Source organism: Niveispirillum sp. (assembly GCF_052437035.1).
In the GTDB taxonomy this organism is placed as follows: domain Bacteria; phylum Pseudomonadota; class Alphaproteobacteria; order Azospirillales; family Azospirillaceae; genus Niveispirillum.
The window spans coordinates 1-54,764 of the sequence record NZ_JBQVOH010000004.1 but is presented as its reverse complement, the minus strand read 5'-3'; the positions used below and the strand labels follow the sequence as shown (position 1 = coordinate 54,764).

The window sequence follows — 54,764 nt, the reverse complement described above, 5'->3', positions numbered from 1 at the left end:
TTTCTCCGCCCGCCGTTGAAAGCCGATCAATTCAACAACGGTGATGGCCTGTATTTTTATGTCCAGATACTGCGGCAATGCCGCAGTATCTGTCAATTCGTTCCCGCCCTTACAGCCCCAAAGCCTGACGTTGCAGTGTCGTCAGTTCGCCGATGCCCTTGCGGGCCAGGGCCATCAGGGCCATGAACTCGCTCTCGTCAAACGGCTTGTCCTCTGCCGTGCCCTGGATTTCCACGATGCCGCCACGACCGGTCAGCACGAAATTGGCATCGGCGCCGGCATTGCTGTCTTCGGGGTAATCCAGGTCCAGGACCGGCACGCCATTGTAGATGCCGCAGGAAATGGCCGCGACCTGATCGATCAGGGGGATGGTGGACAGGGTGCCCACGCGCACCAGATGCTGAAACGCCAGATGCAGGGCGACATAGGCGCCGGTGATGCTGGCCGTGCGCGTGCCGCCATCGGCCTGGATCACGTCGCAATCGACCTTGATCTGAACCTCGCCCATGGCCTTCAGGTCGGTGACGGCGCGAAGCGAACGACCGATAAGGCGCTGGATTTCCTGGGTGCGGCCCGACTGCTTGCCCTTGGCTGCCTCACGGTCGGTGCGGGTATGGGTGGAACGCGGCAGCATGCCATATTCCGCCGTCACCCAGCCCTGGCCCTTGCCGCGCAGGAAGGGGGGCACCTTTTCATCCACGCTGGCGGTGCACAGCACATGCGTGTCACCGAACTTCACCAGGCACGACCCTTCCGCATGGCGGGAGAAATTTGTCTCCAGGCTGACGGGGCGAAGCTGATCGGCCAGACGGCCAGAGGGGCGGGTCATGATGTCTTCCATTATCCTTGGGTGTCCGGTCATCGTCATAGCAATGGGGGTGCGGCTGCGTCCAGCCATGGTATGGTCTTCCCTCCATTGATTTGGCCGGTGCCGCCGACTAATCTTCTTAACGAATGCAACGGCAAGGGACCGGTGCGAAAGGCATGATCACTGAGCTGAACCAGCGGTCGCGGGAGATTTTCCGCCATATCGTGGAAGCCTATGTCCAGACCGGCGAGCCGGTGGGATCGCGCACCCTGTCGCGGCGGCTGACGGCCACGCTGTCGCCCGCCACCATCCGCAATGTCATGGCGGATCTGGAGGAACTGGGCCTGCTGATCTCCCCGCACACATCGGCCGGGCGCATCCCCACCGATGCGGGCCTGCGCATGTTCGTGAATGGCCTGCTGGAGGTGGGCGACCTGACGGAGCGGGAGCGGGAGGATATCGAGGCCACCTGTTCGGCCCGCGGTCGGTCAGTGCCAGAGGTGCTGGAAGAGGCCACCAACCTTCTGTCCGGCCTTTCTTCCTGCGCCGGTCTGGTCCTGGCGCCCAAGACCGACCGCCCCCTGAAACATATCGAGTTTGTCAGCCTGTCGCCGGGCCGGGCGCTGGTGGTGCTGGTGACCGAGGATGGGCTGGTGGAAAACCGGGTGGTGGAGGTGCCGACTGGCCTGCCGCCATCAGCCCTGCAGATGGCCAGCAATTACCTGAATGCCCGCGTCGTGGGCCGCACCCTGGCCGAGGCCCGCGCCTTCATCCTGAAGGAGTTGGAAGAACAGAAGTCCCAGTTGGACAGCCTGACCCAAAAGGTAGTGCAGACGGGTCTGGCCACATGGTCCGGCGCGCGGGGCAGCCAGGGCTATCTGATCGTGCGCGGTCAGGCCAAGCTGCTGGAGGATGTCACCGCCATTTCTGACCTGGAACGCATCCGCACCCTGTTCGAGGCGCTGGAAACGCGCGAACAGATGCTGCGCATGCTGGACGCGACGGGCAAGGCGGAAGGGGTGCAGATATTCATCGGGGCGGAAAACGACCTGTTCTCCCATGCCGGCTGTTCCATGATCGTCAGCCCCTATGCTAACACCAAGGAACAGATCGTGGGGGCCATCGGCGTCATCGGCCCCACCCGCATCAATTACGCCCGCATCATCCCTATGGTCGACTATACGGCAAAGCTGATCGGCAGGTTGATGGGGTGACCTCCCCTTGCGGTTTGGGGGTATGGCACCCTATTTCTGGGTCACGGCATCTCGACAGGCGGTGCAATCCCGCCTAAACCAGAGGGCCGTTTCCCACCCCCTAGATTTCCCAAGGGCAAGTTCCGCGATGACCGACACGATCAACACCCACGACAGCGACCCCAGTGCAGAGCCCGCCGCCCAGGCCGGCACGACCGAGGCCGGTGCCGAGGCCGCGGCCCGCGTCGCCCAATTGGAGGCGGAGGTCGCGTCCCTGAAGGACCAGATGCTGCGCACCCTGGCCGAGACGGAGAATGTCCGCCGCCGGGCGGAGCGTGAGCGCGAGGACACCGCCAAGTACGCCGTCGCCAAGTTCGCCAAGGAACTGCTGGCCGTGGCCGACAATCTGCGCCGCGCCGTGGAGGCGGTGGGCGAGGATGTGCGGGCCGAGAATCAGGCGGTGGGCAACCTGCTGACCGGTGTTGAAGCGACCGAACGCCAGTTGATCGCCGCCTTCGACCGCGCCGGCATCGCCAAGGTCGAGGCGCTGGGCACCCCCGCCGATCCGAATTTCCATCAGATCATGATGGAGATCGAAAATACCGGTAAGCCCGCCGGCACCGTGGTTCAGGTGCTGCAGGCCGGCTACACGATCCATGGCCGCCTGCTGCGCGAAGCCATTGTCGGCGTCGCCAAGGGCGATGTCGGTGGTCATGTGAACACCAGCGCGTAATAAACGTACTGGTTCTTCTCCCTCCCTCCCGCCGTTCGGGCCTGGGAGGGAGAAGGTACCGTCTTACGTCATCCAGCCGGGGAACAGGGCCCGCAGGCCGGCGGCGATGATCTCCACCGCGACCGCGGCCAGCAGCAGGCCAGTCAGGCGGTTCATGATGTTCAGGCCGGTCTGGCCCAGCTTGTTGCCAATGGGTACGGCCAGACGCAGGGTCAGCAGCAGGAAGGCGCAGACCGCCAGGATGCAGCCGACCAGCACCGCATAGTGCTCCCAGCCCACGCCGCGCTGCGCCTCGATGATGACGGCAGAGATGGAGCCGGGACCGGCCAGCAGGGGCAGGCCCAGCGGCACCACGCCGATGGCCTGACGCGTGCCGGCCTCGTCCGCTTCCTGCGGCGTCTGTTTCACGCCCGACACGGTGGCGTTCAGCAGCGACAGGGCGATCAGCAGCAGCACGATACCGCCGCCCACCCGGAAACTGGCCAGGCTGGTCCCCAGCACCGTCAGGATCGCATCGCCCAGAAAGACGGAACTGACCAGAACCGTCGCCACCGTCATGACGGCGGAAAGGGCGATGGAGTTACGTTCCTTGGCGCCGCGCCCCTCCGTCATGCCCAGGAAGATCGGAATGGCGGCAAACGGGGTCAGGATGGCGAAAAGCGCAATCAGGAACCGTGAATATTCGGACCAGGCTTCCATGGAGATGTCCGGCTATATGTCCCCGTTTTCGGGGCGCGTTGGATTGTGGGCCGAACCATAGCACGGATGGCGGGGCGGAATGGAAGGGGGTGGTAGCATGAGCGTCAGGCATCCACCATTTCCGCCGCGCGGGCCAGATCGACGCTGACCAGCTGACTGACGCCGCGCTCCATCATGGTCACACCGAAAAGCCGATGCATGCGGGCCATGGTCAGGCGGTGGTGGGTGACGATCAGGAAACGGGTGGCCCCGCTGGCCGCCATTTCCTCCACCATGTCGCAGAAGCGGCCGACATTCGCCTCGTCCAACGGTGCGTCCACCTCGTCCAGCACGCAGATGGGGGCGGGATTGCACAAGAACACCGCGAACAGCAGTGACAGGGCCGTCAGCGCCTGTTCCCCACCCGACAGCAGGGACAGGACCTGTAATTTCTTGCCCGGCGGGCTGGCATAGATCTCCAGCCCCGCATCCAGCGGATCATCCGATTCGGTCAGTTTCAGATGCGCCGACCCGCCGCCGAACAGCTTGGTGAACAGGCGCTGGAAATGCCCGTCCACCAGATCGAAACTGGCCAGCAGCTTTTCCCGCGCCTCGCGATTGATGGCCCCGATCCCCTGGCGCAGGCGGGCGATGGCGGCCGTCAGGTCGTCGCGTTCGCCGGTCAGCTTGGCGGTCTCCGCCTCCATCTGGGCCAGTTCGACCTCGGCCCGCAGATTGACGGGGCCGATGCGTTCCCGGTCCTCCAGCAGGCGCGACAGCCGCTGTTCCAGCTGTGATGGCGGCGGCATTTCATCATCCGGGTCGATACCGGCGGCGGACAGAACCTCCCCCGGCTCGCAATCCAGCTTCTCGCGGATACGTTCCACCAGACCGGCCAGGGCGTTCAGCGATTGTGCCACCGCCGCCTCGGCATGGGCGCGGGCCTCGCGCGCGTCGGCCAGGGCGCTTTCCGCCTTGCGCACGGCCTGTTCGGCCTGGGTCTGGGCTGTTTCCGCCTCAGCCAGGGCATCGCCCGTCTGGCGGCGGCGGCGTTCGGCGGTGGCGATATGGCCGCGCAAACTCTCCCGCTCCGCCGCGATCTCCAAGGGGCGTTCGCTCAGCGCCTCCAGCTCCGCCCGCCCTTCCTCGGCGCGCTCGGTCAGTTCCGACAGGCGGCTGGCCGCCCCCTCGACACGGACCTTCCAGGACAGCTCTTCGGCTTCCAGGCTGGACAGGCGGCGGCGGCGCTGTTCGGCGTCGCGCTTCACCCGGTCCACCGCAGCCTGTGCCCCCGAAAGATGCCCGCGCTGTTCGGCCAGATGGCCGCGCGCATCGGCCACCGCCATGCGTGACAGGGTCGGGTCGGGCAGGTCGTCCAGGGCTGCCTGCGCCTCGGCCACCAGCGTTGCCGCCTCGGCCTTGTCGCTGCTCAGCAGGTCAAGGGACTGCACCATGGCGTCGCGCTTGGACCGCGCGGCGGCGGCCTCGCTGACCAGCCGCGACTGGGCGCTGCGGGCCTGATCGACGGCGGTGAATGCGTGGCGCACGCCCTCTCGGGCTTGCCGGTCGCCGGCCTGAGCTGCCTCATTCGCCCGCTGCGCCGTCAGGATGGCGGCATCGGCGGCGGCACTGGCATCCCCATGGGCCTTGCGCGCGGCGGACAGGTCGGCGTCGGCTTGGGTTAGGGCGGTTTCGATCTCGGCCAGCCGGTTGCGCTGGGTCAGGCGGATGGCCGCTGCCGTGGGCGCACCCGGCGTTGTGGTCAACCCGTCCCAGCGCCAGGCCCCGCCATCGCGGCTGACCAGGATTTGCCCCGGCGACAGGGTGGGGGCCAGCCGCCGGGCGGTCGCGGCATCGGCCACCAGCCCGATATGTGACAGGCAGCGCGCCATCTCCGCCGGTGCCTTCACCTGTGCCGACAGCGGTTCCACCCCCGCCGGCAGGGGGGCGGTGATGTCCAGCGGCGGCAGGGTACGCCAATGCCGGGCCGCCGCCTCGTCCAGCGGTGCGGTCAGATCGTCACCCAATGCTGCGGCCAGCGCCTGTTCATAGCCGGCGGCCACCGTGACGGCATCGATCAGCGGCGGGAACAGGTCTTCTTCTTCCAGGTTCAGAAGGGCTCGCAAGCCATCGCGTTCGGCGCGCAGCTGCGTATCCCGCGCCTCTGCCTGTGACAGGGCCGTGCGCGCCGCTGCCATGCTGGCCTGCCCGTCGCTGCGCGCCTGTTCCAGGGCGCTGTCGGCCTCCTGCTTGGCCAGTTCCGCCTGCTCGGCGGCCTCGCGCGCGCACTCCAGCCGTTCCTCGGCCATGGCCAGCGCCTCTGCCGCTGCTTCCAGGGCGGTATCGTCGCTGATCTGGCTGTCCAGGGTCGCCAATTGAGCCGCCTGTTCCGACAACCGCCTTTCCAGGGTGCCCAGCCGCGCCTGGGCATCGCGCAGGCGGTTGCCGGCGGCGCTGCGGGCCGCTTCCTCGGCAGCAGATTTTTCCAGGGCGCGGGACAGGTCGCGTTCCCCGACCTCCACCGCGTCGCGGGCGGTCAGCAGCGCTTCTTCGGCGGCCTCCAGCTCCATCGCCTCCTCGCCCTGCGCGTCCAGCAGGCTGGCCCGTTCCTCGGCCAGACGGGCGGCGGCATTGTCGGCATCGGCGGCGAGCGCGCGTTCGCGGGCAAGGTCGGTGGCCAGTTGGGCCAGACGGCGCTGCATGGCGCCATGCGCCTCCTTCACCCGCGCCTCTTCGGCGTCCAGCTGTTCGCGCGCGACGATCAGGCGCTGCAACGCGGCACCGGCGGCGGCATCCTCCTGACGCAGGGGGGGCAGGGCCGCTGCCGCCTCATCGCGGGCGGTGGCGGTGCTGCTGACGGCCAGCATCTGGTCGCGCACGGTGGTATCGGCGGCGGCGTGGCCGTCGCGGGCGCGGTCCAGCAGGCGGTTGGCCTCGTCCCAGCGCTGATGCAGCAGCTGCGCCTCGGCCCGGCGGATATGGTCCTGCACCTGCCGGTAGCGCTGGGCCTGGCGGGCCTGCTTGCGCAGACCCTGCAACTGCCCATCCATGGCGGCCAGCACATCCTCCAGCCGCGTCAGGTTGGTTTCCGCCGCCCGCAGGCGCAATTCCGCCTCATGCCGCCTCGCATGCAGGCCGCTGATCCCCGCCGCTTCTTCCAGCAATTGCCGCCGGTCACCGGGCTTGGCATTGATCAGAGCACCAACGCGGCCCTGGCTGACCATGGACGGGCTGTTGGCGCCCGATGAATGGTCAGCGAACAGAATCTGCACGTCGCGGGCGCGCACCAGCTTGCCATTGATGCGGTAATCCGACCCCGACCCGCGTTCCAGCCGGCGCGTGATCTCCAACTCTTCGGCATCGGTGAAAGGCGGGGGGGCGGTGCGGGCATCGTTGCCCAGCACCATCGTCACCTCGCAGATATTGCGGGCGGGACGCGTGGCCGTGCCGCCAAAGATGACATCGTCCATATCCTCGCCCCGCATGCGCTTGGCCGAGGTTTCGCCCATGGCCCAGCGCAAGGCTTCCAGCAGGTTGGACTTGCCGCAGCCATTGGGGCCGACAACGCCCGTCATCCCCGGCTCGATCAGCAGCTCTGTCTGATCGACGAAGGATTTGAAGCCGGAAAGACGGAGTTTCGCGAAATGCACGGGCAGCCGGGGGGTCGGTAGCGGGGAAGGGCGCGATGGGTAGGCTTAACTGGCGGTGTGTTCAAGCCATTTGATGGCAAAGGGCAGGATATCCGCCGCATCCACCAGGATCGACGGTGCCGCCCCCACCATATCCCGCCGCCCGGCGCCGGTGGCAAGATAATCGGTCACGATCTGCTCAATGAAATTTTCCGGCAGCCGGTCGCTCACCGGCTCGCTGGTGTCGAACTCCTCCATCCAGCACCAGTCGATGCCGCCATCGGGGCGGGCGAACGGTATTTCCCGGCGGATGATCGTCTTGTCGGGTAATCGGGCCAGATGTTCGGCATGGTGCAGCAGGGTCATCGTGTCCCACGGCGCCCCCAGCATCAGCACCTTGCCACCCCGTTCGACCAGCCGGGCCAACGGCGAACCGGGGCCATAACCGTAATTCAGCGGATGGTCGCGGGTCAGGGCATCGGCCAGCGTACCCAGTGCCGCAACCGAAGCACCGGGGTTCAGGCTGCGCACCGCCCCCGGCGCGGTGCGCAGGAATTCCGGCAGCGCGCCATTGTCGCGCGCGGCACGGGTGCGGGCGGGATCGAAGGGCACGACATGCGGGCGCCAGACATCGGGCACCCGCCCATCCGCGTCGATAAAATCCTCCCAGGCCGCTTCCCAATCCAGATAGGCCATGATGGTGCCATCCGGCCCCACGGCGCGGCGCAGGCCCGCGATGATCCCATCTGGCCCACCCATAACGGGGCCAACCGCGCGGCATGCGGCATGCACCATGACCAGATCGCCCGCCGCGATGCCCAACCGGGCAAGATCGGCGGCGATGGCATCTGGGGATCGGGGCAGAGGATCGGTCATCGGCTGGCGTCAGGGTGCGGGCTTGGCGCCCAGCTTTTCCAATGCGGCGAACAGCTTCGCCTCGCTGGCTTCTTCCACCCGCGCGGCGCCGTCATTGATGATGAAGGTGGGGGTGCCCATCACCTGCCAGCGCTGCCCCGCCTCCTGCTGGCGGCGGATCATGAAATCCTCCACTTGGCGGTTGGCCATGCAGGCCTGAAACTGCGCCGGGCCGACGCCGGCCAGGGCACCTATGCGGGCCAGACCGTTCATGAAGTCATTGTTCAGCCACTGTGCCTGCGTCTTGAACAGGACATCGGCCAGCCGGGCATGCTTGTCGTCGCCAAGGCAGCGGGCAAGCTGTGCCGCGCGCAGGCCGGGCGCATTGTTGGGAATGTCCTTCACCACCAGCCGTACCTGCCCGTTATCGATGAAGCGGGCCTTCAGCTTTGGCAGGATATCGCTGTGGAAATGGGCGCAGTGCGGGCAGGAGAGGGAGGCATACTCCACCACCGTGATGGGTGCCTTCTCACTGCCATAGGTGATGTCGGTAAAGGTGGGGGCGGTCGTCGCCCCCTGACCCAGGGCCGGCATCGACAGTGACATCAGGCCCGCCAGGATCAGGAAGCGCCGCCCCCACATGGCTTACGACGCCTTGCGCTTGGCGCCTGCCTTGACCACGGCGTCGGTCAACTGGTCCAGATAGGCGCCGGCGATCACATATTCGCCGTTGACGATGAAGGTCGGTGTGGAATTGACCTGATGTTCCTGCTGGGCCGTGTACTGGCTCTTGATGATGAAATCTTCCAGCGGCTTGGTCGCCATGCAGGCATCGAACTGCGCCTGCGACACGCCGGCCAGCTTGCCGATATTCGCAAGGTTAGCCAGGAAGTTCTGGTTCAGCCAGGTGGCCTGGCTGTTGAAGATGGCGGTCTTCAACGCCTGGGTCTTGGCCCCGCCGGCACAGCGCATCAGCATATGGGCGCGCAGGCCCGGACCGTTCAGCGGGTAGTCGCGGAAGATCAGCTTCACTTCGCCCGTATCGATGAATTCCTTCTTGAAGGTCGGGAACATCTCCTTCTCGAAATGCGCGCAGTGCGAGCAGGCGAGCGAGGCATATTCGACCACCGTCACCTTGGCGTTCGGATTGCCATAGACGATGTCCGCCGTCGCGGCCTTCACGTCGATGGCGGGGGCTGCCTGACCCAGCGCGGGCAGGGCGGGCGCCAGGGACAGGGCGGCACCGGCGGCCAGGATTTGGCGACGGGAAAAGTCAGAACCGCTCACGGATGTGATCTCCACCAGGGGAATGTTTGCGCCGACGATAGGGGATGATGATGGCGGCGGCAAGGCGCTCACGGTGCCACCTCCAGATATTGCGACAGGTTGAAATCCAGCGGGTTGGGGGTCCAGCCCTTGATACGCGGATCGACCAGCCGGCGGCGGGTATTGTGGGTCAGCGGCACGATGCTGTTGGCCGCGAGTGCCAGCGTCTCCGCCTGTTTCAGCAGGGCGATGCGCCGGGCCGGGTCGGTGCTGGCATTGGCTTCGTCCAGCAGCTTGTCATAGGCCGGGTCCTTGTATCCGGGCAGGTTCTGCTGTTCCACGTCGCTGCGGAACAGTTGTAGGAAGGAATTGGCATCGGGATAGTCGCCGATCCAGGCGTAATACATGATGTCCGGATAGGATTTCTGGTTGCCGATAGTGGCCACCACGCGGAATTCCTGATTGTTCAGCCGGGTCTTAACGCCCAGCTTCTGTCGCCACATGGCGGCCACGGCCACCACCACCTTGCGGGCATTGTCGTTGGTGTAATGCAGGATCTCGATCTCGGGCAGTTCCTTGCCCCCCGGCCCATACCCGGCCTCGGCGAACAGCTTTTTGGCCATTTCATCCCGCTGCGCCTGGGTCTGTGCCGCCCAATCGGGGCGCGGCGGCTCGTATCCGCCGACATTGCCGGGCGGGGTGAAGGTGTAGGCCGGCTTCTCACCACCCCCTACCACCTTCTCCGCCAGAACCTCCCGGTCCACGGCCAGGTTCAGGGCGGCGCGCAGCTTCGGATTGGATTTCCAGGGTTCGTTCTTCAGATTGAAGGACATGTAATAGGTGGAATAGGTCTGCCCCGCCCGGAACGCCGCCGGCAGGTTCTCCTTGGCGAAATTGATCTGCGGATTGGGCAGCGTATCGGTGACCAGCAGTTCCCCCGCCCGGAACTTCTTGAATTCCGTATCCTGATTGTCGATCGGGTAGGAGAAGACAGTGTCGATCTTGACCTTGGCCGCGTCGTAATAGAATGGGTTCTTCACCGTCTTGATATGCGACTGCGGCAGATATTCGGCCAGCGTATAGGCACCGTTGGAGACAAGATTGCCAGGGCTGGTGAAATTCTCCCCGAACTTGTCGATATTGGCCTTCTGCACCGGTGCCATGGCCACATGCTGCAACGAGGCCAGGAAGTAGCCCGTGGGCCGTTCCAGCGTGACCTTCAGGGTACGGGCATCCACCGCTTCCACGCCCAGCTTGTCGGTCGGCATCTTGCCCACCGTCACCGCCTGCCCATTGGCCAGCGGCCAGACGAAATAGGCGTAGGGGGAGGCGTGCTTGGGGTCGGCCAGCCGGCGCCAGGAATAGACGAAATCCGCCGCCGTCACCGCCGTCCCGTCCGACCATTTGGCATCGGCGCGCAGCGTGAAGGTGTAGACCCGGCCATCGGCACTGACGCTTTCGCTTTCCGCCACTGCGCGGCGCCCCTGCCCCTTGGCGTCCAGCGTGTACAGCCCCTCGAACAGGTCATAGATGATGCGGGCGGCGGGCTGCGTCTCTGACTTGGTGGGGTCCAGCGTATCGGGCGTGGCGCCGGTACCCCGGCGATAGACCATTTCGGCCTGTGCGGCGGGGGACAGCGTCAGGGGTGCCAGGGCGGCCAGGGCCAGCAGCGGCAGAAGGCGGAAGCTTTTCATCATTGTTCCAATGCGTAGGTCAGGTCGAGCCGGAGGCGAGCCCTGACGGGCGACTATGCCGGTGACTGTCAGCCCGAGAATGTCAGCCCTTGATGTCCAGGAACCGGGTCGGGTTCTGGTCCAGCGGCGCCTTGGTCCAGCCGGTGACGCGCGGATTGACCAGACGGCGGCGGGTATTGTGCATGATGGGGATCAGGGGCGTATCCGCCTGATACAGCGCTTCGGCCTGTCCCAGCAGGGTGATGCGTTCCGCCGGGTCCAGGCTGGCATTGGCCTTGTCCAGCAGCGCGTCGTAGGCCTTGTTCTGATAGGCGGGATAGTTCTGCTGGGCCACGTCGCTGCGCAACAGTTTCAGGAAGTTGATCGGGTCGGGGAAATCGCCGATCCAGCCGTAATAAAGTGCGTCCTTATAGGTCTTCTGATTGCCGATGGAGGAGACGACACGGAATTCCTGGTTGTTCATCACCACTTCCACGCCCAGCTTCTGCTTCCACATGGCGGCCACGGCAACCATCACGCGCTTGTTGTTCTCATTCTGGGTCAGCAGGATTTCAACGGGCGGCAGGGGCTTGCCCCCCGGCCCGTATCCGGCCTCGATCAGCAGCTTCTTCGCCTGTTCATCGCGTTCCTTCTGCGACATGGCGGCCCAGGCGGGGCGCGGCGGCTCATACCCAGCCACCTTGCCGGGCGGGGTGAAGCTGTAGGCCGGGCGCAGGTCACCGTTCAGCACCTTGTCCACAATGATCTCGCGGTCGATGGCCATGGACAGGGCCTGACGCAGCTTGGGCGCCGACTTCCACGGCTCATGCGTCAGGTTCAGTGCCAGGAAGAAGGTGGAATAGGTGGGGGTGGGCGTGTAATCGGCTGCCGCCTCCTTGCGTGCCCAATCCACCGCCGTGACGGGCAGGGTGTAGGTCACATCCAGCTCACCGGCGCGATACCGCTTCAGTTCGGTATCCACATTCTCCGTCACGATATGCATGACGGTGTCGATCTTCACATTGGCCGCATCGCGGAAATACGGGTTCTTCACCAGCTTCAGGTGCGTCTGCGGCACCATCTCCGCCAGCTTATAGGCGCCATTGCCCACCTGTCCGGGGGTGGTGCCCTCCTTCACCGGTGACATCGACTGATGCGCCACCTGACCCAGGAAATAGGCGGCGGGTTCGGTCAGCTTCACGCGGAACATCAGGTCGCCCACCGCCTCCACGCCCAACTCGGTCGGCGGCTTGGTCCCCGCCGTCACCTCCTTGCCGTTCACGATGGGCCAGACATAGTAGGCATAGGGGGAGGCCTGCTGCGGGCTGGCCAGACGGCGCCAGGCATAGACAAAGTCCTTGGCCGTCACCTTCGACCCGTCCGACCAGCGGCCCTCGGGGCGCAGGCTGAACGTGTAGGTCTTGCCATCGGGGCTGATTTCCCAACTGGCGGCGGCCCCCGCGATGGGCTTGCCATCCGGCCCCGGTGTCAGCAGCCCTTCATACAGATCGTAAATGACGATGGATTCGGGGTGCAGATCGGCCTTGCCCGGATCAATGGTGCCGGGGGCTGACCCGATGCCGCGACGGAACACAGTTTCCGCCATGGCGTTGACAGGGGCGATCAGGGGCAGCAGGACCAGGGAGGAGAGCAAAAGCGAGCGGGCCAGACGGCGCATGGGCTTGGTTTTCCCTCATGAGCATAGATTGCGGCCACGCTATGCCCTCTCCCGTTCGCCCGCAAGGTCCGCTGCTGTCATATTGCAGGGCGGCAAATGGCCCTACTATGGTGCTATCCTTAACAAATCATTTCCTGGGGGCAGGTGGAAAGAATGTTTGAGTGGATCTACGACCCGAGTGCCTGGGCCAGTCTGGCGACCTTGACGGCGCTGGAGATTGTGCTGGGCATCGACAACATCATCTTCATTTCGATCATGGCGAACCGCCTGCCGGAGGCGCAGCGCGCCAAGGCGCGGCAACTGGGTCTGGCACTGGCCCTGATCATGCGGTTGGGCCTTCTGGCCTCCATCGCCTGGATCGTCTCGCTGACAGAGCCATTGTTCACGATCTTTGATCTGGCCATTTCGGCCCGCGATCTGATCCTGCTGGGGGGCGGTCTGTTCCTGCTTTACAAGGGCACGCAGGAAATCCACCACACGATGGAAGGCCAGCATGAGGAGGAGGGAAGCTCCCGTGCCGTCGCCACCTTCGGTGGGGTCATCGCCCAGATCATGGTGCTGGATATCGTCTTCTCGTTGGACAGCGTCATCACGGCCGTGGGCATGGCCAATGACCTGCCGGTCATGGTCACCGCCGTCATCATCGCCGTTGCGGTCATGCTGTTTGCCGCCGGCCCGACGTCGAAGTTCGTGCAGGATCACCCGACGGTGAAGATGCTGGCACTTGCCTTCCTGATCCTGGTGGGCGTGGCCCTGATCGCCGACGGCCTGCATTTCCACATCCCGAAGGCCTATCTCTACTTCGCCATTGCTTTCTCCATCGGTGTGGAGAGCCTGAACCTGATCGCTGCAAAGCGCCGCAAGGCCAAGGCAGCGGCCAGCGGCGGGCATTGACGAAAGCCGCCCTTGCGGCACAAGTGTGTGGGGCGGCTGGCGACAGCCGCCCCTTTCCTTTTCACGGCCCCGGATTGCATCCATGACCCGCCTAACCCTGCGCCTGGACTTCGCCAATGGCAGCCAGATCGGCCCCGGCAAGATCCGGCTGCTGGAAGCCATCGCGGATACCGGCTCCATCGCGGCGGCGGGCCGATCCATGGGCATGTCCTACCGCCGCGCCTGGCTGCTGGTCGATCAGATCAACCGCGCCTTCACCCAGCCCGCCGTGACGGGACAGACGGGCGGCAGCGGCGGCGGCGGCACCGCCTTGACCGACTGGGGCCGTGAACTGGTGGCGCTCTACCGGCAGGTGGAGGCGGAAAGCCGCATGGCCAACACGGCGGCCCTGACGCGGATGGAGGCGATGCTCGATCCGACAGCAAACGCCGCCGGTGAGGATTAAAGCCCCAGCACATCATCCATGGAGTAAACCCCCGGCGCCTTGCCGGCAGCCCACAGGGCGGCGCGGACGGCACCTCGGGCGAAGATGGCGCGGCTGCCGGCCTTGTGGGACAGTTCCAACCGTTCGGCCTCCGTCGCGAAGATGACGGTATGGTCGCCCACCACATCCCCGCCGCGCAGGGTGGCGAAACCGATATCGCCGATGGTGCGGGCGCCTGTGTGCCCGTCGCGCACGGCATCCTTCACATCAGCCAGATTGACGCCACGCCCGGATGCGGCGGCATGGCCCAGGGCCAGGGCGGTGCCGCTGGGCGCATCCACCTTGTGGCGATGATGCATCTCCACAATCTCGATATCCCAATCATCGCCCAGCGTCGCCGCCACCTTGCGCACAAGGCCTGCCAGCAGGGTGACGCCCAGGCTGAAATTGGCTGCCACGACCAGGGGGGCCTTGGTGCCGGCTTCGGCCAGCCTGGCATGGTCATCGGGCGACAGGCCGGTGGTGCCGACGATCAGGGCGGTTCCATGCTGTACGGCCAGGGCGGCATGGGCGACCGTGGCGGCGGGGGCCGTGAAATCGATGACGGCATCGCTGTTGGCGAACAGGGCGGCGGGATCGTCGGTGATCACGACCCCGACGGGATCGGCGCCGATCAGCGTGCCCAGGTCACGGCCGATGGCGGCGGAACCGGGCCGTTCGGTGGCACCCGACAGGGTGGCGGCTTTGTTGCCCAGAACCTCACGGATCAGCATCTGACCCATGCGGCCGCTGCCGCCCACGATCCCGATACGCATCGCTATCCCCTGCTGCTCTCAAAAACGATTGGGCAGAAGCGATAGCATGCCGGGCGTCCGGGATCAGCCCCCGGAAAGGCAATCCACCAGTGAGCGCAGGTTGAAGCGCATCAACTGTCCATAAAGGTTCGGCCCGTCGGGAATGTTCGCCCCCTCGGGGTCCAGAACGCCGGTGCGGGCCTTCGTCCCCTGCGCCAGGGTGCGGACCAGGGCCGGTTCGAACTGCGGTTCGGCAAAGATGCAAACGGCACCGGCCTGATTGATGCGTTCACGAAGGGCCGACAGCCGCGCCGCTCCCGGCGGCTGGTCGGGCGAGACGGTGATGGCGCCGGCAGCGTTCAGGCCGTACCGGTCCTCCAGATAATGATAGGCATCATGGAAGACGATGAAGGGCCGGTCCTTTAGCGGCGACAGGGCCGCGCGCATTTCCGCGTCCAGGGCATCAATAGACTGTTTCTGCCGCGCGGCATTGGCCTGATAGGCGGGGGCGCGGGCGGGGTCCAGCGCCGACAGACGCGCGGCGATCAGGTCGGTGATGGCCTTGGCATTCAGCGGGTCCAGCCAGACATGGCCATCACTGCCCAATTCGACGTCGGGCCTGTCCTCATGCGCATGGTCATGATCATGTGCCTCCCACGCCCCGCCCTTGCGCACAGGAAGCACCCGGACCGACGGTTCCTTGACCAGGGTCAGGACCTGCGCCGACCGGGCCAGGGTGGATAGCGGCTTTTCCAGGAAGGTTTCGACACCCGGCCCGGCCCAGACCACCAGTTCGGCACCCGACAGCGCCTTGGCATCCGACGGGCGCAGGGCGAAGGCATGCGGATTGGCGGCCCCGCGCACCAGCAGATAGGGTTCCCCCACCCCCTGCATCACGCCGGACACCAGCGAATGCAACGGCTTCACCGTCACCACCACATCGGGTGGCGGCGGGGCTGCCAGTGCCGGCAGGGCGATAAGGCCGGCCAGCAGGGCGGAAAGGGACAGAAGGCGCAACATGGACAAGGACCCGGAACCGGAGGACTGATCTGCAAATGTGTTATAATGTAACGTTTGTCAAGGCGGCGGGCATGGCGTAAACCCTGCGGGATGCGCAGGGCAGCCCAGCCAGCATGCGCCAAAGGAGCCGCCCTTTGACAGCCCCCCCGTTACTGGAAGCCCGGAATATCAGCCTGACGCGCGGCGACCGTGCGGTTCTGGACAATGTCTCCCTGTCCGTGGGTGCAGGCGAGATCGTTACACTGATCGGGCCGAACGGGGCCGGCAAGACCAGTCTGGTGAAACTGTGCCTGGGGCTGCTGAAGCCGGACAAGGGCACCATTGCGCGGGCACCGGGCCTGAATATCGGCTATATGCCGCAGCGCCTGTCGGTTGATGTCACGCTGCCCATGCCGGTCGCGCGCTTCCTGTCGCTCTGGTCGCGGTCCACGCGGGCGGAGATGGCGTGTGTGCTGGAAGAGGTGGGGGCGGCCCACGCCATCGACCGCGCCATCCAGACCCTGTCGGGCGGGGAATTGCAGCGTGTGCTGCTGGCCCGCGCCCTGCTGCGCAAGCCGGACCTGTTGGTCCTGGATGAACCGGTGCAGGCGGTGGATGTGCATGGACAGATCGAACTGTTCGAACTGATCGGGGCCATTCGTAACCGGCGTGGCTGCGGCGTGCTGCTGGTCAGCCACGATCTGCATCTGGTGATGGCCCGCACCGATACGGTGATCTGCCTGAACCGGCATGTCTGCTGCCATGGCAAGCCGGAGGATGTGTCGCGCCATCCCGAATATGTCGCCCTGTTCGGTCGGCATGCCGATGCCCTGGCCATCTATCACCACAGCCATGACCATTCCCATGCCGATGACGGCTGTGTCGTGCCGGCGGGGCAGGAGCACACGGCCCATAGCGACCATCAGGGCTGCGGCCACGATCACCACCATCACGGCCATGAGCATGCGCACGGGGGGCACCGCCATGGATGATTTCCTGCTGCGCGGGTTGCTGGCCGGGATCGGGCTGGCGCTGGTCACGGGGCCGCTGGGCTGCGTCATCGTCTGGCGGCGCATGGCCTATTTCGGCGATACGCTGTCGCACTCGGCCCTGCTGGGCGTGGCGCTGGGTTTCCTGACCGGGATCGGCACCCAGACCGGCATCGTGCTGGTTTGTCTCGCCATTGCCCTGGCGCTCACCCTGTTGCAGGAACAGCGCCGACTGGGCAGCGATACGCTGCTGGGCATCATCTCGCACTCCACGCTCAGCCTGGGCATGATTGCGCTTGCCGTGCTGGGGTCGGTACGGGTGGACCTGCTGTCCTATCTGTTCGGCGATATCCTGGCCGTGGGCGATGCCGATCTCTATGCCATCTGGGGTGGGGGCGCTCTCGTCCTGGCGTTGCTGGCCTGGATCTGGCGGCCGCTGCTGGCCCTGACGGTGGATGAGGATCTGGCGCGGGTCGAGGGTGTGCCGGTGCGGCGCGTGCGCCTGGGCTTCACCTTGATGATCGCCATCATCATCGCGCTGGCCATGAAGATCGTGGGCATCCTGCTGGTGACCGCCCTGCTTATCATCCCCGCTGCCGCCGCCCGCCGCTTTGCCAAGGGGCCGGAGGGCATGGCCGTGCTGTCGGCCCTGATCGGGGTGGGGGCTGTGGCGATGGGATTGGGTGCCTCGCTCCAGGTCGATGTGCCCACCGGCCCCGCTATAGTGGCTGCCGCTGCCGCCCTGTTCCTGGCCAGTCAGGCCGTGCCCGCGCGGGGGTAAGGCAACCAACCACCCCACAAAAAGAAACCCCCGCCGCCCAGGCAGGGGCGACGGGGGCAGGCACTCTGGAGAGAGGAACTAAACATAGGTTCGGGATGCTGCCCCCGGCGCCGGTGCCGCCGTTGAAGGGGCGGGCTGGCGGGGCCGGAAGACCGGGGGCAGGCTTCCCATCTATCGCGGTGCCGACGGTGGATGGGGCGTCCGGGGCCGTCGGCGGTGACCGGTGCTTTGGGGTGGGATGGGCACCGGCCCGCGATATTGCTTTTACGCAACACGCAAACAGTTCCTGTCGCAACAGCTCAAAAATATTTTCGGCCGATGGGCGATGGTCCTGCGCGGCCCGCGACAGGGATTTGCGCCATGGCCCGTGGAAGGGGCATGCTGGCGATGAAGCGGCTTCCGTCACCGCTGGACCTGCCGGGGCGTGACGCCCGGGGGTCCGGTATGGCCGGACGGGATCGACATAAGGATACGCAGGTGACCGTGACCGGTATGGCTCTTGCGGAACCCATGGTGGATGACGACACCCTGCTGGCGCGGATCGCCGGCGGGGACCGGGGGGCGTTTACGGTACTGGCGACACGCCACACCGCCCGCGCCCTGTCCGTGGCGCAACGCGTCCTGAACAACGCGGCGGAAGCGGACGAAGTGGTGCAGGAGGCCTGGGTCAAGGTCTGGACCAAGGCCGGTCAGTGGGAAGCGGGCGGGTCTGCCCGGTTCTCCACCTGGCTGCACCGGGTTGTCGTCAATCTCTGTATCGACCGTCGCCGCAAACAGGGGTTCGAGGCGTTGGAAGATGCCCCGGATGTGCCTGATCCGTCACCCGCCGCCGGTTCTCTGATCGCGCGGCGGCAGATGTCGGAAACCATCGCGGCGGCCCTGGCCGGGCTGCCGGAACGGCAAAGGGTGGCTGTCTCCCTTTGTTATTACGAGGAAATGAGTGCCGCCGAGGCCGGGCGGATTCTGGACCTGTCGGTGCCGGCGGTGGAATCGCTGCTGGCCCGTGCCCGCCGCGCCCTTCGGGGCCGGCTCACCGCCCTGGGGATCACGGGCGTTGGGGAGGATGAAGAATGAGGGAACCGATCAACGGCGCAGGCGGGAAGGAGGCCATGGGGATGGCCGCCTTTCAGGCCCTGCTGGAACAGTATGGGGCCGAACCCAGGCGATGGCCCGATGATTTGCGCAAACCCGCACAGGCATTGCTGGCCCATTCCGTCCAGGCACGGGCTGAACAGCACCGTGCGGCCATGCTGGATGCGATGCTGGACCGGCTGGATGCGCCGGTGATCAGCGATGATCGCGTGGCCCGTGTGGTGGCCGGCGCCCTGGGGGACCTACCCGTGCCAGGACTGGTGCGGCGCCGCATCCCTTTTGCACAGCGCGTCGGGGATATGCTGGGTGGATGGCGTCAGGTCTGGCCACGGGCAGCCGGTCTGGCCGCCTGTACAGCTGCGGGCATCCTGGTCGGGGCCTTCAGCCCCGTCGCCTCCACAGCCGCTGGCGGCATGGCCGGGGAGGACGCAGTCACCACCGCGACCACCGCCAGTGACCTGCCCAGCGCGCTGTTCACCCCTTCCGCCCTGGAAAGCCTGTTCCAATGAACCGCGACCGTTTGATACAGACCGCGCTGCTGGTGTCGGTCGGCCTGAACCTTTTCCTGTTGGGCACCATGGTGCCCCGCTGGCTGGGGCCGAAGCCGCCCTTTGGTGACAAGATGGTGATGATGGGACCGGACGGGCCGGGTGGCCCCGGTGGTCCCCTGTTCGCCATGCACCGGATGATGGATGATCTGCCCGAAGCCGACGCCAAGATCCTGAAGGAACATTTCGGTTCCGACATGGAAAAGATGATGGAGAAGGTCAAGTCGTTCCGGTATCGTATTGATCGCCTGCGCGACCTGATGCGGGCTGACCCGTTCGACCCCGTGGCCCTGCGTACGGAACTGGAAAGTGCCGCCGCCGACCGTCAGGCGATGGAGAAGGCGCAGACCGACCGGATCATTGAGGTGCTGGGCAAGCTGTCACCGGAGGGGCGCCGCCGTCTGGCCGAGATGCGTCCACCCCGCATGATGATCAATGAGCGCCGGATGCATGGCGGGCCTGATATGCGGCCACCGCCGCCGGGTGGCATTCCGCTGGACCCGGATCGCGCCCCGATGGCCGCCCCACCGCCGCCCCCACCGGAAGAGGGCAGGTAACAGCAAGGCGGGTGTCCACCCATCGGGCCAGTATCCAGAAAAGGGAAAGGCCGGGGTTACCCGGCCTTTTTCGTTTCCACATCATCCCCGCTATTGGCGGGGGCGGGCGGTTCGTCGGCAGTGGCACTGGACAGGGTTTCCGCCACCGCCGCCTCGGCTTCCGCCTCCACCGGTTCGGTGGCCAGCAGCAAGGGTTCTGCCTCTGCCGCCGGTTCGGCTTCAACGGGTGGCGGGGCCAGCATGGCGGTAGGGGCGGCGGCCGCGCGTCGGCGGATGGCGCCTTCGAAGCTGGCACCCGGCGCGATTTCCAGCAGGGTCTGGATCACGTCCCCCTGAACGGAGGAGCCGTTGAGGATGAACACCTCCTCGGCGTTTATCTCTCCCTGCACACGCCCATGGACGCGCACGGTTCCGGCCATGATATGGCCGTTTACGGCGCCCGTGGCACCGATGGTCAGCTTGGCACAGGTGATGTCGCCATCGACGTTGCCTTCGACATGCACCTCGCCCGGCGTATCCAGATTGCCCGTCACCCGCATGTCACGGCTGACGATGGAGGGCATGGGGCGGTCGGATCCTCCGCCATTGCCACCGCCGCTGGGGCGGGTGGCGGTCTTGGCGGTGCTGTCGATACGTTCCTTAACCTTCGCAAACATGCCGACCCCTTTCCATGAAGCGCAGCGGATCCACCGGCTTGCCTTCCACCAGCACCTCATAGTGCAGGTGCGGGCCGGAACTGCGGCCACTGTCGCCCAGCGTCCCGACCTGACGGCCAGGGTCCAGCATTTCGCCCTTCTTAACCATGATTTTCTTCATGTGGGCATAGCGGGTGCGGATGCCCAGGCCGTGATCCACCTCCACCATATGGCCATAGCCCTCGTCATAGGTGACGTCGACGATGCGACCGGCGGCGGGCAGGGTCACGGGGGAGCCTTCCTTGGCCACTAGATCCAGCCCCTCATGCGCGGCCCATTGGCTGGTGAAGGGATCGCGGCGGCCACCGAACCCGCTGGAGACGTAGAAATTATCTACGGGCGGGGTCAGCGGCAGGTAATTGGCCAGCGCGCGCAGCCGTGCCTGCCGGTCCAGCCGCGACTCGAGCTGGTTCAAGGCGGCCTGGGCAGCGGCGGGCAGGCTGCCATTGGGCAGTTCCGTCAGGCCGATCAGGGGACCGCCCACACCGCCCGGTGATTGGCCCATGGCGCGCAGCACCCTGTCCAGGTTGAGGCCGGTATTCTTCAGTTCGCCCTCGATGGCGCCGATGCGCAGTTCGGCATGCTGTGCCAGACGGTTCAGTAGGGCCACCTGACCGGTGGCGATCTCCGCCATCTGCTGTTCGCTGGCGGCCAGTGCCGTCGCCATCTCGTTACGTTCGGTCCAGGCGTTTTCCGCCTCGGTCCGGGCCCGCTGCGCCTGTAACTGCGCTTCTGCCAGCGCCTTGCCCAGTCCCTCGCTGGCCAGGGCCAGGGTCGGCTGGGATGAGGGGACGGCCTCCGCCTCCTCCAGCACCAGGGACAGGGCGGCGATGGCCGATTGGGCACGGCGGGATGCCGCTTCCTGGCTGATATCGGTGATCAGTTGCAGCGATTCCTGGGCGGCGCGCAGGCCGTCGCCGGCTTCGGCATCCACCCGCAGCGGGGCCAGTTCATTGCGCACGGCGGCCAGGACCTGACGCGGCGTCTTCGACCCATCCTTGTCCGCCCCTGTCAGGACGGCCATGGCGGCGTCGATGCGGGCGCGTGACCGCGCCTGTTCGGCCAGTGCCGTATCCAGTGCCACCCGCACCTTGTCCAGGTCACCCGCCACGCGCGACAACTGCTCCCGGCTGTCGGCCAACTGGGTGGCCAGATTGGCGGCGCCCTGATCCATCTGGACAATGCTGTCGCGGCTGTCACGCAGGGCGAAGGCGGTGGCCATCCAGCCGGCACTAGCCACCAGCATGCCGCACAGGGCGGCAGCGGCCAGAAGGGCAGGGCGCAGACGCTGGCCGGGACCGATGGTCACCGACCTGATCTTGTCATCATCAACGATGATGACCTGTTCGCTGCGCATGAAGAATCCGAGCAAACCGTCCCCCCGTCACAATGCCGTGCCGCCGATCCTTTGGCCTGCTTGTGCAGCACAGGCGGAGATCAGGCTTTGACTTGGCGGACATTGTCATCCGCAGGTCCGGCATTGGACGCCGGTGGTAGGAATTTAAGGGATGCACATCTTTCGGGCAAGCCGGGAATCGCGGACGATGTACTTCCAATGGATATGCAACCATCCGGGCGCAAAGACGCAGGCCCTTTGGCTTTCCGGCCCCCTATTCCAGGGCCGCGCGCAGGGCCGCGGCGGCCCCCCAAGGCGAAAGCGGCAGGGACGCCGCCAGAAGACCTGACAGTAACAGCAAATGCGGGCGGGCCGATTGCCCCGTCAGCACCGAATCGACAGCGGCGGCGGCAAAGATCAATGCGGGAATGTAAAGCGGAAGCACAAGTAAAGGCAGAAGAACACCACCCCGCCGCGCCCCCAGGGTCAGGGCCGCTCCGATTCCCCCGATCAGGCTGAGCAAGGGTGTCGCCAGCAGCAATGTCAGCAGCAGGATGGGAAAACCATCGGTAGGCAGGTTCAAGAACAGGGCCAGCAGCGGGGCCGCCAGTATCAGCGGCAGGCCGGTGACCAGCCAATGGGCCAGGATCTTGGCCGCCGCCACCGCCTCCATCGGCAGGGAGGACAGGGATAGAAGCTCCAGCGAGCCATCCTCATGATCGGCTTGGAACAGCCGGTCCAGCGACAGCAGCGAGGCCAGCAGGGCGGCGACCAGGATGACCCCCGGCGCGATGCGCGCCAGCACGCCCGGTTCCGGCCCGATGCCGAACGGGAACATGATCACGCACAGCACGAAGAATAGAACCGCCATGGCCGCGTCCGCCCCCTGGCGCAGGGCCAGGCGCAGGTCGCGGCGCAACAGCCGCAGGAAACCACTCATGCGGGCACCCCGGCCGCCTCGTCCTGGCTTTCATCCTCGTCATCGGCGGTGGCACCGAAATCGGCCAGATTCAGGGTGGCCGCATCCGCGACATCCATATCGCTGTGCGTGGAAAGCACCACCATACCGCCGGCCCGGCGGTGGGCAGCGATCAGAGCGGCCAGCCGGTCAATCGAGTCGCGGTCCAGCGCCGTTGCCGGTTCATCCAGCAGCCAGAGCGGGGCCGTGCGTGCCGGTGCCAGGGCCAGACGGGCCAGATTGACGCGTTTCTTCTGTCCCGCCGACAGGTACCGGCCCGGCATGTCCGCGACATGATCCATGGCAAGGGCTGCCAGCGCCCGCCCGGCCCGGTCCTCCGGATCGTCCAGCCCGTCCAGTCCGGCCCAGACCGACAGATTCTCAAGCGCGGTCAGGGTGGGCTTTACCGCATCCTGATGCCCGGCATAGCGCAGGCGGGCGCGGTGGGCGTCCGGGTCCTGGGCGATATCGCTGCCATTCCAGGTCAAGGCGCCGGAGAAGGGGCGCGACAGGCCGGCCAGCAGGCGCAGAAGGCTGGATTTGCCGCTGCCGTTCGGCCCGACCAGAATCAAGGCGCCGCCGGGGGATAGGGTGAAGTCGAGTTCGGCGAACACCACCCGCTCACCGCGCAGGCAGGTCAGGCGGCGGGCGGCGAGTCCCGGATCGGCGGATTGGGTCTGGCCCTGTGTCACGAATGAACGCTCCTGGCTGGCTGGCGCCAAAATGCCAGAAAGGGCAGGCCGAAAGATAGAGATTCCGGATAAAGAAACGGCCACCGCGGGGGGCTTTGCGGTGGCCGTGAAATGGTGCCGATCCGGGGCAGGACCGACAGGTGCGGGCCGACATTCCATATGGGGCCTGGAAATGTCCGCCGAGACGGGGTGTCTCAAGTCGCCTCAGCATTCCCAGGTGCAAGATGGAAGTCCCGCATGACCAAAGTCGGACCTGAAAGTGGCGAAAATGTGATTTGTGCGCAGGGCACGCGACCTATGCGCATTTTCACGATCCCGACATAAAAAACCGCTTTCGCCGCCGGGGCTTCGGCCCTATATAGCCGCTCATCGCAGCGCACGTGCCTATGGCCCCCACACCCGTCCGATGGTCATTTTCAAGACTGGACGGAGCCGTCAACCCGGTGGGGTTATGCAACGACGTAACGCGTATCCTCGTCCGTCCCTTAAACAAGGCGGCGAATTGGAGGCTACGATGGTTGTTGTTGTGTTCGGGGGGCCGGTTGCGCTCTCCGTGTCATTTAATTCTGTCCGCGCGTCCGATATCGGCGCGTCGATCCTCCCTGGCGTCATGACCAGTATCTGACCCGCCTGGGCCGGCTGCGTTTCGCGGCACGCTTGGGCGGAACCGGACCCGTATCGGGTCCGGCAAAAGCCATTTCACCCCTGACATCCCCCGCTTCATGCCGCCTCGGAGTCCATGATGACCGAGAAGATCGCCCGATTCTTCGCTGAACAGACCCCCTCCACCCCGTGCCTGGTTGTGGACCTGGACGTCGTTGCCGACAATTACGGCAAGCTGGCGACCGCCATGCCCGATAGCCGCATCTTTTATGCGGTGAAGGCCAACCCGGCGCCGGAAATCCTGCGTCTGCTGGTGGAGAACGGCTCCTGCTTTGACACCGCGTCCGTCCCGGAAATCCAGTATTGCCTGGAAGCCGGCGCCACGCCCGACCGCATCTCCTTCGGCAACACCATCAAGAAGGCCGGCGATATCCGTATCGCGCATGAACTGGGTATCGATCTTTTCGCCTTCGATAGCATCGAAGAGCTGGAGAAGATCGCCGAACATGCGCCGGGTGCGCGCGTTTTCTGCCGCATCCTGACCTCGGGTGAGGGGGCTGACTGGCCGCTGTCGCGCAAGTTCGGGTGCGAGCCGGAGATGGCCCGCGACCTGCTGATCCAGGCCGCAGGCATGAATGTCCGCCCCTATGGCGTGTCATTCCATGTCGGCAGCCAGCAGCGCGACCTGAAGCAGTGGGATATCGCGCTGGCCACGGCGGGCGCCATCTTCCGGGCCTGCGAGGAGCAGGGGGTGCTGCTGTCCATGGTCAATATGGGCGGTGGTTTCCCCACCCGTTACCTGAAGGACGTGCCGACCAGCCAGGCCTATGGCGAGGCGATCAATGACAGCCTGCGCCGTCATTTCGGCAACCGCCTACCGGAAACCATCATCGAGCCCGGCCGCGGCATGGTCGGCAATGCTGGCATCATCCAGTCGGAGGTGGTGCTGATCTCCCGCAAGTCGGCGAACGACGACAAGCGTTGGGTCTATCTGGATATCGGCAAGTTCGGTGGTCTGGCCGAGACCATGGACGAGGCCATCCAGTACCCGATCCAGACCGACCGCGACGGCCCCGCCGAAGCCGTGATCCTGGCTGGCCCCACCTGCGACAGCGCCGATGTGCTGTATGAAAAGGCGGAGTATCGTCTGCCGACCTCGCTAAAGATCGGCGACAAGGTGACGATCATGGCGACCGGCGCCTATACCACCACCTATTCGGCGGTGAATTTCAACGGCTTCTCGCCGCTGAAGGCTTACTACATCTGATCTTTCTCCCGCTCAAACCGGGTAGAGGTCCTGACGCAAGCCGCTCCGCAAGGGCGGCTTGTGGCATTTTTGTGGCCAGTTGATGGAATTTTGTGCACCATTCGGGTCACTGCGTATTTTTTTTGCAACACCTCCGGGTAATGTTGCACAGCAGCATGCGCGGCTTCTAGGCGATCTGGTTGGAAACTCCCATAATCAGCAGGAAATCACCGCCCGCCCCCTTCTGGCATCAGATTTGCTGAAGGGAGCAGGGACCCAATCATAAATGCCTCATAATGGAGTGGTTCATGCGTTTCTCTAAGTTCCTCGCCTCCACCGCTATCGCCCTCGCCATGCTGGGCGGCGCTGCTGCCGCGCAGGCTGAAGACGCCCCGTTCACCTTCTCCGGCACGGCTGCCATCACCAGCGACTATGTGTTCCGCGGTTACAGCCAGACCGACAGCGACCCGGCTTTCCAGGCCGGTCTGACCGCCAGCCACGAGAGCGGCTTCTTCGTGTCCGCTTGGGGCTCGAACGTCGATCTGGGTTCCGACGCCGATATCGAGGTCGATCTGATTGCCGGTTACACCAACAGCGTCGATAACCTGACCTACACGGTCGGCGGCTACTACTACACCTATCCGGGTGCTGATGGTTCGGCCGAGTTCGACTATTTTGAGGCTGGCCTGGATCTGGCCTATGCCATCGACAAGGTCACGCTGACCGGTAAGGCCTATTACTCGCCGGAATTCTTCGGCGCCGCCGGTGGCGATGCTTGGTACTTCGCGGGTGGCGCTTCGGTCGCCGTCACCGACACCGTGTCCGTCTATGGCGCCATCGGCTTCAACGAGCTGGACAACGGCACCGACTATCAGGACTACACCGGCGGCGTCGCCGTGAAGTTCGAGCCGTTCGTGCTGGACCTGAAGTACACCGACACCGACGTCAAGGGCGCTGCCCCGCTGGGCGATGGCCGCTTCGTCGCGACCCTGACCTACGCGTTCTGATAACGGGCGGGCCTTATCCCGCTTGATCAGTCTAAGTGGTCCAGGCACGGCCGGTCCTCTGATGGGGACCGGCCGTTGCTTTTGGGGCACCTATGCTTTCCGTCCTCTTGCCCGCCCGGGCGATTGGCGCGAAGATCGGGGTGTGGGAGAAAGGTGCAACCATGTCCATCGGCAGCATCGGCACGGCCCTGTCCGGCGCGCTGGCCCAGACGCAGCGTCTTGCCAACAGCGCCAACAAGGTCGCCAACCAGCGCAGCACGGGTGCCATCCCGGCGGTGGACGGCACGGTGCAGCCCGGCCAGACCCAGGCCTTTCAGCCGCAAAGCCTCAGCCAGACGGCAGTGGCGGGGCCCAATGGTCAGGGGCAGGGGACGCGCGTCATCGCCCGGCCCATCACCCCGGCCTATATCCCCGAATATCAGCCCGACAGCACGGATGCGAACGAACAGGGGTTGGTGGCCGCCCCCAATGTCGATCCCGTGACCGAGCGGGTTGACCAGATTTCCTCGCTCCGCGCCTTCCAGGCCAATCTGGCCACCATCCGCGCCCAGGATGAGTTGGAACGCAGCGCCATCGACGCGCTGGCCTGACCCGCCCCATCGTTCGGCGTTGCACACTTGTCCGCTGCCCAACAGAAAGGCAGGATGCGCGCCATGAAACCGCCATGGCGCTCAGGCATGCTGTATTTTCGTGCCGTCTGACACCAAGAACAGGAACCCATTATGCTGCGCCGTTCGCTGCTGACGCTCGCCCTGGCCGCCCCCCTGCTGGCCGCCATGCCTGTTGCCGCCCAATCCATCGTGGATTTCTCAGGCCGGGAGCCGATCGTGCTGGATGTGGCCAGCATCGAGGTGGAAAGCACCTATGCGGCCCCGATGGCCCCGCCCAATATCGACCATGAACTGCCACTGACCCCATCGGACGCCGTCCGCCTCTGGGCCTCCACCCGCCTGAAGGCTGGCGGGCCGCAGGGCAAGGCCCGCGTCATCATTAAGGATGCCTCGGTCAAGGAGATCGAGTTGGATCGCACCAAGGGCATCAAGGGCTGGTTCACCAAGGATCAGTCGCAGAAATACGAAGGCAAATTGCAGGTCGAGATCGTGGTCGAGGGCACCTCGCGCGGCTTCACCGGCAGCGTGTCGGGCGCCGTCGCCCGCTCCACCACGGTGGCCGAGGACGTGACCCTGGCGCAGCGGGAAAAGACCATGACCGATCTGGTCCGCGATCTGGCCGGCGACCTGGATGTGGAGCTGGACAAGTCCATCCGCGCCAACATGTTTCCGGTGATCGTGCTTCAGTGACGGGCCGTCAGGGCGTGGCCGGTGCGCGCCACGCCTCCACCCGGTTCCTTCCGCCATGCTTGGCGGCATAGAGCGCCTGATCGGCCCGGTCGACCAGGGCGTCCACGCTGATCTCCCCTGTCACTTCCGCCGCGCCGAAGCTGGCCGTGACGTGCAGAACCTGCCCATCGGCCAGTTGCACCGGTGTTGCGGCCAGATCGGCGCGCAGCCTTTCCAGCACCACCATCGCCTCGGTCAGATGGGTTTCCTTCAGCAGGATCAGGATTTCCTCGCCCCCCATGCGGAAGGCCTCGTCAATCGCCCGGATGCCACGGGTCAGGCAGCCGGCAGCGGCCACCAGCACGCGGTCGCCCGCCTCGTGACCATAGGTGTCGTTGACCGATTTGAACTTGTCCAGATCGCACAGCGCCACGCAGAAGGGCTGCCCCGTGCGGGCAAAGCGTGCCAGTTCGCGCGATACCTCATCGGCCAGACCGGTACGGTTCCGCAGGCCCGTCAACGGGTCGATGCCACTACCCGCCACTGACAGGGCGCGTTCGATGCGTCGGCATTGCTGGATAAACTCATCAAACTTGTCCAGAACGGCCTGATAGGTGGCGTAATCCGGTGCATCCCCCTCCGCCGCGCGCATCAGGGTCAGGCGGCCCATGCGGTGCAACTGGTCATGCACCTGGACCAGCCGGTCAAAGGCCGGTTGATGGGCCACGCTGCCGCGCTTGACCCGCGTCACCCAGGCGGCAAAGCCCTTGGGTTCCGGTGCGGCGTCCGGCCCCGACAGGCCGCTGTCGCGGGTGAACAGGGCGGCCTTGTGCCATTGCGTCAGCCAGCGCAGATGTTCATCCACCACGCCGGACAGGCCGGCGACGATGGCGGACGCGCTGCTGCCGCTGGCCGGCGGGTTCATTCACTGTCCCCCGGCTGCCACACCCATTTGCGCCGCGCCTCGGCCAGGGTGCCGGTGATGATGGCGGCGCGGATATCGCGCATCAGGCGGTTCATTGTGTGGACATTGTGCATTGTCAGCAACTGCATGCCCAGCATCTCCTCCGCCTTAAGCAGATGGTGGATATAGCCACGGCTGGCCGTACGACAGGCGTAACAGCCGCATTCGGCATCGATGGGGGTGTCATCGTCCTTGAACCGGGCATTGCGCATGTTCAGACGCTCGCCCTTCACGCCGGGTGCCAGGGCCCAGCCATGGCGGGCGATTCGCGTCGGGCTGACACAGTCGAACGTGTCGATGCCCAGCGCCACGCCCTCAAAAATATCAACAATGCCGCCAATGCCCAGAAGATGGACTGGCCGGGTGGGATGCACATGCGCCATGGCCATGCCCACCACATCATGCATCTGCTCACGCGTGGCGCCCAGGCAGCCGCCGACGGCGGTGGCGAAGAAATCCTGGTTTGCCACGATCTCCGCGCTCTCCTTGCGCAGGTCGGGATAGACCCCGCCCTGGACAATGCCATACATGGCCTGCGGCATTCCGTTGGCCGAAATGCCGCCAAATTCCTTGAATGCCGTCAGCGACCGGTCGCCCCAGCGATGGGACATCTTCATCGACCGGGCGGTATATTTCCGGTCCACATGGAAGGGCGTGCATTCATCCAGCTGCACGACAAAGTCGGGACCCAGCTTGCGCTGAATATCGATGCTCTTTTCCGGCGTCAGGAACAGCTTTTCCCCGTTGGTATAGGACCGGAAGGTCGCCCCCTCCTCGGTGATCTTCAACAGGGTCTTCTCGCGCGTCGTCGTCCGCCGCCCCTTCACCTCATCCGCCACCGACCCATGGCCCATGGCAAAGATCTGGTACCCGCCGCTGTCGGTCAGCATCGGCCCGTGCCAGTTCATCATCTTATGCAGCCCACCCAGCTTGGCCACCAGATCGGCCCCCGGCTGGATCATCAGATGATAGGTATTGGCCAGGATGATGTCAGTCTTCTCCTCCCGCATCTGCTCCGTCGTCAGCCCCTTGATGGCCGCCTTGGTGCCGCAGAAAATGAAATTCGGCGTCTGGATGGCGCCATGCGGGGTGGACAAGGTCCCGATCCGGGCCTTGCTGCCCGCCGGGTCACGATGCGTGATGTCGAAGGAAAAACCGGGGTAGGAGATGGACATGGCGTGAAGACAGACTTTCAGGGAAGGGGGTGCCATTGCAGGCCATCAGGCGGGCAGGGCTGTTTGCATATCGGTATTGGCGAAATCCGCGCCTTTGTACAGAAGCGGCAGCGAATGGCTGGCCGCCAGCGCGTAACTGGCACAGTCGCCCATGTTTAGGGCGGCGGTATCACGCCCCTTGCCGAACCGGCGGAACGCATCGGCGGCGTGGGTGGCTTGGTCGGCATCGAAGGGTATGATGCTGATCGAGAATGTCTGGATCAACTGCTGAAGTTTGTGAACTCCGCCGTCGCCCAACCGCCCCGTTGCCACCATGCTGGATTCCAGCAGCGAGACCGCCGACATCATAGAGCTGCTGACCGCCCCCAGACAGGCCGCAAGACGCTCGGCCTCAGCCTCTTGCAGCAGGATGGCCATCAAGGCAGAGCTGTCCACCACGATCATCGCGGCAGGCCGTTCTCATCATAGAGGTCGGCGAACATCACTTCGACGGGGCGCGGGTCCAGAATCGGCAGCTGTTTAACCTCTGCCTGTATCACCCTCACCTGTGCCAGCTTCTCTTCGTAAGAGAGGGGCCACTCCGGTATGGCCTGACGCTGTACCCCACCCGCCACAAACACGGCTCCGGCCTGTTCCAACGCCCGCCGTGTGCGGCGCACGATGTCCGGCGGCACCTTCACCGTTCCACCCACCCCTTCCAGGCGGCGCAGGCTGGGCAGCGGCACCCCGGCGCGTGCGGCCAGGTCCCGCTGCGCGATGCGCAGTAAGGAACGGGCAGCACGGAGCTGCTCGGCGGTCACCGGCTCCGGCGTCTGGGGAAGGATCGTGTCCATATCCCTATGCTAACAGCAGACGGCCTGTCGCTCAATCACACCGCCACCCCATCCACCCGCCGCACCATGCGCCGCGACAGGTACATGAAGGGGGTGTCCAGTATCGACAGCGCCACGCGCAGGCCATAGGTGCCCAGGATATAGGTGTAGAACAGCGCGTCCCAGCCCACAGGCTCGGGGGCGAAGACCACCCAGGCCAGGACGGAGAAGATGACGTTGTCGACCAGCGACGACAGCATGGTGCTGCCATTATTGCGCAGCCAGAGATGGCGGTCGCCGGTGGCGCCCCGGATGCGCTGATAGACCCAGACGTCGAACAGCTGGCTGGTCAAATACGCCGTCATCCCCGCCGCGAACAGGGCGGGGGCGGGGGTAAACAGGGCGGCGATATGGTCCTGCATCGGCAGGGCCCATTGCATGTCAGCGCCCGCCTGCGCCTCTGTCATCGGGCGGTAACCCAGGGTGATGATCATGAACAGGGTGAACAGAAGATAGGCCGCAAAGGACAGGAACACGGCCTTGCGCGCCGCATCGCGTCCGTAATGTTCGGTCAATATGTCGGTGGCCAGATAGGTGGACCCGAATAGGACCGTGCCCATGGCGACCGGATGGTCATAGAAACCGAACTGCACCGCCTTCAACACCTCCACATTCGCCGCGATGACGGCGGTGGCGATGTAGAGGTAAAGGCCTGGCGCCCCGAACAGCCGCACCATGACCAGGATCGTGCCAAAGCAGAACAGGGCCTGGAGCAGCAGCAGCGCCTCTGGCGGCAGGCTGTGCAGGAAGGCGATCAGGTCGGCGGGGGACAAGGACATGGGGGCGGTCCCGAAGGGCGGGCAGATATAAAAGGGAGCACAAACGGCAGCGGCCCCGCGAAACGACCCCTTAACGGGTGTCTCGCGGGGCCGACGATACCGTCAGCAGCGATACTGGAACCGACAGACGCCGATCAGGCGGCGGTCTTGGCGGCCAGGACCTTCTGGATCTGCTTCTTCACCTTGCGGGCATCAACATCCAGCTTGGCATCAGCGATATCCAGCAGAGCGGCGTCCAGGCCACCCTTGTGTTCGATGGTGCGGATGCCGTTGGTCGACAGGCGCAAACGGACCATACGGCCCAGCGCGTCGGACATCAGCGAGGTTTCCTGCAGGTTCGGCAGGAAGCGCCGGCGGGACTTGTTGTTGGCGTGAGAGACGTTATTGCCGGTCTGCACACCCTTGCCGGTCACGGCGCACTTGCGGGACATGAAACACCTATTCTCTTGCTGCTGGCGGCCACGGAACCAGAACCGGGGCGCACCTAAGACGAAAAAGACCTTGCCGGTCAGGGTTTCCCCCAACCAACGAAGCCGCGTTGATAAACGAGGGGTGGCACAGAGTCAAGCCCAAGGGCAGGGGCAGAGATCAGCATTTCCGCCATGCGGCAGCGGCGGTGCCCCCTTTCGCACCGCGACCTTTCCTTATAGGATGGCAATGGTCTTTTCCAGCCTGGACGCCATCTTATGGTCGATACACGCATGAACCCCGCTTCGGCCGGCCCCACGGGCCTGGGCGGCAGCGTTATTGAGGGTGGCGGACGGCGCGGCGTCCTTCCCATCTCCGGTCCTGGTGGGCGGCCCATCCCCATGGGCCGGCCCGGCAACCGCTGGCCCAATGCCAAGGAACTGGCGGCGCTGATCGTCGATGGCATGCTGCGCCTGCCGGCCCGGTACCGCCGGGGCATGTATCTGGATGTGCTGACTTAAAGTTAACATCTTGCCCCGTCTTGCCCTTTACCAGCCCGACATTCCCCAGAATGCCGGCACCCTGATGCGTCTGGGCGCCTGTACCGGTGTCGGTTTGGACATTATCGAACCCTGCGGCTTCATCCTGGATGACAAGCGCATGAAGCGCTCTGTCATGGATTATGCCGACCATGCCGATGTCACCCGCCATGTCAGCTGGGCCGCGTTTCAGGCGCAACGAAGGGGGCGGCTGGTGCTGCTGACCACGCGCGCCGCCGTGCCTTATACGCAGGTCGCCTATCAGCCCGACGATATCCTGCTGCTGGGGCGGGAAAGTGCGGGCGTGCCCGATGATGTGCATGATGCTGCCGACCTGCGCGTGCTGATCCCCATGCGGTCGGGCACCCGTTCGTTGAACGTCGCCATCGCGGCTTCCATGGTGTTGGGCGAAGTGTTAAGGCAGGTTGACACTTCTGACCGTCAAACAATCATTTCCAGCGGGGGCGGGAACGGTTAAACCGTTAAGACCCGAGCCTCTGTCCCCCGGATCCGCCCATGCCGACACCCCTGCCGCCGCCCGACATCCTGGCCGACCGTCAAGCCCAGGCGAAAGCCTGGTTCGAGAGTCTGCGTGACCAGATCTGTGCCGCGTTCGAACGGCTGGAGGATGAACTGGCCGGCGGTCCGCATGCCGGCCTGCCCGCCGGGCGATTCGAGCGCAAGGCGTGGGACCGTCCCAACCATGATGGCGGCGAAGGCGGCGGCGGCGTGATGAGCGTCATGAAGGGCCGGGTGTTTGAGAAGGTGGGTGTGAATGTCTCCACCGTCCACGGCACCTTCTCGCCTGAGTTTCGCGCCTCCATCCCCGGTGCTGGCGGCGACGGGCATTTCTGGGCCAGCGGCATCTCTCTGGTGGCCCATATGCAAAGCCCACTGGTGCCGGCAGTGCATATGAATACGCGCATGCTGGTGACCAGCCAGAACTGGTTCGGCGGCGGTGCCGACCTGACGCCCATGTTCATGGAAGGGCTGCAGACCGAAGAGGACAAGGCCGATTTCCACGCCGCCCTCAAGGGCGCATGCGATGCGCATGGCGATGATTACTATGCCAAGTATAAGGAATGGTGCGACCGCTACTTCTTCCTGCCGCACCGGAACGAGCCGCGCGGCGTGGGCGGCATCTTCTATGATCAGCTGGATACCGGCGATTGGGCGGATGACTTTGCCTTTACCCGCGCCGTGGGGCAGGCCTTTCTGGATGTCTATCCGCGCATCGTGGCGCGCCGCATGCACCAGGAATGGAACGCGGCACAGCGTGATCATCAACTGATCCGCCGGGGCCGCTATGTGGAATTCAACCTGCTGCATGACCGCGGCACCCTGTTCGGGCTGAAAACCGGCGGCAATATCGAGGCGATCCTGATGTCCATGCCACCGGAAGTGAAGTGGCCGTGACCAAATGGACATGATGCTTGAACAAAGGGTTATCGCCGGCCATCCCATCCTGCTGGTCCGGCATGGGCAGACGCATTGGAATGTCGCTGCCCGCTGCCAGGGGCAGATGGATAGCGACCTGACGGAACGGGGCCGCGCGCAGGCCGATCAGGTTGGCGCTATCCTGAAGCGGCTGATGGACGATATCCCCGACTGGCGCGATGTGGTGCGGCTGGTATCCAGCCCGCTGGGCCGCACGCAGGAGACGACGCGCATCATCAACCGCCACCTGGACCTGCCCGTCACGCTGGACGCGCGACTGGCCGAAGTGTCGTTCGGCGATTGGGAGGGCATGACGCGGGCGGAGATTGAGGCGGCAAACCCCTGGCTGGCTGACCATGGCCCCCATGGCTGGCAGTTCCATGCCCCGAACGGGGAGCGGTATGAGGGGGTGCGCGAACGCCTGCTGGGCTTTGTCACCGAGGTTGACCGTCCCACCATCGCCATTTCGCATGGGATGAGCGGCCGTATCCTGCGTGCCCATTATGCCGGTCTGGACCAGGATGCCGCCAGCCGCCTGCCCGTGCCGCAGGACCGCGTTTTTCGCCTGTCGCGTGACGGGGTGGAGGAGTTGGCGTGAGGGCGGAGATCAGACGATCCCCGCCCCCAACCGCCGGATCGCCTCTTCCAGCACCTCATCCCGCTTGCAGAAGCAGAAGCGGACAAGGTGGGTGGGGGCATCCACCTCAAAGAAGGCGCTGATCGGGATGGCGGCCACACCAACCTTTTCCGTCAGATGCTGACAAAAGGCCCGGTCATCCATGGCAATGCCGCTGGCCGCCAGATCGACGGTCAGGAAATAGGTGCCGGCGCACGGCAGCACGACCAGACCCGCCGCCCGCAACCCCGCCGACAGAAGGTCGCGGCGCCGCGCCATGTCCTCGGCCAGCCCAGTGAAATAGGTGTCATCCTTGTTCAGGCCCAGCGCCACCGCATGCTGAAGGTTCGGCGGGGTGGTGAAGGTCAAGAACTGGTGTGCCTTGATGACGGGGGCCAGCAGCGGTGCAGGCCCCGTGATATAACCGACCTTCCACCCGGTCAGGGAAAAGGTCTTGCCGGCCGACCCGATGCGGAGCGTACGTTCACGCATGCCGGGCAGGGTTATCAGCGGGATATGCCGCCGCCCGTCGAACACCAGATGTTCATAAACCTCATCACACAGGGCCATGGCGTCATGGTGGATGACAAAGCGGGATAGCAGGGTCAGTTCGTCCAGGGTCCAGACCTTGCCCGCCGGGTTCTGCGGATTGTTGATAAGGACCAACTTGGTCTTCTCGCCAAACACCGCCTCCAGATCGGCCTCGGTAAAGGTCCAGTCCGGTGCCTTCAGGCTGACGAATCGTGGAATGGCCCCGGCGCGACGGATGATGGGGGCGTAGCTGTCATAGAGCGGCTGAAACAGAACCACCTCGTCCCCCGGCTCCAGCAGGCCGAACAGACAGGCGGCCAGCGCCTCTGTTGCACCGCTGGTCACCAGCGTCTCGGTCGCCCAATCGACCGTCAGATCATAGAAACGGGCATTATGGGCCGCCAGTGCCTGTCGCAGGCCCGGCAGGCCCGGCATGGGCGGATACTGGTTCCAGCCATGGGTCAGATAGCTGGCGGCGGCCTCCACAATATCGGGCGGGCCGTTGCCGTCAGGAAAGCCCTGGCCCAGATTGATGGCCTTATGCTGATCGGCCAGCCGCGACATCACCTCGAATATGGTGGTGCCAAGGGCGGAAAAGGTGCTGTTGCCGGGCTTCATCATCATGTCCCTATCAGGGGATGGGGGCGTAGCCCTTGGCCCAGAGCGCGAATTGCCCGTCGCGGATCACCTGGGTGCCGACAAAACCGGCCTCATCCATCGCCTTCTTGAGGCTGTTCTGCACAAAGCCGGTACGGTGGGCCATATACAGGTTCCCCTGTGCCATGGGCAGGCGCCAGCCAAAGATCATATCGATGGGGGCGATGGGACCGGCGGGCGACAGATAGGCCGGTTCCTCCATCTTGCCCTGGGCCACCAGTTCGGCCACCTGCTGCAGGTCGGGCAGGGTGATCAGGGCGAAGGCGCCGGGCTTCAGCACCCGCCGGAATTCCGACAGCGCCACCGGCACCTCATGGGGATAAAGATGTTCAACATTGTGGGAAGACCAGACAGCATCCACCGATGCTGACGCGATGCCGTTCATATCGGTGATACTGCCGATAATATCGGGTGCCACATTAGGGTCGATATCGTACCGCAACTCACGCCATTCGCGCGGCGCGAAGAACTGCTCCGGCAGTTTGGCGGGGTCGGCGACACCGCATCCGACATGCAGCACCACAGGCAATTCATCGGTCATCGCCACTGCACCCTTTCCACCCATCCGCCCATCCGGATGCGGCAAAGGTAGAGAATGACGGGGGCTTTTGGCGATGAAAATCGGTGCCGGTCAGTTGTTGAGCAGGGCCGCCTGCTCCTCCAGCCCGTAATTGCGCATGATGGCCGACAACCGGCCATTCTCCCGCAGGCGGCGCGTCCCCTCCGCCATGATGCGGGCCAGTTCGGCGGAACGCGGGTCGCTCAGCGAGAAGCCGACAAACAGGTCGGCATCATCCTTCAGAGATTGGGTCAGGACCTGCTGCTGTATCCCCATGCGCCGGACCTGCCAGCGCAGGACGTTGTGATCATCCAGCAGCATGTCGATGCGCCCCGCCGTCAGCATGCGCAGCCCCTGCACCAGATGTGAATAGCCAAACCCGCTCAAAACGACAATTCGGTCCGGGTTCTGGATATTCTTATCAACATACTCCTGTAAGGTGCCGCCATAATCGTAATCCTTGATCACGCCCAGGCGGAACCGCTCAAAATCCTCCGGCTTGGTGAAGGCGAAGCTCTGTGTGCGGGCCATGACGACGGCGTTGGCGGAATTGCCCTGCGCCAGTGCCGGCAGTCGCACGGCACCATCCATGTCCGATGCCATGCCCGGAAGGGCGGTGGCCGTGCCATCCTTGGCCATGCGCTTCATCATCGCGAAATTGACGACGCGATACTCAACCTTTAAGCCAAGCCCTTCAAATATCTCACGAGTCAGATCGACCATATAGCCCTCCCGCCCATCCGCATCGGGATCGCAGGCATAGGGACACCAGGGGTCGGACGCGATGATGATGGGGCGTTCCCGTTCCGCCGGTGTCAGGTCGCGGGCACGCGTGTCACCCGTCCCGGCCAACAGGGCCAGGAGTGCGGCAAGGACCGGCAAGGGGTGCACAAGGTGCTTAAAGGGAAAGCGCATGGAGGCAGAATATACGCTGCTCCGTGCCCCAAATCACGCGATGACTTCATGGGTATGAAATAAAGATGACGCGAAAACGGCCGCAGGATTCCCTTAAGGGCGTCCAGCGGCCGTTTCGTGCAACAGGATTACTCTGCCGCCTGCGCCACCACGGCCTGTGGCACCGGCTTCACCCAGCGCAGCACCGGCTTGCGGGCGGCCTGGGTTTCGTCCAGCCGCTTGCGCGGGGTCAGACGGGGGGCGGCCTGGAAATGCGCCAGATCGCCGGCAATGGCCTTTTCCGCCAGGTGCCGCATGGTCCCGATGAACTGATCCAGGGTCCGCTTGCTCTCCGTCTCCGTCGGCTCGATCAGCAGGGCACCATGGACGACCAGGGGGAAATACATGGTCATCGGGTGGTACCCCTCGTCGATCATCGCCTTGGCGAAGTCCAGCGGCGTGACGCCCGTGCCCTTCAGAAAGCGATCATCGAACAGGGCTTCGTGCATGCACGGGCCCTCGAATGATGCCGACATGACATCCTTCAGGCTGGCCAGCACATAGTTGGCGTTCAGGACAGCATCGGACGCCACCTGACGCAGGCCATCGGCCCCGTGCGACAGCATATAGGACAGCGCCCGCACAAACATGCCCATCTGTCCGTGGAAGCCCTTCAGGCGGCCAAACGGCGTGGCCTCGCCGGCATCCTTGGCATGTTCGACCAGCGTGAACCCATCCTTGCCATGCACCACGAAGGGCAGGGGCGCGAACGGGGCCAGCGCATCGGACAGGACCACCGGGCCGGAACCCGGACCGCCACCGCCATGCGGGGTGGAGAAGGTCTTGTGCAGGTTGATATGCATGGCGTCCACGCCCAGGTCGGCGGGGCGCACGCGCCCGACGATGGCGTTGTAATTCGCCCCGTCGCAGTAGAAATAGCCGCCCGCCGCATGCACCGCGTCAGCGATTTCCCGGATCTGCGGTTCGAACAGGCCGCAGGTATTGGGGTTGGTCAGCATGATGCAGGCGACATCATCGCCCAGCTTGGCCTTCACGGCCTCCACGCTGACGCGGCCATTCTCTTCCGCCGGGATCGTATCGACGGTGAAACCACAGAAAGCAGCCGTGGCTGGGTTGGTGCCATGGGCAGACTCGGGCACCAGCACACGGCGGCGATGGCTTTCGCCGCGCGCATCCAGGGCCGCATGGATGGCCATGAGGCCGCACAGCTCGCCATGGGCACCGGCCCCCGGCGACATGGCGACGGCCGGCATCCCGGTCAGCGTCTTCAGCCAGTAGGCCAGCTGATCGATCAGTTCCAGCGCACCCTGCACCGTTTCAACCGGCTGCATCGGGTGGATGTCGCCGAAGCCGGGCAGACGGGCCATCTTCTCGTTCAGGCGCGGGTTATGCTTCATAGTGCACGAACCCAGCGGGTACATGGTCGTGTCGATGGCAAAGTTCTTTTGGCTCAGGCGCGTGTAATGGCGCACCACGTCGGGTTCGGCCAGCTGCGGCAGGCCGACACCGGCGCGGGCCGACAGGCCGCCCAGGCGCGTCTTCACGGTCACCGGCTCCGGCAAGTCCACGCCCACGGCGCCCGGATTGTCCATTTCGAAGATCAGCGCTTCTTCCTGCTGCAGCGCCTTGTTGCCGGTGAAGGTGACAACGTCGCCCGTGACGGACACGGAATGGGGGGTGCTGTCGCGACCCTGATTGTTCATGGCCATCAGAGAACCTCCTCCAGGCCGCGCACCAGCGCGTCCATATCTTCCACGCTGTTGATCTCCGTCGCGGCGACCAGCAGCAGATCGTCCAGCCCTTCCACATCCGGGTACAGACGGCTGACCGGCACGCCGGCCAGAATGTCCTTGGCCGCCAGCTTGGACACGACCTTGGCCGCCTTCTTGGGCAGCTTCACCGTAAATTCGTTGAAGAACCCATCATTGACGACGCTGACGCCCTTCACGGCGGACAGCTTGTCAGCCAGCGTCACGGCATTGGCATGATTGATGCGGGCCAGTTGCACCAGACCCTGTTCGCCCAAGAGCGACAGGTGGATGGTGAAGGCCAGCGCGCACAGGCCGGAGTTCGTGCAGATGTTCGACGTCGCCTTTTCGCGACGGATATGCTGCTCACGGGTGGAAAGCGTCAGCACGAAACCGCGCTTGCCATCGGCATCCACCGTCTGACCGCACAGGCGGCCCGGCATCTGGCGCACATACTTGTCACGGGTGGCGAACAGGCCGACATAAGGCCCGCCGAAATTCAGGCCGTTACCGATGGACTGGCCTTCGCACACCACGATGTCGGCGCCCATGGAACCCGGCGACGGCAGCAGCCCCAGCGACACAACCTCCGTCACCACCACGATGACCATCACGCCCTTGGCGTGGGCGGCATCGCACAGGGCCGTGAAGTCTCGCAGATGGCCGAACAGCGAGGGCGTCTGAACCACGACGCAGGCGGTTTCGGCATCCAGCAGAGCGGACAGGTCTTCGGCATTCTTCCAGTCGGGCGCCTGGGCGCGGATATCCATGCCCATGATGCCGCAGGTGGTTTCCACCACTTCGCGGTAATGCGGGTGCAAGCCGCCGGACAGGATGACCTTGTTACGCTTATTGACGCGCGCGGCCATCAGGACGGCCTCCGCCGTACCCGTCGCCCCGTCATACATGGAGGCGTTGGCCACATCCATGCCGGTCAGCAGCGCCACCTGCGTCTGGAATTCGAACAGATATTGCAGCGTGCCCTGCGTCACTTCCGGCTGGTACGGCGTGTAGCTGGTCAGGAACTCGCCCCGCAGCAGGATCTGGTCGACTGAGGCGGGGACATGGTGCTTGTACGCACCCGCCCCCACAAAGAACGGTACGGACGAGGCCGTGACATTCTTCGCGGCCAGACGCGACAGGTGGCGTTCCACCTCCAACTCGCCCTTATGGTCGGGCAGGCCGGCGATCTTGCCCGGCAGCTTGGCATGGTCGGGAACATCGCGGAACAGGGCATCCACACTGTCCACCCCGATGGTGGCCAGCATGGATGAACGGTCGGCATCGGTCAGCGGCAGGTAACGCATCACAGCCCCTCGGTGAAGGACTTGTAGGCGTCCTCGTCCATCAGCGCCTCAAACTGCGCCATGTCCTTGATCGACATCTTGAAGAACCAGCCGTCACCTTCCGGGGCGGTGTTCACCAGCGAGGGATCGTCACCCAGGGCGGCATTGCCTTCGATGACTGTGCCATCGACGGGGGCGTAGATCTCAGAGGCGGCCTTCACCGATTCGACCACGGCTGCGTCCTTGCCCTGTTCCAGCACCTTGCCGGCGTCCGGCACCTCGACAAACACCACATCGCCCAGCGCATTCTGGGCATAATCGGTGATGCCGACGGTGGCGACGCCGCCGTCCAGCTTGATCCACTCATGGTCCTTGGTGAAACGGATGGTCATGGGTCGGTCTTTCGTTTGGGGGTAACGTGGGAAAGGGCTTCAGCCCTTGAAATAACGATGCGGTGCAAAGGGCAGGGCGGCGACCTTGGCCGGCATTGCCTTGCCGCGCACGATCAGTTGGACATCCGTGCCGACGGCGGCGAAGCCGGTATCGACATAGCCCATGGCGACGGGGCCGCCGGCGGTGGGGCCGAAGCCGCCGCTGGTGATTTCCCCGATGCGGTTGCCGGAGAGATCCTGGATTTCGGTATGTTCACGCGCCGGGGCCTTGCCTTCCGGCTGGATGCCCACGCGGCGGCGGGCGGGGCCGCCGGCCAGTTGCGCCTGCACGACGCCAGCACCGGGGAAGCCGCCATCGGTCCGCCGTCGCTTGGAGATGGTCCAGTTCAATGCGGCTTCAATCGGGCTGGTGCTGGTGTCGATGTCATGGCCGTAAAGGCAAAGCCCGGCCTCCAGACGCAGCGAATCGCGCGCGCCCAGGCCGATGGCCTCCACCCCGTCCTGCGCCAAGATCAGGCGGGCCAGCTTCTCGGCATCCGCCGCACCCACGCTGATCTCATACCCGTCTTCACCGGTATAGCCGGACCGGCTGATCTGCACCGGAATGCCGTCAATCATTGCGGCCCGCGCGCTCATGAAGCCCATATCGGCGGCTTCGGGCAGCAGGCGGGCCATGACAGCGGCTGCTTCCGGACCTTGCAGGGCCAGCAGGCCCGCATCATCGCCCAGATAGTCGATGGTGATGTCGCCCGGCAGATTGGCCTTGAGATGGGCCAGGTCTTCGGTCTTGCAGCCGGCATTGATCACCACATACAGGTGATCCTCAAACCGTGTGACCATCAGGTCATCCAGGATGCCGGCATTATCGTTGGTGAACATGGTGTAGCGGATGCGACCCGGCGCCAAGGCGGCGATATCGCCGGGCACCAGCGCTTCCAGCGCCTTGATCACGCTGTCGATATCCGCGCCGCGCAGGCGGACCTGCCCCATATGGGACACATCGAACAGGCCGGCGCGGGCGCGCGTATGCAGATGTTCCTTCAGCACGCCCAGCGGATACTGGACCGGCATGTCATAGCCGGCGAACGGCACCATTTTGGCGCCCCGTTCCACATGCAGATCATAAAGCGGCGTACGCAGCAGGCTGGTGTCACCCAAGGCGGGGCACTCCCATCAGGACAGGTTTCACCCGTCACGGGGATCGTCCCCGCGGCGGTTGCCCCCCTCTGTCCTGGCCCCTGAGAGATTCGCGGCGCCATTCGGCGTCCACTTACTCCGTCGGTGGGCTGTCGGCCCGGTATACTCCGAGCCCGCCTGCTTTCCAGATGTGCCTACCCTTCGCGGTCCTTTTGCCTGAGAGTTTCCGGGGGCGGTTGCTCCTTCGGCGCCGTTGGCCTGTTTCCAGGTTACCGGTCTCTCCCGCATGGGGTCGTCGGCTGATCGGCGCCAAACTACGCTTTGCGGCGGCGCTGTCAATGCAAACTCGTGCAGGGCAACGCCGCGCGGGGGGATGCCCCGCGCGATGGGCTTACCGGCCTTCGTTGCTGTTCCGGTTGGCCGCCACCTGCTCGGGTGTCAGCTGGAACCCGACCAGCACCTCAAACCAGCGGGCATCCATGGTCTTCGGCACGGGGATCACCTGGGTCAGGGTCTCCTGCGTGTCGCTGCCGACCGTCACGCTGGTGGTGAAGGTCTTCTTGGACAGGATGTTGCGGTTCGGGTCGGTGACGGCCACGAAATAGGTGACGGGGATGGTGCCGCCCGCCGCACCCTCATTGGCCCGCGCCGTGATCATCACATTGGCGGCGATGGTGACGGACGTGTCGTCATAGCCGCAATTGGCCAGGATGCCCGACAGGATGGCCACGCCCTGATCGGTGCGCAGGGTCCCGGCATCGCGCAGCACGCCGACATTGGGACAGCCGGCGACCATGGCGTCATTTTCGGCGCATCCGGCCAGGGCCAGCATACCCATGCCGGCAAGCGCGGCCAGGGTCATGCGGCGGGCAGCTTTCCTGTTGGTCGGAACCGGGCTATGGTTGGGCCGGGTGGTCATCATGGGGCTGGTCATCAAACGTCCGTTCACTTCCATTCACCGGGACATGAATGGGCGGCGACCATGTCAATTGAATGGCACCTTCCCACACGCCGGGTTGCGACAATATAGGTGGGCACCCAGCCGCGCAAGCGTGGCACCCGGCACTGACACGTATCGACAGGGACACCCCCATCATCATGTCCGACATTATCGCCCCCTCCGCCCCGCTTCCGCCCCTGCATGTGCTGCTGGCGGCCCCGCGTGGCTTCTGTGCCGGGGTGGACCGGGCCATCCAGATCGTGGAAACGGCGCTGAAGAAATTCGGCGCCCCCGTCTATGTCCGGCATGAGATCGTGCATAACCGCTTCGTGGTGGAAAGCCTGGAGGCGAAGGGAGCGGTGTTCGTTAAGGAGCTGGACGAGGTGCCGGACGACCGGCCCGTCGTCTTCTCCGCCCATGGCGTGCCCAAGGCCATCCCCGCCGAGGCGCAGCGCCGCAACATGATCTATGTGGATGCCACCTGTCCGCTCGTCTCCAAGGTGCATCGCGAGGCCGAGCATCATCATGAGGCCGGGCGCACCGTCCTGCTGATCGGCCATGCCGGCCATCCGGAGGTGGTGGGTACCATCGGCCAGCTGCCGTCAGGCGCGGTGAAGCTGGTGGAAACGGTGGAGGATGTGGCGGGCCTGGTGGTCGATGACCCCGATAATCTGGCCTTTGCCACCCAGACCACCCTTTCGGTGGATGATACCGGCGCCATCGTGGACGCCCTGCGTGACCGCTTCCCCAGCATTTCCGGGCCGAAGCGGGAGGATATCTGCTACGCCACCACCAACCGGCAGGGCGCGGTGAAGGCCATCGCCCCGCGCGCCGATGCGCTGCTGGTGCTGGGCGCACCCAATTCCTCCAACTCCGTGCGGCTGGTGGAGGTGGCGCGCGCCCATGGCTGCACCCGCGCCATGCTGGTGCAGCGCGCGGCCCAGATCGACTGGGACCGCCTGTCCAAGGTCCGCACCCTGGGCATCACGGCGGGCGCGTCCGCCCCGGAGGTACTGGTGGATGAGGTGCTGGCAGCATTGCGGGAACGGTTCGCAGTGACCGTGGAGGAGGTGGTGACCGCCACGGAGAATGTGATCTTCAAGCTGCCGAGGATTCTGGCGGCGGAATGAGCGGGAAACTTCCCCTCTCTGTCTTCATCATCGCCCTGAACGAGGCCGACCGCATTGGCCCCGTCATCCTGTCCGTGCGCGACTGGGTGGATGAGGTGTTGGTGGTGGATAGCGGCAGCAGCGATGGCACGCCGGAACTGGCCCGGTCGCTGTGGGCCACGGTCATCCACAACGATTGGCCCGGTTATGGCCCCCAAAAACGCTTTGCCGAGGAACAGTGCCGGCATGACTGGCTGCTGAACCTTGATGCGGATGAGGTGCCGGAACCCGCACTGGAGCCGGCGGTGCGCGCACTGTTCGCGGCTGGGCAGCCGGCGTTGCAGGGCTATCGCATCCGCACCGTTATGACCCTGGCCGGACAGAAGCGGCCCCATCGGTTCGCCCCACGGCACAATTACATCCGCCTCTATGACCGCCGCCATGGCCGTTTTGCCGACAGCGCCACCCATGATGCCGTGGAAATGCACAGCGGTCGGGTCGGCGCCCTGTCGCCGATCATCGCGCATTATTCCATCCGCCATCATGGCGACCTGATCGCCAAGCTGAACCGCTATTCCACGGCGCAGGCGGAAGAGATCGTGGCGCGGGGCAAGGGCCGGCGGTATGGGGCCTTCCGGGCCATGACGGAATTTCCCGTCAATCTGGTCCGGTATTTCTTCCTCAAGGGCTATTGGGTGTTCGGCCTCTATGGCCTGGAACTGGCCGCCATCATCGCCTTCTTTCGGTTTGCGCGTATCGCGAAGGTGCGAGAAATTTTGCGCCGCCCCTCTTGAAGGCCTGAAAGCCCATCCTAAATCTGCGACCATCCGGGCCCCTCTGGCAGCCAAGGCGTTGGCTGCGATGTCGGATAGAACCCTCGTCGCTGACGCAAGCACTCGGCTGATCTACTGGAGGCACTCCCATGGAGTTTCTCGCCACGATCATGCTTGAGCCGGTTCTGGGCAAGGCCCTCTGGCTCTGGCTGGTATTTATTTCTATCGTTATTGCTCTTCTGGTCTTCGACCTGGGCGTGCTCAACAAGAACGACCACGAAATCGGCGTGCGCGAAAGCCTCGTGCTCTCCGCGCTGTATATCGCCATCGCGGCTGCCTTCGGCGGCTGGGTGTGGTGGTATCTGGGCCCGACGCCGGGCATGCAGTATTTCACGGGCTTTGCGCTGGAAAAGGCGCTGGCCATGGATAACGTCTTCGTTATCTCGCTGATCTTCGGCTATTTCGCCATCCCGCGCCTTTATCAGCACCGGGTGCTGTTCTGGGGTATCCTGGGCGTCATCGTGTTGCGCGGCATCATGATCGGTCTGGGTGCGGCCCTGGTCACGGAATTCGACTGGCTGCTCTATATCTTCGGCGGCTTCCTGATCCTGACCGGCGTGAAGATGCTGTTTATGGGGGACAAGGAACCCTCCATGGATGACAATGCCATGGTCCGCTTCCTGCGCCGCCGCATGCGCGTCACGGATGAACTGCACGGCAACGCCTTCTTCGTGAAGAAGCCGGACCCCAAGACGGGCAAGGTGGTGCGCTGGGCCACGCCCTTGTTCCTGGCGCTACTGATGGTCGAGTTTGCCGACATCGTGTTCGCGGTGGACAGCGTTCCTGCCATCTTCGCGATCACGACCGACCCGTTCATCGTCTATACCAGCAACATCTTCGCCATCCTGGGTCTGCGCGCGCTCTACTTCGCGCTGGCCGCCATGGTTCACCGCTTCCACTATCTGAAATACGCACTGGCCGTGGTGCTGGTGTTCATCGGTGGCAAGATTTTCTGGAACCAGATTTACGGCAAGCTGGACCCCGCCATTTCGCTGTCCGTAACCTTCGGTCTGCTGGCGGTGGGCGTACTCTACTCGCTGTACAAGACGCGCGGCCAGTCGGTTGAAAAACAGGCCTGATCGGCAAGCGTAAAGTAGAAACAGACCGGGGCGGGTATCAAAACCCGCCCCGGTTTTATTTTTACACCATCTCCGTCACCAGCTTGCCCAGCAACACGCCAGCAAAACTGTTCAGGTCTTTGGCTGTGCGTACGAACGAACCACGGCCCGCGATGACATTTTCCGCGAAATAGCCTTCCAGCCAGTCATACTCGTTCAGGATGGCCAGACCATTGACGGTGACATTGGCCCCGGCAGCATATCCACGGGCCGAACGCGGATCGACACCGGCATTGCTGAACCCGTTCGACACGATATCCAGCGTCCGCTTCTCTGTTCTGTAAGGGGCGGCATCCAACAGGGCCACGGCCTGCACCACGGCACTGCCCAGCGCCGTCGACCCGCCCATGAACACGCCGGGCGCGGCGTCGATGGTGGCGGCAAAGTCCTCGCAGTCCCGCCCGGATTTCAGGACCCGCCAGGGCACGAGGGTCGTCAGCGTCTCCGGCCCCGCGAACTGCGCCAGCATTACTGCAATGCCGTTGCCACTTGACCTGGATATGGCTTCCTCCACGGCCTTGTGACGGAAGGCGGCGGCATGGCCGCGCAACTGGAAATCCAGCAGACCCTGGTCGATACTGGCCGATGCGTCGATGGCCAGGACCAAGGCCGCATCCACGGCTGGCGCGGCGGTGGCGGCGAGCCCCGGCATGGCCGGCAGGGCCGCAAGACCCGCCAGCAGGGAGCGGCGCGAAACAGGTTTCATCTGCGGGTTCAGGGCCTCCGCCCCCTTTATGTCAGGCCCCCTTGGCCAGGGCGTGACGCAATATCTTCAGCATGACGGTGGGCAGCGCCTCATCCCCTAGCGCGTCGGGCGCCACCCAGATCAGGTCCGGCACACCGCAGGCCTCGGCTGCCCGGCCCGCCGCCACCGTAATTTCGAACTCGAAATGGGTGAAAGTATGACGGACGATACCGGGCAGGGGCCTCCAGTCGATGCCGCTCAGCGGCTCATGCCGGCGCGAGACTGCCAGGGTCGGTGCCGGGGCCGCTTCCCACGGCGTGGTCGGCACCTCCATCATACCGCCCAGCAGCCCTTTCTCCGGGCGGCGGCGCAGGGCCACATGCCCGCGTGCATCGGTCAGGACGAAGGCCAGCGCCCGGCGGGTGGGCTTGGCGGCCTTGGCCGTCTTGGCGGGCAGGTCATCGGCGATGCCCTGCTTGCGGGCTTCACAGAACGCTGTCCAGGGGCACAGGATGCAGCGCGGCTTGCGCGGGGTACAGATGGTAGCGCCCAGGTCGAACAGGGCCTGGGTGTAATCGCCGGACCGCCGGGCAGGCACCAGGGATGCTGCATGGGCGCGTAGGATGGGCTTTGACCCCGGCAGCGGATCGGTGACCGCATGCAGCCGCGCCATCACCCGCTCGACATTGCCATCCATGGCGGTTGCGGGCTTATCGAACGCGATGGCCAGGATGGCGGCTGCCGTATAGGCACCGATACCGGGCAGAGACAGCAACCCCTCTTCGGTATCGGGAAAGCGCCCGCCATGCTGGCCAGCCACCGCCACGGCGCATTTATGCAGGTTGCGGGCGCGGGCATAGTAACCAAGCCCCGCCCAGGCGCGCAGCACATCATCCAGATCAGCGGCGGCAAGGTCGGTGACGCTGGGCCAGCGGTCCAGGAAATTCTGGAAATACGGCCCGACGGTTGCCACCGTCGTCTGCTGCAACATGATCTCTGACAGCCAGACACGATAGGGATCGGCCACCTCTCCCGGCGCGAACCGCCAGGGCAGGACACGGGCGTGCCGGTCATACCAGTCCAGCAGCAGGCCGGGCAGGCCACCAGACTGGTCAGCGCCCGCCTGATCTGCTTTGATACCGGTCTTCGGTAATGAACGGACAGCCATGAACAGCCCCAGTGGTTTCGGCCCGCAACGCCTTGGACGTACATTGAATGCCGTCGCCGGCAAGGCCCTGGGCAAGGACGGCATGGCCTTTGGCGCGCTTCTGACCGACTGGGCCGCCATTGTCGGCGGCCGTCTGGCCGAACAGACATCGCCCCTGAAGCTGGCTTTCCCCGCCGGGCGGCGGGAGAATGCCGTGCTGCATGTCCGGGTGTCCAGTGCGGCGGCCCTGCTGGTCCAGCATGAAGAGCCGCAGATCCTGGAACGGATCAATTCCTTCATGGGCTACCGCGCGGTGGCGCGGCTGAAACTTGTGCATGCAGGTCCGGTGCTGCCGCAGAAAAACTATGCGATGAAGCCCGTGAAACGCCTCGACCCCGTGAAGGAACGGGAACTGACGATGACGGTCGAACCCATCGAGAATGAAGAACTGCGCGCCGTTCTAGAACGGCTGGGCCGGGCGGTGGTGGGGTAGGGAATGCGCGACCTGTCCCCAGATGAAATGTCGATTGTTCTGAGGCTTGCCGACAGCCTGCCTGAACCCGCCCGTTCCCGTCTGATTTCGGATGCGGCGGCAGCGCGTGTCGTGGAGGAGCGTGCAGATGGCGAATGCCTTATATTCAGCATATCAGGTTATCAGCGGCCCCCTTACAGGGGGCAGGAACTTTATCCTGCTGAGGGGCGTATCATTGATGCAGATGGCGCCGAGATAGATGTTCTTCTGTATATGGATGCTCAAGATCGGCTGCTGGAGTTGGAATATATCCGCTGGGGTGATGGGCCGATCCTTACGTCCTGTCTGGCTGAGCGCATGGTTGTGCGTACTGTCTCCGCAGAGGACAGATTGGCATCAATGATGTGATCGCGAACGTCCCCACCATCCGCATCGCGGCCTGACAACAAAACGCCCCGGCACCAAATGGCACCGGGGCGTTTTTACCTAAACCAACCCGCTAAACCCTTACGAGGCCAGTGCGTCCTCGGCGTCCAGGACGGTAGCGACGGCGTGGATCACGGCCGCGATGCGCACGACATCCTGCACATTCTCCTTGGTCGCACCCTTCTGGATCACTTCATGCTCATGCGCGTCGATGCACATGCCGCAGCCATTGACGGCGCTGGCGGCCAGCGACCACAGCTCGAAATCGACCTTGGATGCGCCGGGATTGGCGATGATGTTCATGCGCAGACGCGCCGGCATCTTGGAATATTCCTTGTTATCCGCCAGATGCACGAAGCGATAATAGATGTTGTTCATGCCCATGATGGCACCGGCGGCCTTGGCAGCCGTCAGGTTCTGGGCGTCCAGATGGGCGGCGGCATCGGCCACGATGGCCTTCGTCACTTCCGCATTGCGGCTGGCATAGGCGGCGGCAATGGCCGTGCCCCAGGCCTGCAGCGGCGAGAGCGATGAGGTGGTCAGGACCGAGCCCAGGTTCAGCTTCAGATCCTTGGCATAGTCGGGCAGGCGCGACTTCAGCGCGTCGATGGACATGGTTTCATCTCCCGTCGAGAGTGGACATGACGTCGGGCGCGGCGCGGGGTGGCCGATGCGCGGGACGGTCGGTTTTGAAAAAGGTGCCGGCGCCCGCCAGCGGGGGCAGCCTGGATCACCGGGGCGGCATGCCGCCGGAATAGGGCCCCTTCGCCCGGGAGTTGGGGGGAGGGCGAAGGGGTAAATGGGCGCCCCGGAAGATCGGGGGGATCAGGGCGCCCATCCGTCAGAGATCAGCGATCAGGAGATCAGCCGACCTTCAGGACGTCCTCGCCCTTCTGCCAGTTGCAGGGGCACAGTTCGTCGGTCTGCAGGGCGTCCAGCGTGCGCAGCACTTCCTGCACATTGCGGCCGACCGACAGGTCATGCACGGAGGCAAAGCGGATGATGCCTTCCGGATCGACGATGAAGGTGGCGCGGAGGGCAACGCCCTCGTTCTTGTCCAGGACGCCCAGACCGGCGGACAGCTCGCGCTTCACGTCGGCCAGCATCGGGAACGGCAGGTCCTTCAGGTCGGCGTGGTTCTGGCGCCAGGCCAGGTGCACGAACTCGGTGTCGATGGAGGCGCCCAGCACCTGGGCGTCGCGATCGGCGAAGTCACCGTTCAGCTTGCCGAAGGCGGCGATCTCGGTCGGGCACACGAAGGTGAAATCCTTCGGCCAGAAGAACACGACCAGCCACTTGCCCTTGTAGGTGTCGTTGTTGATCGTCGTGAAGGCCGACTTGATGTCGGTGGAAACGGTGGCCTTCAGGTCGAAAGCGGGGAACTTGTCGCCAACGGTCAGCATGATAAACAACTCCGTTTTTTGGGTTGGTTTGTGATGCGGTGCCAAAGTCAGGCCCCTGCCGATACAGCTATCGGCTTGAGGCGTCGCTGATATGAGTGCATTGCGGTGCAAAATCCAATCGCATCTTCCGACTGCCGTCATAGGATGAACCAATGAACCCGGCGAACATCACCCTTCGGCAGTTGCGTTATCTGGTGGCCCTGGCCGACACGCTTCATTTCGGGCGTGCCGCATCGGCCTGCCATGTGTCGCAGCCTTCCTTGTCCGCGCAGATACAGCAGCTGGAAGAAATGCTGGGGGCTGCCCTGGTGGAACGGACCAAGCATCGCGTGCTGCTGACCCCGGCGGGCGAGGATGCGGTGGAACGGGCGCGGGTGATCCTGGGCCAGGTGGACGATTTGTCACAGGCCGTCCGCGCCTCTGGCCGACCCTTGTCGGGTGCCCTGCGCCTGGGCGTGATCCCGACCAGCGGCCCTTATCTGTTGCCGCGCGTTCTGCCGGACCTGCGCGCCGCCTACCCGGACTTGAAGCTTTACCTGCGCGAGGATCTGACCGAGCGGTTGCTGGACCGGCTGCGGGCGGGTGACCTGGACATGGCGCTGCTGGCCCTGCCGGTGACGGAGCCGGGGGTGGAACTGCTGCCGCTCTACACCGAACCCTTCCTGGTCGCCATGCCGCGCGGCCACCGCCTGGACAATGCCGAAACGGTGGAGGAGGGGGAGTTGAAGGACGAGACCCTGCTGCTGCTGGAAGACGGCCATTGCTTCCGTGATCAGGCGCTGGATGTCTGCGCCTTGTCGGGGGCGGCGGCGGGCGATGGGTTTGCCGCCACCTCGCTGGCAACCCTGGTGGAGATGGTGGCGGGCGGTCTGGGCCTGACCCTGCTGCCCGCCCTTGCTGCCCCTTCGCTGGCCGCCAATGACCAGATCGGCCTGCGCCGATTCGCCGATCCCGCGCCTACACGCACCATGGCCCTGGTCTGGCGCCGGGGCAGCCCGCGCAGCGGCGACATCCGGCGGCTGGCCGACCTGATTATCAAGCATCTGCCGGACGGCGCGCAGCCGGTGCGATAAACCGGGGCTTGCCGCCGCGCGCGACTGTGCCCATTCTATGGTGATTGTTCCCGGTAACGGGGACGAAACCTGCCCGGAAGCGACGCGTGACCATCGACCGGTTACTTGTCCTGTTGCTCAGCCTGTCCCTCCTGCTGCTGGCCCCGCCGGCGGCAGCCGATAGTGCTGTCCAGCTTCCGGCACCGGTTGTCCTGGCCGAACAGAAGGGGTCCGACCCGGCGCCCGACCCTGTCAGTCCTGACGATCCCGGCCTTTTCCTGTTAAGTGCCGCGCCAGAGGCACCGTTGCCCACGGGCACTGATGATGCCGGTGGGCATGACGGTCTGGCCCTGCCGGCCCTGTCCAGCCTGCCGCGCCTCGCCGCCGCAGATCCAGAGATGACGCCCGCCGGACTTTCCGGCGCAGGGCAGGCCTGTGCCCATCCCTGGTCTACCGGTCCGCCGCGCCTGACCGCGTCAGCCTGTCTTTAAACGGGCTTTCTTTGCCTATTCTTCCGAAACAACTTAAATCCATTCATTTCAATGAATGGAAATGCATTTATTTTGCCTATTTTAAGTATTCGTGAATGTAGATTCTTCCAAATATTGAAAATAATGTTTGACAGTTTAGTTTCTGTGGTCGATATCTGTTGCGTCCTGTCATCATTCATGCAGGATCCAACTGCCAAGACTTGAAAACCCGCCCTTGTCCTTACAGGGGCGGGCTTTTTTGTTCCCCATCGCCAGCTGTCGCCCCCCTGTGTTAGAACGGCGGCAGTGAAGAGGTGGGGGTATTTATCAATGGACATGTTTTTTGAAGTGTCGTTCTGGAACGCGCTTTGGCAGGTGATCCTGATCGACATCGTGCTGGCCGGCGACAATGCCATTGTCGTGGGTCTGGCCGCCGCGGGCGTGGCAGCGCAACAGCGGGCCAAGGTCATCTTCTGGGGCATCGCCGCCGCCGTCGTGCTGCGCATCATCTTCGCCCTGCTGACCACACAGCTGCTGGCCATCGTTGGCCTCACCCTGGCGGGCGGTATCCTGCTGCTCTGGGTCTGCTGGAAGATGTGGCGTGAGATTCGCCAGCATAATCAGGAAACACTGGGCGCCGAGGTCGCGGACGAGGCCGTGAACCCCGGCGATGCCAATCCCGGCGCCGAGGCTCTGCCGTCGGAAGGCACCAAGACGGTGCGTCAGGCCATTGTGCAGATCGTCATCGCCGACGTGTCCATGTCGCTGGACAATGTGCTGGCGGTTGCCGGTGCCGCGCATGAACATCCCGAAGTGTTGATCCTGGGTCTGGCCCTGTCGGTGGCCTTCATGGGTGCTGCCGCGACCGCCATTGCCAAGTTGCTCTCGCGCTTCCACTGGATCGCCTATGTCGGTCTGGCCGTGATCTTCTATGTCGCCATCAAGATGATCATCGATGGCAGCGAACAGGTGCTGCCGCTGGTCCAGGGCTATATGGGCTGATCGGCCTTCCGTAATACCAACGGTCAAAATTATGACCGTTGGTACGGCGGTGACGACCGCGGCGCCGCCCATGCGGCGTAGCCAAGGGCGCAGATGCGCCCGCCGGCGACTGAGGGGCATGAAATCTTGACCATCGGTTATGATTTCATGCCGCTGGTATAACGAAAAACCCCGCTTCTGCCGGCTGGCGGAAGCGGGGTTTTGCTTTTTGCGCGGTTTGCGGATCATGCCGCGCGCAGTTGCTGAAGAAAATCGTCGATGGCCGTGCGCAGCTTGTGGGCATCGTCGTCCAGGGCGTCGGCGGTGGCCTTCACCTGTGTGGCGGCGCTGCCGACATCGCCGGCGGCATCGGTGACGGCATCAATCGTGTCCACCACCTCCCGCGTGCCACGGGCCGCATCGGCGGCGCTGTGGGCGATTTCACGGGTCGCGGCGTTCTGCTGCGACACGGCTGACAAGATATCCTGGGACACATCACCGATTTCCCGGATCGTGGTGCCGATCCGCTGCATCGCGGCCACGCCCTGATGGGTGCTGGACTGGATTGCGGCGATCTGCGTGCGGATATCCTCCGTGGCGCGGGCCGTCTGACCGGCCAGGGTCTTCACCTCTGACGCCACCACGGCAAAGCCGCGTCCCGCCTCACCGGCCCGCGCCGCCTCGATCGTGGCGTTCAGGGCCAGAAGGTTGGTCTGGGCCGCAATGCTGTTGATCATATCCACGACCTGACCGATATGCGTTGCCGCTTCGGCCAGATCGGACATGGAGCGGCCGGTTTCATCGGCCTCCTGACGGGCGCGGCCCGCGATATGGGCCGACTGCCCGACCTGACGGTCAACCTCCGCCACGCTGGCAGCCAGTTCTTCTGCGGCGGCGGCCACCGTCTCCACATCGCCCGTGGCGCGGTTGGCGGAGCTGGCCACATGGCCGGACTTCGCCCCCGTGCCCTCTGCCGCGCGGCGCATGGCGTCGGCGGCACCCAGCATTTCGTGCGAAGCGGAGGAGACGCGGGTGGCCAGCGCACGGACATTGGCCTCAAACCGGTCGGCCAGCCGCGCCTGGGCCGTGACGATGGTCCAGGTCAGCATCGGCCCGACATAGCGGCCATGGCCATCGCGGACGGCGGCGATACGGATATCCACCCGCTCATTGCCGATATCGATCTGGCCACGCCAGGGCAGGTTCTCGGGCCGGGTGATGACCTGACCGATCTCGCCCGTCTCAGTTTGGAAGATATTGAGGTGTCGGCCCATCGGGTTGGCCCCACCCGCAGGCAGCACGGATGCCAGACCCTCCGCCGCTGCCAGGGTGGCGCGGTTGGCATAGGTGACGGCAAAGCCGTTGGCGGCATCGGCCAGCATGACATTCAACGGCATGTCATCGACCATCTGCTTCAGGCGGAACGCCTCCACCACCGACAGGCGCAGGCTGCTGGCTGCGCGCTGCATGCGGCCAATCTCATCCCGGCGGCCCGTCGCATCGGGCGGCAGGACATCCGTCTCCCCCGCTGCCAGCTGTTCCAGAAGGTCGGACAGGGAATGCAGGGGCCGCGACGCCCAGACCCGGATCATGACCAGGGCGAGCAGGGCCAGAACCAGCGTGATGCCGGCGGATGTCAGCAGCAATGACCGCTTCAGCTCCGCCACCTGCGCCATATAGGGGGCCTTCTCGACACCCGTATACAGCACGCCGATAATCTTCCCGCCCGCGTCCTTGATCGGGTCATAGGCCGTCAGATAGGTGACGCCCAGGATATCGGCCTCACCACGAAAGCTGCGGCCACCGCCTACCACAGCCTCATAGGCGGGATTGCGGGCCAGATTGGTGCCGACGGCGCGGCTGCCATCGGGCTTCTTCACGTTGGTGGCGATGCGTACCGCCTCTGCCCCATCCAGAACGAAGATGGTGGCGGTACTGCCGGCAATCCTGCTGATCGTATCGACAGGCCCGAAATTGTCGTTCAGCAGCGTGTTGCCCGCGTAAAGCTGCTTGCCTTCGCGCCGGAAGGGGGCACCCACACTGTCCAGAACCTGCCACGCCACCCGCATGGACAGGTCCTGCTGTTCGCCGGCCTGAAGCCTTGCATAGCTTTCAACCAGCCGGTCGCTGACCAGAACCAGACCGGTTGCCAGCAGCAGCAAGGACAAGGTGGTCAGGCCGACGATGCGGGCCGACAGTGAGATATTGGTGAGACGATGAAATAAAGCGCCCATGTCGGCACCCCTTGCGGTCCGGCTGAAAACGATTGCGACAGTGCTGATTGTTTCAGCCCTTATCGCAGTTGCTTCGTTAACCAAACCTTTAAGGCGCGTAGCTTTAGGCTGCGCTGGCCGCAGCCCTATCCCTCACCACATGCAAATGCATGTTAGCGTTCACTGATATTGTAGGCCAATGGGTTAGGTGACCCTACACCAGCTTCTTCTCCGGCGGCCCCCAATGGTGGCAGGCGACCTTGTGGCCCGGCGCTTTCTCTTCCAGGACGGGCACATCGCTGGCGCAGATGTCCGTGGCCTTGGGGCAGCGGGTGCGAAAGACGCAGCCGGACGGCGGCTTCATCGGGCTGGGCAGGTCGCCGCCCAGGACGATGCGTTCCTTGTTCTTCTCGATATCCGGGTCCGGCACCGGTACTGCGGAGATCAGGGCCTGCGTATAGGGGTGCAGGGGGGCGGCATAGATGGCGTCTC

Annotated in this window: 59 protein-coding genes and 2 riboswitches; of the genes, 25 read left to right on the top strand and 34 right to left on the bottom strand. The window is 64.7% G+C overall.

The features are described from left to right. Positions 1-109 precede the first annotated feature (109 nt). Positions 110-829, bottom strand: a complete 720-nt coding sequence (rph, locus tag ACT6Q8_RS11995) for a ribonuclease PH (RefSeq protein ID WP_054166977.1) — start codon at positions 827-829, stop codon at positions 110-112. A 155-nt stretch (positions 830-984) separates the two neighbouring features. On the opposite strand from rph, the gene hrcA reads away from it, so the two are divergent. Both hrcA and grpE read left to right on the top strand, forming a co-directional pair. Continuing rightward, on the top strand, positions 985-2,022 hold the full coding sequence (gene hrcA / locus ACT6Q8_RS11990) for a heat-inducible transcriptional repressor HrcA (RefSeq protein ID WP_054166848.1): 1,038 nt from the start codon (positions 985-987) through the stop codon (positions 2,020-2,022). A gap of 127 nt (positions 2,023-2,149) precedes the next feature. Further along, positions 2,150-2,734: a nucleotide exchange factor GrpE gene (gene grpE, locus ACT6Q8_RS11985; protein WP_444732868.1), complete on the top strand. Its 585-nt coding sequence runs from the start codon at positions 2,150-2,152 to the stop codon at positions 2,732-2,734. A 63-nt stretch (positions 2,735-2,797) separates the two neighbouring features. Here grpE and ACT6Q8_RS11980 read toward each other — a convergent pair whose 3' ends face one another. The 7 genes from ACT6Q8_RS11980 to ACT6Q8_RS11950 all read right to left on the bottom strand — a co-directional run bounded on the left by ACT6Q8_RS11980 (position 2,798) and on the right by ACT6Q8_RS11950 (position 12,513). After that, a complete protein-coding gene (locus ACT6Q8_RS11980) occupies positions 2,798-3,433 on the bottom strand; it encodes a MarC family protein (RefSeq protein WP_444732869.1) in 636 nt (211 codons plus the stop codon). Between the two features lie 104 nt (positions 3,434-3,537). Then, the gene (gene smc, locus ACT6Q8_RS11975) at positions 3,538-7,062 is read right to left on the bottom strand and encodes a chromosome segregation protein SMC (RefSeq protein ID WP_444732870.1); all 3,525 of its coding nucleotides are present in this window, start codon (positions 7,060-7,062) and stop codon (positions 3,538-3,540) included. A gap of 45 nt (positions 7,063-7,107) precedes the next feature. Next, positions 7,108-7,917, bottom strand: coding sequence for an aminoglycoside 3-N-acetyltransferase (gene aac(3), locus ACT6Q8_RS11970; protein ID WP_444732871.1), 810 nt, complete (start codon positions 7,915-7,917; stop codon positions 7,108-7,110). Between the two features lie 9 nt (positions 7,918-7,926). After that, positions 7,927-8,538: a DsbA family protein gene (locus tag ACT6Q8_RS11965; RefSeq protein ID WP_444732872.1), complete on the bottom strand. Its 612-nt coding sequence runs from the start codon at positions 8,536-8,538 to the stop codon at positions 7,927-7,929. A 3-nt stretch (positions 8,539-8,541) separates the two neighbouring features. Further along, positions 8,542-9,183, bottom strand: coding sequence for a DsbA family protein (locus ACT6Q8_RS11960; protein WP_444732873.1), 642 nt, complete (start codon positions 9,181-9,183; stop codon positions 8,542-8,544). 68 nt (positions 9,184-9,251) lie between these two features. Continuing rightward, a complete protein-coding gene (locus ACT6Q8_RS11955; protein ID WP_444732874.1) occupies positions 9,252-10,859 on the bottom strand; it encodes a peptide ABC transporter substrate-binding protein in 1,608 nt (535 codons plus the stop codon). Between the two features lie 79 nt (positions 10,860-10,938). Next, the gene (locus ACT6Q8_RS11950; protein ID WP_444732875.1) at positions 10,939-12,513 is read right to left on the bottom strand and encodes a peptide ABC transporter substrate-binding protein; all 1,575 of its coding nucleotides are present in this window, start codon (positions 12,511-12,513) and stop codon (positions 10,939-10,941) included. 153 nt (positions 12,514-12,666) lie between these two features. On the opposite strand from ACT6Q8_RS11950, the gene ACT6Q8_RS11945 reads away from it, so the two are divergent. Together ACT6Q8_RS11945 and ACT6Q8_RS11940 are read left to right on the top strand one after the other, a co-directional pair. Continuing rightward, positions 12,667-13,407 carry a TerC family protein gene (locus tag ACT6Q8_RS11945; RefSeq protein WP_102112146.1) on the top strand — a complete coding sequence of 247 codons (741 nt, stop codon included), beginning with the start codon at positions 12,667-12,669 and terminating at the stop codon, positions 13,405-13,407. 82 nt (positions 13,408-13,489) lie between these two features. Further along, entirely contained in the window at positions 13,490-13,852 is a 363-nt protein-coding gene (locus ACT6Q8_RS11940) for a winged helix-turn-helix domain-containing protein (protein ID WP_054166839.1), read from the top strand. Here the strand turns inward: ACT6Q8_RS11940 and dapB are convergent. Together dapB and ACT6Q8_RS11930 are read right to left on the bottom strand one after the other, a co-directional pair. Further along, positions 13,849-14,646 (bottom strand): 4-hydroxy-tetrahydrodipicolinate reductase, encoded by a 798-nt coding sequence (gene dapB, locus ACT6Q8_RS11935; protein ID WP_444732876.1) that lies wholly within the window; start codon positions 14,644-14,646, stop codon positions 13,849-13,851. The genes ACT6Q8_RS11940 and dapB overlap by 4 nt on opposite strands. Before the next feature lie 63 nt (positions 14,647-14,709). After that, positions 14,710-15,645 (bottom strand): zinc ABC transporter substrate-binding protein, encoded by a 936-nt coding sequence (locus tag ACT6Q8_RS11930; RefSeq protein WP_444732877.1) that lies wholly within the window; start codon positions 15,643-15,645, stop codon positions 14,710-14,712. Positions 15,646-15,779: 134 nt separating this feature from the next. On the opposite strand from ACT6Q8_RS11930, the gene znuC reads away from it, so the two are divergent. From znuC to ACT6Q8_RS11905, 5 genes are all read left to right on the top strand, one after another. Further along, positions 15,780-16,616, top strand: coding sequence for a zinc ABC transporter ATP-binding protein ZnuC (gene znuC / locus ACT6Q8_RS11925; RefSeq protein WP_444732878.1), 837 nt, complete (start codon positions 15,780-15,782; stop codon positions 16,614-16,616). After that, on the top strand, positions 16,582-17,394 hold the full coding sequence (locus tag ACT6Q8_RS11920; RefSeq protein ID WP_444739383.1) for an iron chelate uptake ABC transporter family permease subunit: 813 nt from the start codon (positions 16,582-16,584) through the stop codon (positions 17,392-17,394). The genes znuC and ACT6Q8_RS11920 overlap by 35 nt, the downstream gene beginning before the upstream one ends. Before the next feature lie 360 nt (positions 17,395-17,754). Continuing rightward, positions 17,755-18,468, top strand: a complete 714-nt coding sequence (locus ACT6Q8_RS11915; protein WP_444732880.1) for an RNA polymerase sigma factor — start codon at positions 17,755-17,757, stop codon at positions 18,466-18,468. Further along, positions 18,465-18,995 (top strand): hypothetical protein, encoded by a 531-nt coding sequence (locus tag ACT6Q8_RS11910; RefSeq protein WP_444732881.1) that lies wholly within the window; start codon positions 18,465-18,467, stop codon positions 18,993-18,995. The genes ACT6Q8_RS11915 and ACT6Q8_RS11910 overlap by 4 nt, the downstream gene beginning before the upstream one ends. Then, positions 18,992-19,591 (top strand): periplasmic heavy metal sensor, encoded by a 600-nt coding sequence (locus ACT6Q8_RS11905; protein WP_444732882.1) that lies wholly within the window; start codon positions 18,992-18,994, stop codon positions 19,589-19,591. Before ACT6Q8_RS11910 ends, ACT6Q8_RS11905 begins: the two co-directional genes overlap by 4 nt. 56 nt (positions 19,592-19,647) lie before the next feature. Here the strand turns inward: ACT6Q8_RS11905 and ACT6Q8_RS11900 are convergent, their stop codons facing one another. From ACT6Q8_RS11900 to ccmA, 4 genes are all read right to left on the bottom strand, one after another. Then, positions 19,648-20,247 (bottom strand): bactofilin family protein, encoded by a 600-nt coding sequence (locus ACT6Q8_RS11900; protein WP_444732883.1) that lies wholly within the window; start codon positions 20,245-20,247, stop codon positions 19,648-19,650. Beyond that, complete coding sequence (locus tag ACT6Q8_RS11895; RefSeq protein ID WP_444732884.1) at positions 20,231-21,643, bottom strand: peptidoglycan DD-metalloendopeptidase family protein; 1,413 nt, start codon at positions 21,641-21,643, stop codon at positions 20,231-20,233. The genes ACT6Q8_RS11900 and ACT6Q8_RS11895 overlap by 17 nt, the downstream gene beginning before the upstream one ends. Positions 21,644-21,896: 253 nt before the next feature. After that, positions 21,897-22,562: a heme exporter protein CcmB gene (gene ccmB / locus ACT6Q8_RS11890; RefSeq protein WP_054166832.1), complete on the bottom strand. Its 666-nt coding sequence runs from the start codon at positions 22,560-22,562 to the stop codon at positions 21,897-21,899. Continuing rightward, positions 22,559-23,272: a heme ABC exporter ATP-binding protein CcmA gene (ccmA, locus tag ACT6Q8_RS11885; protein WP_054166973.1), complete on the bottom strand. Its 714-nt coding sequence runs from the start codon at positions 23,270-23,272 to the stop codon at positions 22,559-22,561. Before ccmA ends, ccmB begins: the two co-directional genes overlap by 4 nt. 742 nt (positions 23,273-24,014) lie before the next feature. Here ccmA and ACT6Q8_RS11880 point away from each other — a divergent pair. From ACT6Q8_RS11880 to ACT6Q8_RS11865, 4 genes are all read left to right on the top strand, one after another. Next, positions 24,015-25,142 carry a type III PLP-dependent enzyme gene (locus ACT6Q8_RS11880; RefSeq protein ID WP_444732912.1) on the top strand — a complete coding sequence of 376 codons (1,128 nt, stop codon included), beginning with the start codon at positions 24,015-24,017 and terminating at the stop codon, positions 25,140-25,142. Positions 25,143-25,429: 287 nt separating this feature from the next. Continuing rightward, positions 25,430-26,128, top strand: coding sequence for a TorF family putative porin (locus ACT6Q8_RS11875; RefSeq protein WP_444732885.1), 699 nt, complete (start codon positions 25,430-25,432; stop codon positions 26,126-26,128). A gap of 161 nt (positions 26,129-26,289) precedes the next feature. Beyond that, positions 26,290-26,718 carry a flagellar basal body rod protein FlgC gene (locus ACT6Q8_RS11870; RefSeq protein WP_444732886.1) on the top strand — a complete coding sequence of 143 codons (429 nt, stop codon included), beginning with the start codon at positions 26,290-26,292 and terminating at the stop codon, positions 26,716-26,718. Positions 26,719-26,850: 132 nt separating this feature from the next. Continuing rightward, on the top strand, positions 26,851-27,429 hold the full coding sequence (locus ACT6Q8_RS11865) for a hypothetical protein (protein WP_054166829.1): 579 nt from the start codon (positions 26,851-26,853) through the stop codon (positions 27,427-27,429). 7 nt (positions 27,430-27,436) lie between these two features. On the opposite strand, the gene ACT6Q8_RS11860 is transcribed toward ACT6Q8_RS11865, so the two are convergent. The 6 genes from ACT6Q8_RS11860 to rpmB all read right to left on the bottom strand — a co-directional run bounded on the left by ACT6Q8_RS11860 (position 27,437) and on the right by rpmB (position 31,629). Beyond that, positions 27,437-28,333 (bottom strand): diguanylate cyclase, encoded by an 897-nt coding sequence (locus tag ACT6Q8_RS11860; protein ID WP_444732887.1) that lies wholly within the window; start codon positions 28,331-28,333, stop codon positions 27,437-27,439. Then, a complete protein-coding gene (gene tgt, locus ACT6Q8_RS11855; protein ID WP_444732888.1) occupies positions 28,330-29,583 on the bottom strand; it encodes a tRNA guanosine(34) transglycosylase Tgt in 1,254 nt (417 codons plus the stop codon). The genes ACT6Q8_RS11860 and tgt overlap by 4 nt, the downstream gene beginning before the upstream one ends. Positions 29,584-29,592: 9 nt before the next feature. Then, positions 29,593-29,991: a type II toxin-antitoxin system VapC family toxin gene (locus ACT6Q8_RS11850; RefSeq protein ID WP_444732889.1), complete on the bottom strand. Its 399-nt coding sequence runs from the start codon at positions 29,989-29,991 to the stop codon at positions 29,593-29,595. Continuing rightward, positions 29,988-30,380 (bottom strand): hypothetical protein, encoded by a 393-nt coding sequence (locus ACT6Q8_RS11845; RefSeq protein ID WP_444732890.1) that lies wholly within the window; start codon positions 30,378-30,380, stop codon positions 29,988-29,990. The genes ACT6Q8_RS11850 and ACT6Q8_RS11845 overlap by 4 nt, the downstream gene beginning before the upstream one ends. A 35-nt stretch (positions 30,381-30,415) precedes the next feature. Then, positions 30,416-31,198: a queuosine precursor transporter gene (locus ACT6Q8_RS11840; protein WP_444732891.1), complete on the bottom strand. Its 783-nt coding sequence runs from the start codon at positions 31,196-31,198 to the stop codon at positions 30,416-30,418. A 134-nt stretch (positions 31,199-31,332) separates the two neighbouring features. Further along, positions 31,333-31,629, bottom strand: coding sequence for a 50S ribosomal protein L28 (gene rpmB, locus ACT6Q8_RS11835; RefSeq protein ID WP_054166970.1), 297 nt, complete (start codon positions 31,627-31,629; stop codon positions 31,333-31,335). Positions 31,630-31,899: 270 nt separating this feature from the next. Between rpmB and ACT6Q8_RS11830 the strand changes: the two genes are divergently transcribed. From ACT6Q8_RS11830 to ACT6Q8_RS11815, 4 genes are read left to right on the top strand one after another with little or no spacing between them, the layout of a single operon-like run. Next, positions 31,900-32,127 (top strand): hypothetical protein, encoded by a 228-nt coding sequence (locus ACT6Q8_RS11830; protein WP_444732892.1) that lies wholly within the window; start codon positions 31,900-31,902, stop codon positions 32,125-32,127. A 10-nt stretch (positions 32,128-32,137) separates the two neighbouring features. Beyond that, the gene (locus tag ACT6Q8_RS11825) at positions 32,138-32,623 is read left to right on the top strand and encodes a tRNA (cytidine(34)-2'-O)-methyltransferase (RefSeq protein ID WP_444732893.1); all 486 of its coding nucleotides are present in this window, start codon (positions 32,138-32,140) and stop codon (positions 32,621-32,623) included. Positions 32,624-32,661: 38 nt separating this feature from the next. Continuing rightward, positions 32,662-33,561 (top strand): oxygen-dependent coproporphyrinogen oxidase, encoded by a 900-nt coding sequence (gene hemF / locus ACT6Q8_RS11820; protein WP_444732894.1) that lies wholly within the window; start codon positions 32,662-32,664, stop codon positions 33,559-33,561. A 10-nt stretch (positions 33,562-33,571) separates the two neighbouring features. Next, positions 33,572-34,180 carry a histidine phosphatase family protein gene (locus tag ACT6Q8_RS11815; protein WP_444732895.1) on the top strand — a complete coding sequence of 203 codons (609 nt, stop codon included), beginning with the start codon at positions 33,572-33,574 and terminating at the stop codon, positions 34,178-34,180. A 9-nt stretch (positions 34,181-34,189) separates the two neighbouring features. Here the strand turns inward: ACT6Q8_RS11815 and ACT6Q8_RS11810 are convergent, their stop codons facing one another. The 8 genes from ACT6Q8_RS11810 to ACT6Q8_RS11775 all read right to left on the bottom strand — a co-directional run bounded on the left by ACT6Q8_RS11810 (position 34,190) and on the right by ACT6Q8_RS11775 (position 42,357). Further along, positions 34,190-35,347, bottom strand: a complete 1,158-nt coding sequence (locus ACT6Q8_RS11810) for an aminotransferase (protein ID WP_444732913.1) — start codon at positions 35,345-35,347, stop codon at positions 34,190-34,192. Positions 35,348-35,360: 13 nt separating this feature from the next. Further along, a complete protein-coding gene (locus tag ACT6Q8_RS11805; RefSeq protein WP_156344473.1) occupies positions 35,361-35,927 on the bottom strand; it encodes a class I SAM-dependent methyltransferase in 567 nt (188 codons plus the stop codon). Between the two features lie 90 nt (positions 35,928-36,017). Then, on the bottom strand, positions 36,018-36,827 hold the full coding sequence (locus tag ACT6Q8_RS11800; RefSeq protein WP_054166820.1) for a substrate-binding periplasmic protein: 810 nt from the start codon (positions 36,825-36,827) through the stop codon (positions 36,018-36,020). A gap of 161 nt (positions 36,828-36,988) precedes the next feature. Continuing rightward, positions 36,989-38,563: an aminomethyl-transferring glycine dehydrogenase subunit GcvPB gene (gene gcvPB / locus ACT6Q8_RS11795; protein WP_444732914.1), complete on the bottom strand. Its 1,575-nt coding sequence runs from the start codon at positions 38,561-38,563 to the stop codon at positions 36,989-36,991. 5 nt (positions 38,564-38,568) lie between these two features. Then, the gene (gene gcvPA / locus ACT6Q8_RS11790) at positions 38,569-39,915 is read right to left on the bottom strand and encodes an aminomethyl-transferring glycine dehydrogenase subunit GcvPA (RefSeq protein ID WP_054166818.1); all 1,347 of its coding nucleotides are present in this window, start codon (positions 39,913-39,915) and stop codon (positions 38,569-38,571) included. Beyond that, the gene (gene gcvH, locus ACT6Q8_RS11785; protein ID WP_444732896.1) at positions 39,915-40,286 is read right to left on the bottom strand and encodes a glycine cleavage system protein GcvH; all 372 of its coding nucleotides are present in this window, start codon (positions 40,284-40,286) and stop codon (positions 39,915-39,917) included. Before gcvH ends, gcvPA begins: the two co-directional genes overlap by 1 nt. 39 nt (positions 40,287-40,325) lie before the next feature. Further along, entirely contained in the window at positions 40,326-41,444 is a 1,119-nt protein-coding gene (gene gcvT, locus ACT6Q8_RS11780) for a glycine cleavage system aminomethyltransferase GcvT (protein ID WP_444732897.1), read from the bottom strand. Positions 41,445-41,502: 58 nt separating this feature from the next. After that, a riboswitch (glycine riboswitch) is annotated at positions 41,503-41,617 on the bottom strand. Then, a riboswitch (glycine riboswitch) is annotated at positions 41,618-41,718 on the bottom strand. A 96-nt stretch (positions 41,719-41,814) separates the two neighbouring features. After that, positions 41,815-42,357 (bottom strand): hypothetical protein, encoded by a 543-nt coding sequence (locus ACT6Q8_RS11775; protein WP_444732898.1) that lies wholly within the window; start codon positions 42,355-42,357, stop codon positions 41,815-41,817. A gap of 164 nt (positions 42,358-42,521) precedes the next feature. On the opposite strand from ACT6Q8_RS11775, the gene ispH reads away from it, so the two are divergent. The 3 genes from ispH (at position 42,522) to ACT6Q8_RS11760 (ending at position 45,384) form a co-directional block, all read left to right on the top strand. Beyond that, positions 42,522-43,493, top strand: coding sequence for a 4-hydroxy-3-methylbut-2-enyl diphosphate reductase (gene ispH / locus ACT6Q8_RS11770; RefSeq protein ID WP_444732899.1), 972 nt, complete (start codon positions 42,522-42,524; stop codon positions 43,491-43,493). Then, entirely contained in the window at positions 43,490-44,266 is a 777-nt protein-coding gene (locus ACT6Q8_RS11765; protein WP_444732900.1) for a glycosyltransferase family 2 protein, read from the top strand. The genes ispH and ACT6Q8_RS11765 overlap by 4 nt, the downstream gene beginning before the upstream one ends. 128 nt (positions 44,267-44,394) lie before the next feature. Continuing rightward, positions 44,395-45,384, top strand: a complete 990-nt coding sequence (locus ACT6Q8_RS11760) for a TerC family protein (protein WP_444732901.1) — start codon at positions 44,395-44,397, stop codon at positions 45,382-45,384. Positions 45,385-45,445: 61 nt separating this feature from the next. Here the strand turns inward: ACT6Q8_RS11760 and ACT6Q8_RS11755 are convergent, their stop codons facing one another. Beyond that, positions 45,446-46,129 carry a DUF1194 domain-containing protein gene (locus tag ACT6Q8_RS11755; protein WP_444732902.1) on the bottom strand — a complete coding sequence of 228 codons (684 nt, stop codon included), beginning with the start codon at positions 46,127-46,129 and terminating at the stop codon, positions 45,446-45,448. Positions 46,130-46,160: 31 nt separating this feature from the next. Next, a complete protein-coding gene (gene mutY, locus ACT6Q8_RS11750; protein WP_444732903.1) occupies positions 46,161-47,276 on the bottom strand; it encodes an A/G-specific adenine glycosylase in 1,116 nt (371 codons plus the stop codon). Between mutY and ACT6Q8_RS11745 the strand changes: the two genes are divergently transcribed. Together ACT6Q8_RS11745 and ACT6Q8_RS11740 are read left to right on the top strand one after the other, a co-directional pair. Further along, positions 47,275-47,748: a DUF721 domain-containing protein gene (locus ACT6Q8_RS11745; protein ID WP_444732904.1), complete on the top strand. Its 474-nt coding sequence runs from the start codon at positions 47,275-47,277 to the stop codon at positions 47,746-47,748. The two genes, mutY and ACT6Q8_RS11745, sit on opposite strands and share 2 nt — an antisense overlap. Before the next feature lie 3 nt (positions 47,749-47,751). Beyond that, positions 47,752-48,135 carry a DUF6984 family protein gene (locus ACT6Q8_RS11740; RefSeq protein ID WP_444732905.1) on the top strand — a complete coding sequence of 128 codons (384 nt, stop codon included), beginning with the start codon at positions 47,752-47,754 and terminating at the stop codon, positions 48,133-48,135. 99 nt (positions 48,136-48,234) lie between these two features. Here ACT6Q8_RS11740 and ACT6Q8_RS11735 read toward each other — a convergent pair whose 3' ends face one another. Together ACT6Q8_RS11735 and ACT6Q8_RS11730 are read right to left on the bottom strand one after the other, a co-directional pair. Further along, positions 48,235-48,768, bottom strand: coding sequence for a carboxymuconolactone decarboxylase family protein (locus ACT6Q8_RS11735; RefSeq protein ID WP_102112110.1), 534 nt, complete (start codon positions 48,766-48,768; stop codon positions 48,235-48,237). Positions 48,769-49,016: 248 nt separating this feature from the next. Beyond that, entirely contained in the window at positions 49,017-49,556 is a 540-nt protein-coding gene (locus ACT6Q8_RS11730) for a peroxiredoxin (RefSeq protein ID WP_094454183.1), read from the bottom strand. A gap of 152 nt (positions 49,557-49,708) precedes the next feature. Here ACT6Q8_RS11730 and ACT6Q8_RS11725 point away from each other — a divergent pair, with 152 nt between their 5' ends. From ACT6Q8_RS11725 to ACT6Q8_RS11715, 3 genes are all read left to right on the top strand, one after another. Further along, on the top strand, positions 49,709-50,629 hold the full coding sequence (locus ACT6Q8_RS11725; protein ID WP_444732906.1) for a LysR substrate-binding domain-containing protein: 921 nt from the start codon (positions 49,709-49,711) through the stop codon (positions 50,627-50,629). A gap of 86 nt (positions 50,630-50,715) precedes the next feature. Continuing rightward, entirely contained in the window at positions 50,716-51,099 is a 384-nt protein-coding gene (locus tag ACT6Q8_RS11720) for a hypothetical protein (RefSeq protein WP_444732907.1), read from the top strand. Positions 51,100-51,408: 309 nt separating this feature from the next. Continuing rightward, complete coding sequence (locus ACT6Q8_RS11715; RefSeq protein WP_054166805.1) at positions 51,409-52,080, top strand: TerC family protein; 672 nt, start codon at positions 51,409-51,411, stop codon at positions 52,078-52,080. Positions 52,081-52,304: 224 nt separating this feature from the next. On the opposite strand, the gene ACT6Q8_RS11710 is transcribed toward ACT6Q8_RS11715, so the two are convergent. Both ACT6Q8_RS11710 and ACT6Q8_RS11705 read right to left on the bottom strand, forming a co-directional pair. After that, positions 52,305-54,293, bottom strand: coding sequence for a Cache 3/Cache 2 fusion domain-containing protein (locus ACT6Q8_RS11710; protein WP_054166804.1), 1,989 nt, complete (start codon positions 54,291-54,293; stop codon positions 52,305-52,307). 193 nt (positions 54,294-54,486) lie between these two features. Next, positions 54,487-54,764: oligopeptide/dipeptide ABC transporter ATP-binding protein (locus ACT6Q8_RS11705; protein ID WP_444739382.1), on the bottom strand; the 278-nt coding region annotated here is incomplete at its 5' end.

Coding starts and splice junctions, on each gene's coding strand:
- ACT6Q8_RS11740 (WP_444732905.1), top strand. CDS start 47,752: ATGCGCGACCTGTCCCCAGATGAAATGTCGATTGTTCTGAGGCTTGCC.
- rpmB (WP_054166970.1), bottom strand. CDS start 31,629: ATGTCCCGCAAGTGCGCCGTGACCGGCAAGGGTGTGCAGACCGGCAAT.
- ACT6Q8_RS11940 (WP_054166839.1), top strand. CDS start 13,490: ATGACCCGCCTAACCCTGCGCCTGGACTTCGCCAATGGCAGCCAGATC.
- ACT6Q8_RS11765 (WP_444732900.1), top strand. CDS start 43,490: ATGAGCGGGAAACTTCCCCTCTCTGTCTTCATCATCGCCCTGAACGAG.
- ACT6Q8_RS11840 (WP_444732891.1), bottom strand. CDS start 31,198: ATGTCCTTGTCCCCCGCCGACCTGATCGCCTTCCTGCACAGCCTGCCG.
- ACT6Q8_RS11850 (WP_444732889.1), bottom strand. CDS start 29,991: ATGATCGTGGTGGACAGCTCTGCCTTGATGGCCATCCTGCTGCAAGAG.
- ACT6Q8_RS11805 (WP_156344473.1), bottom strand. CDS start 35,927: ATGACCGATGAATTGCCTGTGGTGCTGCATGTCGGATGCGGTGTCGCC.
- ACT6Q8_RS11950 (WP_444732875.1), bottom strand. CDS start 12,513: ATGCGCCGTCTGGCCCGCTCGCTTTTGCTCTCCTCCCTGGTCCTGCTG.
- ACT6Q8_RS11755 (WP_444732902.1), bottom strand. CDS start 46,129: ATGAAACCTGTTTCGCGCCGCTCCCTGCTGGCGGGTCTTGCGGCCCTG.
- gcvH (WP_444732896.1), bottom strand. CDS start 40,286: ATGACCATCCGTTTCACCAAGGACCATGAGTGGATCAAGCTGGACGGC.
- ACT6Q8_RS11730 (WP_094454183.1), bottom strand. CDS start 49,556: ATGCTGACCGTTGGCGACAAGTTCCCCGCTTTCGACCTGAAGGCCACC.
- dapB (WP_444732876.1), bottom strand. CDS start 14,646: ATGCGTATCGGGATCGTGGGCGGCAGCGGCCGCATGGGTCAGATGCTG.
- ACT6Q8_RS11920 (WP_444739383.1), top strand. CDS start 16,582: ATGAGCATGCGCACGGGGGGCACCGCCATGGATGATTTCCTGCTGCGC.
- ACT6Q8_RS11875 (WP_444732885.1), top strand. CDS start 25,430: ATGCGTTTCTCTAAGTTCCTCGCCTCCACCGCTATCGCCCTCGCCATG.
- ACT6Q8_RS11870 (WP_444732886.1), top strand. CDS start 26,290: ATGTCCATCGGCAGCATCGGCACGGCCCTGTCCGGCGCGCTGGCCCAG.
- ACT6Q8_RS11955 (WP_444732874.1), bottom strand. CDS start 10,859: ATGATGAAAAGCTTCCGCCTTCTGCCGCTGCTGGCCCTGGCCGCCCTG.
- ACT6Q8_RS11745 (WP_444732904.1), top strand. CDS start 47,275: ATGAACAGCCCCAGTGGTTTCGGCCCGCAACGCCTTGGACGTACATTG.
- gcvPA (WP_054166818.1), bottom strand. CDS start 39,915: ATGCGTTACCTGCCGCTGACCGATGCCGACCGTTCATCCATGCTGGCC.
- ACT6Q8_RS11830 (WP_444732892.1), top strand. CDS start 31,900: ATGAACCCCGCTTCGGCCGGCCCCACGGGCCTGGGCGGCAGCGTTATT.
- ACT6Q8_RS11910 (WP_444732881.1), top strand. CDS start 18,465: ATGAGGGAACCGATCAACGGCGCAGGCGGGAAGGAGGCCATGGGGATG.
- ACT6Q8_RS11880 (WP_444732912.1), top strand. CDS start 24,015: ATGACCGAGAAGATCGCCCGATTCTTCGCTGAACAGACCCCCTCCACC.
- ACT6Q8_RS11815 (WP_444732895.1), top strand. CDS start 33,572: ATGATGCTTGAACAAAGGGTTATCGCCGGCCATCCCATCCTGCTGGTC.
- ACT6Q8_RS11725 (WP_444732906.1), top strand. CDS start 49,709: ATGAACCCGGCGAACATCACCCTTCGGCAGTTGCGTTATCTGGTGGCC.
- hrcA (WP_054166848.1), top strand. CDS start 985: ATGATCACTGAGCTGAACCAGCGGTCGCGGGAGATTTTCCGCCATATC.
- ispH (WP_444732899.1), top strand. CDS start 42,522: ATGTCCGACATTATCGCCCCCTCCGCCCCGCTTCCGCCCCTGCATGTG.
- ACT6Q8_RS11760 (WP_444732901.1), top strand. CDS start 44,395: ATGGAGTTTCTCGCCACGATCATGCTTGAGCCGGTTCTGGGCAAGGCC.
- ACT6Q8_RS11710 (WP_054166804.1), bottom strand. CDS start 54,293: ATGGGCGCTTTATTTCATCGTCTCACCAATATCTCACTGTCGGCCCGC.
- ccmB (WP_054166832.1), bottom strand. CDS start 22,562: ATGAGTGGTTTCCTGCGGCTGTTGCGCCGCGACCTGCGCCTGGCCCTG.
- ACT6Q8_RS11900 (WP_444732883.1), bottom strand. CDS start 20,247: ATGTTTGCGAAGGTTAAGGAACGTATCGACAGCACCGCCAAGACCGCC.
- ACT6Q8_RS11930 (WP_444732877.1), bottom strand. CDS start 15,645: ATGTTGCGCCTTCTGTCCCTTTCCGCCCTGCTGGCCGGCCTTATCGCC.
- ACT6Q8_RS11965 (WP_444732872.1), bottom strand. CDS start 8,538: ATGTGGGGGCGGCGCTTCCTGATCCTGGCGGGCCTGATGTCACTGTCG.
- rph (WP_054166977.1), bottom strand. CDS start 829: ATGACCCGCCCCTCTGGCCGTCTGGCCGATCAGCTTCGCCCCGTCAGC.
- ACT6Q8_RS11915 (WP_444732880.1), top strand. CDS start 17,755: ATGGCCCGTGGAAGGGGCATGCTGGCGATGAAGCGGCTTCCGTCACCG.
- mutY (WP_444732903.1), bottom strand. CDS start 47,276: ATGGCTGTCCGTTCATTACCGAAGACCGGTATCAAAGCAGATCAGGCG.
- ACT6Q8_RS11905 (WP_444732882.1), top strand. CDS start 18,992: ATGAACCGCGACCGTTTGATACAGACCGCGCTGCTGGTGTCGGTCGGC.
- ACT6Q8_RS11860 (WP_444732887.1), bottom strand. CDS start 28,333: ATGAACCCGCCGGCCAGCGGCAGCAGCGCGTCCGCCATCGTCGCCGGC.
- ACT6Q8_RS11865 (WP_054166829.1), top strand. CDS start 26,851: ATGCTGCGCCGTTCGCTGCTGACGCTCGCCCTGGCCGCCCCCCTGCTG.
- ACT6Q8_RS11980 (WP_444732869.1), bottom strand. CDS start 3,433: ATGGAAGCCTGGTCCGAATATTCACGGTTCCTGATTGCGCTTTTCGCC.
- ACT6Q8_RS11775 (WP_444732898.1), bottom strand. CDS start 42,357: ATGACCAGCCCCATGATGACCACCCGGCCCAACCATAGCCCGGTTCCG.
- ACT6Q8_RS11735 (WP_102112110.1), bottom strand. CDS start 48,768: ATGTCCATCGACGCGCTGAAGTCGCGCCTGCCCGACTATGCCAAGGAT.
- ACT6Q8_RS11895 (WP_444732884.1), bottom strand. CDS start 21,643: ATGCGCAGCGAACAGGTCATCATCGTTGATGATGACAAGATCAGGTCG.
- grpE (WP_444732868.1), top strand. CDS start 2,150: ATGACCGACACGATCAACACCCACGACAGCGACCCCAGTGCAGAGCCC.
- tgt (WP_444732888.1), bottom strand. CDS start 29,583: ATGGCACCCCCTTCCCTGAAAGTCTGTCTTCACGCCATGTCCATCTCC.
- ACT6Q8_RS11810 (WP_444732913.1), bottom strand. CDS start 35,347: ATGAAGCCCGGCAACAGCACCTTTTCCGCCCTTGGCACCACCATATTC.
- ACT6Q8_RS11715 (WP_054166805.1), top strand. CDS start 51,409: ATGGACATGTTTTTTGAAGTGTCGTTCTGGAACGCGCTTTGGCAGGTG.
- ACT6Q8_RS11945 (WP_102112146.1), top strand. CDS start 12,667: ATGTTTGAGTGGATCTACGACCCGAGTGCCTGGGCCAGTCTGGCGACC.
- ACT6Q8_RS11845 (WP_444732890.1), bottom strand. CDS start 30,380: ATGGACACGATCCTTCCCCAGACGCCGGAGCCGGTGACCGCCGAGCAG.
- gcvPB (WP_444732914.1), bottom strand. CDS start 38,563: ATGAACAATCAGGGTCGCGACAGCACCCCCCATTCCGTGTCCGTCACG.
- hemF (WP_444732894.1), top strand. CDS start 32,662: ATGCCGACACCCCTGCCGCCGCCCGACATCCTGGCCGACCGTCAAGCC.